Below are 57671 nucleotides of genomic sequence, written 5' to 3'. Positions count from 1 at the left end.
GAAAATTCTTTTTGACTCATACTATTAGAAGCACAGCCATTAAGTATAAAAGTAAAAATGGAAACAATGATAGTAGACTTAATTGTTTTGTACATATGAAATCAACTCCAATATACTAGGTGATATAACTAAGACGATAAAGGGAATAACAATAAAAATGAATAAAGGTATTGTCAATTTCGTTGATAACTTACTGATTTTTTCCTCTGTAACTAATAGCTGCATTTCTCTTATATCCTGAGATAGCTTAATTAATTGATCGTAAACAGAAGAGCCAAAACTAATGCTATATTGTAGAGTGCTGCAAAACATTCTCATTTCAGTTTTAGTTGAACACTGATGTAATTCTTTAATTGCACTTTCCAACCCATTGATTTCAGCTCGTTTGGCCATTTTGTTCATTATTAGACTCAAGTCGGGGTTTATCAATTTGAATTTTTGTGCGGTATAACTCAATGAGCTGTCTATCGTCATGCCAGACTGAACACATGCGGCCGTAATATCAATAAAAAAAGGGAGTGATTTGAGCACTGACTCAGTTCTTCTGGCGATCACATTTTTCATTATTAATTTTGGGAGATACAGTGTCACTAATAAAATAGTTAATCCTATAATTATCGAGCTATTTAAGCTGAGGTTGATTGTATTTGTAACGAAAAATATAGTCACTATCATTAGAGATATGGCTATAATGACAAATTTTAAATAAACCACATTATGGAGAATAAACGGAAGGTGGATGAAATCAGATAGATCTTTACTCTGATTACTTCCTTCTTTCTTTTTGCCTGTTATTTCTTGTGGTGTTTCATATTCACTTATTCTATTGTATATTGATATTTTATTTGAATTTGACTTCACTCTTAATAATATAATCACCCCAAGTAATACAATGGCAATAAATATAAATATTTTCATAATATTTTCCTGAGCATTCCTCTTATTAATGATATCCCAATTATTTCGCTGGCGATAATATAGTAAAATATTATCCGACCAATAGGGTGGTTCCACATTGAATCTATTGTTGTTGGGTCAATAAAATAGAGTAGCAAAGAGAATGCAATCGGCATTAAAGAGATAATATTGACTGACATACGTGTTTGAGCTGTCATCACGGATTTTTTCTGCTCAGTTGTTTTGTTTTTGGTGATCACGCTCGATAAGCGGTTAGTCAGTTCTCTTAATTGCCCACCTTGCTGGAGGTTAAGTAAAATGATGGTAATAAGAAAATAGAATTCAGGGTAATGAAAACGCTTATAGGCATCATAAAAGACGGCTTCAGGTGACTCCCCCAAATTAAGCTTCCGACAAATAAGGTTAAGTTCATGGCCTAGTGGGCCACCTATCTCATGTCTACAGCGCTCTAGTACTTGATTGATACTTGCACCACTGCTGGCGGCCATATTTATCATCAAAAGAACTTCGGGAAAATCCTGATTGAAAAGAGATTGATGCAATTTTCTTGATAGCTTTAGTTGAATATATAGCATGCTGATAAATATAAAAATCAGAACAGCAATGGCATTAATGTTAAACCAATAACAATTGGCTGCGTAAACGCAAAAAAAATAAATTATCGGAATGGAAATGTGTTTTTTGTTTTTATTTTTAATTATATAAGATAGATAATCAGTCCACTCTAATAATATGTTTTTAGCGAAGCTTATGATATTGAGCTCTTTCTTAAACGACCTTCTTTCAGTGTTATCAATGGATTTCTTTATCTTAATCCACTTAATGCTGTTTAGAGAGAATAATATAACTCCGAATGCTAACGTAATGTAATAAATCATTCTTCCACCACAGAAAAAATGCTGCTTAATTCATTTGATAAGTTATAGATATCGGCATTTATCCTGACAGCGGAGCGGCTGAATAAACCATGATTGATAAAATCACCTTGTATTTTACCTTGCTGATCGCGTTCTTTCTTGGGCTTAAATGAAAATATATCCTGTAAGACGACATTCTCACCTTCCATCCCCATAATTTCACTGATATAGCGTATTTTTCGTGAGCCATCATTCATCCGTGAAACTTGCACTATCAAATTGATCGCTGAAGCAATATTACGCCGAATAGTAAAGATAGGCATATTAACTGGCCCCATCATGATCATACTCTCCAACCGGGCAATAGCATCACGCGGTGAATTAGCATGCAGGGTCGACATTGAACCATTATGGCCAGTATTCATCGCCTGAAGCATTTCAAAGGTTTCTTCACCTCGACACTCACCAATAATGATCCTGTCAGGGCGCATACGCAGTGAGTTAATCACTAAATCACGCATAGTGATCTGCCCGGTATTTTCCAAACCCGCCAGGCGTGTTTCCATCCGTACAACATGGGGCTGCTCAAGATTCAGCTCAGCGGCGTCTTCTAAAGTAATCACTCTCTCATTTTCAGAGATATATTTTGATAGCGCGTTGAGTAACGTTGTCTTCCCTGAGCCGGTGCCGCCAGAGATTATAATATTGACTCGGCAACTGGCGGAAATAATCAAAAAATTAGCCATGTCGCTGCTCATGGCTCCCATATCAACCAAGTCTTCTAATTTTCTTTTATTGCTACTAAATTTTCGGATAGAAAGTGCTGTCCCATCTAATGCTATAGGACTGATTGCTGCATTGATTCGACTGCCATCAATTAACCGTGCATCCGCCAGAGGCCGACCTTCATCAATACGGCGGTTTACCCGTTGCATTAAGCGTTTGGTAATATCTGTCAGTTGAGTATTATTAATAAATCGACGATTACTTAAGCTTATTAATCCATAGCGTTCAATAAATATTTTCTCAGGGCCATTAACCATAATATCACTAATGGAATCATCCTCCATTAATTCTCTTAGTGGTCCAAATCCTGTGATCTCATCCGCTATCATTTCGATGATCTTTTTCTGATCTTGGGTTGTTAATTGATGTTCATTATCATTAAATAACTCATAGAATGTTTGCGAAAGTAAATTACTGAGTTTGCTATAGTCATCAACAAGATGTTCCACTTTATCTATGTCAATGTTAGCTAGCATTTTCTCACGAATTAGTTCTTGTATGATTAATGATACTTTCATGACCCAACCTTTCTATTTTAGAAGATTCATAACCTTATTAGCCCACAATTTATTATATGTAGGTGCATCAATTCGGATGCCAAGTGTGAGCTTGGCTAATTCAGTTATTGATTTTTTTCTGCGGCCAAAATAATTTGAATCATTGTATGACTTGTTTGATTTGCTTATATAAGGTATTTTAATGTCTACTGTCAAACCCAGTAATGATTGTAGGTCAGAGGTGTTTAGCATGTCTTTAGTTACCGGGCGACTTTCATTCAAACAAGTTATCAGCTTAATTCCTCGCCGGTTATCCCGCTTAAATCGTGAATAAGCATCAATGAACTCTTTAGCAATACGAACGGATATCATACTATTATCAAGTAACAAAATAATACAGTTAGAGTATTCAATATAATCGGTTAAGTTTTCTTTCTTGGTGTTATGAATAGGTTGATCGAATACGATAAAATTATGTTTTTTATCTTTATGGATATTAATCTCATTTAAGTCTTTCTCTTTGCAAAGCATAAGATCAAAATTTTTCTGATATTCAGTGAGTTCAGCCGACATCCTTTTTTCTGTGACGAGGTCAAGATCTTGTGATCCTTGATTCCCTTGTAACAGCAACGTAGGCGATTTTTTTATTTGAGTCAGTTCATGTGATAAATGATAACTAAGCAGTGTATTGCCAATCCCTCCTTTACAGCCGAGCACACTGATAAAAAAAGCTTTTCTTTCTGACTCTATCTGGATGCCATTAAGCAGATGCTGTGTTAGTTCAGCAGATTGTGACTGTATATTTAAATAGAGCATTCCGCGATCAGTAAACTGTTGTGCAATAGTGATTGAGTCTATGTCGCCGACCAATACACACCAGCAGTCACGCGGGATATGGTTTTTTATTAAAGTCAGCGTGTCTTCAATGTCACTGTTTTCACCAATATCAATAATCACACCGACAGTTTGATCTGGTAAGTTAATGGTAGATGCATTAAAGATATTTTTTCTGACTTCTTTAATACTATTCATATCAGCGAGTCGTATTTTTTCTGAAACTTGTTCTATCAACCAAGTTCGTTCGGAAATAATAACGATAGTGTTTTTTACCCGACTCTCTTTCCTGTTAATTAAGTCTTTGTTGAGAATTAGTTGCATACATCACCATTAGCAATAGATTTTTTTCGGTTGTTGTTAACGGCACATCCAACTGCTCCATTTTTTAACAAACGATAGTCATTAATGTTATATCTACAAGGATTATATTCTGTTTTAATTATCCCATCTGCCTGTCTATTATTCACTCTCATAATAAGATGGTTTTTGTTTTCGAAAGTAAATACGCGATCACTCTCTACAGGTTTAATAATGGATGAGGCCAGAGATAAACTGGAGGATAAAAAAATGCTACTGAATATTAATAATTTCATTTGATAAATCCTCCTTTACGTATAAATTCTTTAGCCATCTTTTCCCTCTTGAGATCCATGATATGAGTGAAATTAAAGAGGCGTTCAAGTGTTGAGGTATGCATAAAATTAGGTAACTCAATTTCTTTCCTTGATACAGGTTTAACCAGATTTACTGTGGCGATCACGACCAGTTCAGTTTGGCTTTGTTCAGTTTCTGCATTACGGAAGAGCGCGCCTAATATAGGAATTTCACCTATTAATGGAATTTTCTTGAGTGATTCTCTTTCGACATTACTGATGAGTCCACCCAGGATAAAGCTTTCCCCATCCCCTAACTCCAAAGTGGTCGCAGCCTTACGTGTTTTTAATACAGGATAAGAGTCCCCACCTTCAACTTTAAATGATTTCCCTACGCTGCTCACTTCTTCATTTATTAAAATGCGTATTCGTTTTTTTTCGTTTACTTTGGCACCGATATCGAGTTTGATACCATACTCTTTGTAAGTCACTGTTTGCTCATTTAATGTGGCACTAATAATAGGTATTTCTCCGCCAACCAAGAACGATGCACTTTCGCCTGATAATACGGAGAGGTTAGGCTCGGCTAAAACACGGGCAATCGAGTTATCATTAATTGCATGGACTAAATTACTAATACCGCGGGCATTGAATTTAAATAACTGGAAAGAACCAATAGTGTTTCCTATCGTGCTCCAATCTATCCCGACATTATCAGTGAAATCCTTGGTAACTTCGGCAATGGTGAGTTTGACATTCACTTGATTGGATTGTGGAAGCTTTAACTTATTAACGATTTTTGAATAATCTGGTGTACTAAGGTACTGCTTCTCACCAGCCTTCTCTTTCCCACTGCCAATAGCTTCGCCAACAATAGTGGCGATGGTATCTTTTGCTTCTTCTGATTCCACCTGTCCAGTTAAAATATAGCTTTCTCCTATTTTATCAATTTCAACATTACTCTCAGGATACTCAATCATTATTCTTTTATTTGCAGTGTTAATGATACTATTTACCATAATGTTTTTCTTGGTAATCGCTTGGTGTTTATCGTTGAACAATATGAACTCTGCGGTTCCTTCTTGTTTGGCATAAACGATAACGCTGTTTTTACCGACTAATTCATAGTCAGCTATCGCTGCGGCAGAAACAAAAACAGTCTCTATCTCTTCCTGCGTATTAATGATGTATGACTCGCCCGGAGAGATATAAGCTGATTTAGCATTGGCTTTGTTAACCGCGACCTGAAAAACTACGATAATAAATAAGAAAAATAATATATCCCAGCTTGAGTATCTTGTTCTGGTTGATCTCATCCTCTTAGCTCTCTTATTGTGCGTAATTTAGGTAAAATGTCATGTAAGTTTTTTGTTTTATGATTTTCATCACCCAACTTAGTGTTGGGTATCAAGAACGTATCACCTGCTTTTTCTGCTATAAGTATTAGACCGAGTTCCTCCGTATTTATTATGACCTCTATATAACCATGTGATTCATCTTCGGTCTTTTGATTATTGCTATTTTTTTCTGATAATTCGTTTGAAGAATTCTTTTTTATTCTTACTACCCGCATATTTGAAATGATTTTGGTTAAAGAGTAGTTTTGTTCTTTTCTATCATTCAGCTCTTTTGTATCAATAGTAATGCTATTCTCTATTCCTTTCCTTTTATCCGTTTCAAGCGTTCTTAATTGAAAGGAGAGTAGATCACCAACACGTAATGTGTCGAGTAAATATTCATCTTGCTTCTTTATGTTAAATTTATAAATAATCTCACTATTTTTTAGCATCAGTTGTCTGAATTCATTGCTGTCAGGCGATACTAATATCTCGTGAGTAATATAAGAGCCGGTAAGCACATTTGATTTCAATAAGTAATTGCTAATATTTTCGAGGTTTGACACATCACTTTTTATCAACTCGCTTGATTCTGGAACTATAACTGTTTTCAGCGCATAGTCTTCTTCAGTTAAGATCCTTCCTGATGATAAGGCATGTGTTGATTGTGCTAGTATCACTGTAACGTCTTTCTCTTTTTTCGATTCGACTAAATCAGTGAGAGTATTACCATTATCTTCACTATTTGTTAATATGCCAGCGGCACCTATTGCCACGACAATAAGTGAAAATAATAAGATAAGCTTACGGTTCATTATTGATAACCTCTATGTTCTTGGGCGATAATTTTTTAGGTAAACAGAGATAATAAAAAACCACTCGTAATGGCAGCAGCATAAGGCACCCCTCTCTGTTGAATGTCAGCCCGATTGATCAGCATACCTATTATCATCACCACGCCACCCATAATCGCAGTATAAAGAATGAAATCCAGAGATTGGCCGGCGGTTATAGCGAAGAGTAGTACGGTAATTAACTTTACATCACCACCCCCTATTAATTTGAAATGAAAAATGATATAGCCCGTCAACAGTGCGAACAGCGGAATAGCAATGTTAACCGTATGGTATTTAGCAAAACCTAAAGCTAGCGTATTGATCGCGATAGTGATAATTAACTTATTGCTAATGACGCGGTGACGAATGTCGCTATAGCAAATTAGCAAAAGCTGTAGCACTAATAGAGCGATTAACGATGTATTAAGTATATCCAAATCCATTCCTAATATATAGTAGTAATATGGCAACATGAGGTTGCCATATTGGCTAGTGAAGCTTATTTTTCTTGATTTATATCAACTAACAGCTTTCTGAGCATTGGCAACCAGGTCATTAACGAGGTCTGTTAATGGTTGTTTAGCCGCAGTAATAAGGAGGCCCGCCAATGCAATAATCATCACATACTCAATAATAGATCCACGGTTGTCTTTCATAAACTCTTGGGTTTTAAGCTGAGCTGTGATATAGCCTTTAGTGATTAAGTTCATCATGTTCGTTTTCCTTTAAAGTAGTTATGGGATATTTCCCGTTATTTTATATTGAGTTTTTGTCGATATTTTGTTGCTACCCGAATCGATGCTTTTAATTTGGCCTCGTTCGTAGTGGTATTTATTAAACGGTGTTTTTTTGGTGAATACCTTTTTATCATCATCATTTAGTCTTTTTAAATCACACCCATCTTATCTATGATGTTAGTGAGGTGGAACTTCATTATTGAATAAGATAATAACGATTAAGACTGAGAGAAATGAGAGCCAACAAAAAGAGAAAAAGGCTAACAGAGAAATCAATTTCTTCCAGCGGTGGCTCTGTAAAAAACTCGATTTGGTCGGTGGTTGAGATATCGGTGTGGCGGGGCTTTTTATTAGTGTCGGAGGCAGCACTACCGGTATGATGTTAGCGGCTATTGGATGGTGACTATCACTCTGTTGCTGTTCGCGCTCATTGCACACTGCAATTTGATTGACTGTACCGGTATAGCGCACGCCTTTACGTGGAATAGTATGGATAAGTGTTTCTTTCAGTCCTACCTGAACGAATGCCTTACGCAGCATATAGAGTTGCCCGTAGTAGCTGCTTTCGCTAACAGCACCTCGTTGTTCCTTCCACACCTGATTAATAATCTGCTCTTTTTCAGTCACGCCGTTCAGTAACAGTTGCAAGAACCTGAGATTATTTTCAGTTAATATGGCTACCGTACCATCGGGGCCATTTAGGCAGCGTTGTGCGGGAGAGAATAGCACTGTCCCTTCTAATTTAAACACGATATCGTTTTTCTCCATATTGACGGCTACCTATCCTATATAAGTTTCTGCTTACTATTTGAGTGTTTTAACGGCTTACCTTGCCATGAATAAGCTCTGTTTTGTTATGTGGATATTTCTCTTTGAGTCTCGTTGATGTTATCGAGGGTAAGGTTTTTTCTTTTTCATACATTAATAGAAGTAAGATTATTAAGGGTTTGTTGATTTTTTATTTAAAATCTTAAAAGTTTCAATGTTTGCTTGGCATATTCTTGCACGATGTAATTGTTATTAACAAGCTGGTATCGAGAAAGTTCATGCTATTATTTATTATTTATCATTATCTATTCTTACTATTTTTTTAATATATTATATTTTATGTTATTTTACTTTTTATGAAGTTACAATTATCGCGCTATTCTTCTGTATTTTGACATTGGTATCGTGTTTTTATACCTCAAAATATAATATTTGTTTTTTATGAGATACCGATAGTGTAGAAAGGTTAATTAACGGTAAGGGTCTGAGTCATGTCCTATTTGGGTTTGATATAGGGATCGTTATGGACACTGACTGGATTGGCTCGCCTAGGTTATATCAATTGTTCTGAGAGGTTATCAGGCGACAAAGAGAAAGCCCTCACTCCGGTGAGACAAGAGTGAGGGCTAGGGTGATTTTATTGCGTTTTTACGGTGGTTAGCGCTCTTTTTTATGCAGCAGCATATATACCGCCGGAATAACCAACATCGAAAGCAGCGGAGCACTGACCATCCCGCCAATCATTGGTGCGGCAATACGCTGCATCACTTCAGAACCGGTGCCGCCACCCCACATGATCGGGAGCAGGCCCGCCATAATGGTGGCGACGGTCATGGCTTTTGGCCGCACTCGCAGAACAGCTCCCTCATGAATCGCAGCGCTCATCTGGCTGGCGGTCATCGGCGTGCCGGGTTGCTGATGCTTTTTCACTGCCTGATTGAGATAGAGCACCATGATGACGCCAAATTCCGCGGCCACCCCCGCCAGTGCGATAAAGCCCACGGCGGCGGCCACCGAAAAGTTATACCCCAGCCCATACAACAACCAGACACCGCCAATTAGCGCAAAGGGCAGGGTGGCCATGATCAGCGCGGCATCGCGGACACTGCTGAACGTCACGTAGAGCAGCACGAAAATGATCATTAAAGTGACGGGCAATACAATTTTCAGTTTCGCCGTCGCCCGTTCCAGATACTCAAATTGCCCCGACCAGCCGAGTGATACCCCTTCCGGCAGCTTCACCTGTTGTGCGACCGCCTGTTGCATCTCGGTGACGGCAGATTTTAAATCCCGCCCACGCAGATCGACATACACCCAGTCCGATAAACGTGCATTTTCACTTTTCAGCATGGGCGGGCCTTCTGTCACCTTAATATCGGCCAGCTCAGAGAGTGCCACTTGCCCGCCATTGGCCGTCACTACGGGTAAATCACGCAGTTTTTGCAGCGAATCGCGAATTTCCCGTGGATAGCGCAGATTGATGGGGTAGCGCTCGCGCCCTTCGATGGTTTCACCGACGTTTTGCCCGCCAATCACCGTTGCCACCAGTGATTGCAGCTCTTTGACGGAAACCCCATAGCGGGCAGCCCGCTTACGGTCGATATCAATATCCACATAACGGCCACCAGCCAGCCGTTCAGACAGTGCCGAAGTGACACCTGGCACTTTGCGTACCACCTGCTCAATTTGCTGTGCGACCTGCTCGATTTGCTGCACATTTTTGCCGTTAACTTTGATCCCAACAGGGCTTTTGATGCCGGTCGACAGCATATCCAGCCGGTTGCGAATCGGCGGAACCCACAGATTGGCAATACCGGGGACATTGACGGTGGCATCCAACTCCTCGATCAATTTATCCATGGTCATACCGGGCCGCCATTGATCCTTGGGCTTAAAGCGGATGGTGGTTTCGATCATGGTGAGCGGCGCGGGATCGGTGGCTGTTTCGGCCCGCCCGGCTTTACCAAAGACTGTCGCCACTTCCGGTACTGTTTTGATCAGGCGGTCGGTTTGTTGCAGCAAGTGGCTGGCTTCCCGCACCGAGATCCCCGGCAGGGTGGAGGGCATATACAGCAAATCGCCCTCATCCAACGCAGGCATAAATTCGCTGCCTAAGCGACTAAGAGGATAGAGGGTTGCCAGCAGTAACATACCGGCGATCGCTAATGTGGTTTTAGGCCGGGCCAACACGGCGGTGAGCACCGGATGATATAGCGCGATCAAGGTGCGGTTAATCGGGTTGGCATTCTCATCGGGGATCTTTCCGCGAATAAAATAGCCCATTAATACCGGAACCAGCGTGATGGCTAACCCCGCCGAAACTGCCATGGCGTAGGTTTTGGTAAAGGCCAGCGGGGAGAACATTCGCCCCTCCTGCGCCTGTAAGGTAAAGACCGGGATAAAGGATAAGGTGATGATTAATAAGCTGCAAAATAGTGCCGGGCCGACTTCAATTGCTGCCTGTTCTGATATGCGCCAATAGTCCTGACTGACCGGCGTCTGTCCGGGGTGATCTCTTCGCCACTGCTCCAGCACCTTGTGCATGTTCTCGATCATCACGATCGCCGCATCCACCATGGCCCCGATAGCAATAGCGATGCCGCCGAGGGACATAATATTGGCATTGACCCCCTGATAGTGCATCACGATAAATGCGCCGAGAATCCCCAGCGGCAGGGTGATGATCGCCACCAGTGCCGAGCGGAAGTGGAACAGGAACAGTGAGCAGATCACCGCGACGACCAGAAACTCCTCCAGCAGCTTAAATGACAGGCTGTCAATGGCTTGGGTGATCAGCTGCGAGCGGTCATAAACCGGCACGATCTCCACGCCAGCGGGTAAGCTGCGCTGAATCTGTTGCAGTTTCTCTTTCACGCCATTAATCGTTTCCAGCGCATTTTTGCCGTAACGCATCACGATGATGCCGCCAGCGACTTCCCCTTCGCCGTTCAGTTCCGCCACACCCCGACGCATTTCTGGCCCCATGCGTATGCTGGCAACATCAGACAGTAAAATAGGAATGCCATCACGGGCGGTGATCACGATATTCCTAAAATCATCTGGCGTTTTCAGGTAGCCGCTGGCCCGTACCATATATTCGGCGGCCCCCATCTCCAGCACCGAACCGCCGCCCTCCTGATTGCTGTCACTAATGGCGCTGGCAATTTGTTGGTGGGAGAGATTCAGCGCGCGCATCCGTTCGGGGTCGAGCACCACTTGATACTGGCGCACCATGCCGCCGACACTGGCGACTTCCGAGACGTTCGGCACGGTTTTCAGCTCAAATTTCAGCGTCCAATCTTGCAAGGCGCGCAGATCGGCCAAACTGTGTTTGCCGCTTCTGTCGATTAAGGCGTATTCATAGATCCAGCCGACCCCAGTGGCATCTGGCCCCAGTGAGGCTTTGGCTTCGGCGGGCAGGGTAGATTGTACTTGGCTGAGATACTCCAGCACCCGTGAGCGTGCCCAATATGGATCAGTGCCATCGTCAAACAGCACGTAGACATAGGCATCGCCAAACATCGAGAAACCGCGCACGGTTTTGGCACCAGGCACCGAGAGCATGGTAGTGGTGAGCGGATAAGTGACCTGATCTTCCACCACTTGCGGCGCTTTGCCGGGGTAGCTGACGCGGATAATCACTTGCGTATCAGAGAGATCCGGTAGGGCATCGAGTGGCGTCTGTTGCAGTGACCAGATCCCCCACGCGGCCATCATCAGCGCACCGAGTAGCACCAGCAGCCGGTTACGCAGTGACCAGCGGATAATGGCGGCAATCATAAGTGGCCTCCATGGATATCAGCACTGCTATTTGATTTTACCGGCTGGATCTGACGGATCTGCGCCCCTTGTTCACTGAGGGTAAAGGTAAAGTTAACCTGGCTCCCCACCCTGATTTCCGGTGCTAACTGGCCTGCGGGCAGCAGGAAATCCATGGTCATCGCCCCCCATTTCAGGGCAGCGATCGGGCCGTGAGACAAAGTTATGGTCTGCCCGTTTATCCCTTTGACCTCCCCTTGTACCGAGTAGATATCCACCGGATTGCCTGCTGCACTCTCCGCTGGCGGCGTGACGGTGGCTGGCATCTCATCCATTTGCGGCAGGGCGCTTTGCAGGCTGGCTTCTGAATCGATCAGGAATTGGCCTGACGTGACCACTAACTGACCCACATTCAGCCCCGATTTGATCTCGACCCAGCCGTCCTGAGTTTGTCCTGCACTGACCTCAATCGGCTTAAAGTAACCCTCTCCTTCCGCCAGCAGTACGGTGTTGCGGCTGCCACTCATCAGTAAGGCTTCCTGTGGGATCGCCAGCACAGGTTGTCGCTTATCTGCGGAGGCCGATTGCACACTCAGGTACATACCCGGTTTGAGCTTCTGCTGCGGATTTTCCAGCAGGATCCGCGCTTTTAGACTGCGGGTGGCGAGATCCATATTGGGCAGTAACTCGCTGACTTTGCCATGGAACGTCTCACCCGGCCAACTGGCGGTGGTGGCGGCAATAGTGCTGCCGAGAGTGAGCAAACTGGCTTGCGATTGCGGATAATCGACGACGATCCATACCGGATCGAGGCTAGCCAGCTCGAACAGCGATTGCGTTGCGGTGACTTGCGAACCCGCGCGGATATCCAGCTTATTCACATAGCCATCAGACGGAGAGCGCAATGTCACCCGTGTTTGCGGCTGACCGCTTCGCTCTACGCTGCGAATCACCTCTTCGGGCATAAATTGCAGCTGTAGCCGTTGGCGGGCGGCTGCGGTCAATTGGCTATCGCCCAAAGTGCGGATCGCCAGATACTCCTGCTGGGCAGCACTCCAATCGGGTACCCAGAGCTGAGCCAATGGCTGATTTTTAGTGACTGGCTGCTGATTGGCACGTACATACAATTGCTCAATGATGCCGTTAGCTCGCGCGGCGATCACTTGCAGGCTACGTTCATCGGTGGCGACGGTGCCGTAGCCGTTCAGGCGATAGTCGAGCGAGCGCATTTCTGCTGGCGCGGTGCGCACGCCCAGATTTTGCTGTTGACGAGCGCTGATGGTCACGCCGCCATCGTCAGCGGTTTCACCGGCATAGCGCGGCACCAGCGCCATATCCATAAAAGGTGATTTCCCCGGTTTATCGAAACGCTGACCGGGTGACATCGGATCATACCAATAGAGCACGGTGCGGCCATTGTCTGCCGTCGCTTCGGTGTGGGTTGCTGCTGCGGGGGCCGCTTGTGACGCGGGTCTCCCTAGCAGATAACCGGCAAGGCCACTGATCACCGCGACCGCCACCAAAGTTAAACTCAATTGCTTTTTCATTGCGCGCTCTCCTGCGGGGTCAGATAACGGATGGCAGCCCAAGTGCGGGCTAACTCTCTGGCGGCATTGCTGGCATTGAGTTGGCTGTCGAGTAGGGCGCGCCGTGCTTCCAGCACACTGCTCAAATCACTTTTATTGGCCTGATACTGCGCCATAACCAAATTAACCCGTTGTTTTTGCAGTGGTAACACTTCATCGGTTTGCCGCTGCCATAACTGCTGGGTGGCCTGATACTGCGCCAACAGTGTGTCGAGCTGCGCCCGATGGTCACGGGTCAGTAAGGTCAACTGGTCGTTGGCCTCCATGGAGCGCGAGACATCAGCGGCGTAATCTTTGTCCTGCCGCTGTGAGCGGAACAGCGGCAGATCGACGGTGACCATCACGCCTGCCATATCTTCATATTCATCCGCCCGTTTGGCGTAATAGACTTCAATCCCAATATCGGGGGTGGCGGCAATGGCGGATTGCGCCGAGCGGGCTTTGGCAACCTCCGCTTCACGGCTGGCGAGCAAGACCTCTGGGTGTTGATTTATCGCCTCGCGCAACACGATTATCTCGGCCGGCAGGCGGGTGAAGTGGGGCAAGGGGCCGCTGATGTGATTGACCTCGATCCCCGTCAGTTGGGTTAGCTGGGTTTGTGCCAAGGCGACATCCCGCTGGGCGGTGGTCAATCTGTCTTGCATGGACGAGAGTGTCAGGCGGGCATCGAGCACACTGCTGGGGAGTGCGCCACCGCTGGCCACCCCCGCCCGTTGCAGCGCCACCTGTTTTTCACTCTCCTGCACCAACACTTTGGCATCGCTGACCGTCTGCTCAGTCAGGGCCAGATCCAACCACGCCTGCGCGGCCTCTTTTTGCAGCCGGGTGCGAATAGTTTCGCTACCTGCTGCCGTTTTGCGGGCTTCGGCGTTGAGGGTATCGGCCTTTCTCTGCCGCTTATCGCTGCTGATGTAGTCCTGCATGATGCCGACGCGCTGCATGGTCATGCCCTCGCGGGTAAAACGGCGCGCATTGCTGCCGCCGACCGGCAAGTTTTCAATGCCAAATTTGAGTTTGGGATCCGGTAATTGCGTGGCGGAACTGGCCATATTTTCCAGTGCATTAACCTGATGTTGATTGGCAGACAATTCAGCCGAATAGCGTTCGGCGGAGGTGAGCGCCTGTTCCAGCGTGATATCTGCCGCGTGGCTAACGGCCGGCAGGCTGAACGCTGTGGCCATCAACAAGCTGACAAATCCTAAACGCCATGCAGCCGTGGGCCGCCCCTGTGGCGGGTGGTTGAGTGATGAGTTCATGATGACTCCCGCCTTACGGCTGCTGCGCTGAAATGGCGGTCAGTTGATAGCCCTGCGGGGTTTGGCGAAAGCTGAATGTCACTGGCGTACCGACTGGCAAGGGCGCGGCGACCAAACTCTCTGGCAGGTCGAAGGTCATGGTCATCGGCGGCCAGTTCAGCGCCGGAATGGCGGTGTGGGCGATGGCGACACTGGTGGCGTTCCAGGCTTTAATCTGCCCGCGGGAGTGGTAATTATCGGCGTCAGTGGTGGTGGCATCAGCCATCATCGCCCCATGATCGTGGGACATCGGCATGCTATCTGCCATTGATTGAGTCGCGGCGAATAGGGGGGCAGAAAAAAGCATCACCGCAGAAAGTACAACGCCTGCAGTCGCGGAGAGGACATTAGATAAGGAACTCATAGGAGTAACTCCAAAACATAAAATAAGCGCAACGCACCGCACTAGGGCGGCCTGAAAAATGCGATCAGCTATGTCTGGGTCTACTCTCTAAATCGACAGAAAACGATTTCGGTGGGGGGGCCAACAATGGGGGGAGTCTGCCAGTCAAGGCGGTGGATGCGCGGGTTTTGCTGCACATCCGCCAGCACTAATTCAGTATGGGTCGGTAGGGCTGCCAGCACCAACATGCCGCTGTCAGACTGCACGGAATCAGGGATGCAGTGCTTTTCGCACAGGGAGTTTTGCGCTTTGCCATGGGACATCTCCATTACCGACAACATCTGTTGCATCGGGTCTGGCTGTAAATGTCCTTGATGCTGGCTAAAAACCGGCTGGGCGGCAGGGGCGAGATCACACTGATGACCGGCGATCGCCAGTTGCGTATTCAGGAAAAACCAGCAGGCAATCAGCAGCATGCCGCACATGCGCTTTTTACTGGCGCGCATCCGATGCATAAGCTGTGATATTCCCATGAATACTGGCATTTTTAACCTGAATGAGTGGCGGTATGAAATCATGCTGTCAGCGAGTATAGGACTATCCCTCTGTTTTTAGAATGGTTTTGTCCGGTTACGCTGATTGAATGGAAAGGTTGCATAAAGGTTATTTCACTGAATTTAGTCGGTTTTTTTTCAATCGCGCGCCAGAAATAGCGCGAATCAAGGCGAAAATTTACTTTTCTTTAATCAATAGCCATCATTTATTGCAAATAATAATAATTCTCAATATTATTTTGAATTAAATCCTTAAGAATCCTGAGCCTACTAAAAGAGGACAGCCCGTGACAGTGGCGAATCAATATCCGGATAGTCAGCAGTTGTTACACTCACCTTCGGCCGGCAGTGACGGCTGGTGGCAGCAGATTGCCCAGTGGGGCACGCCACTGGCTGAACCGGCGGGCGAGGGCAAAGTAAAGCTGACCTTTCTTTGGCGCGATCGACAGGGCAAGGCACGCGATGCGGTTCTTAGCCGGGTATATATCGACGTCAATGGCGTGACCGACCACCACAGTGCGGATCCTGAAACTCTCCAGCGGCTGGGTCAGACCGATGTCTGGTATTGGCAGGCTGAGGTGGAGTCTGATTTTCGCGGCAGTTACAGCTTTATTCCTGTCACTGGCGAGAAATGCTTGAGTCTACCGGACGGTAGCCCACAGGAGCGACGTCTGGCACAGCGTAATTGGTGGATCTCATTGATGGATCAGGCGGAGAACGATCCCCTAAACCACACTGCCGCCCATGCCAGCTATCGGGGTATGCCGCTCTCGGCGGTGCATTTACCCGATGCTCTGCCGCAACCTGCCTGGCAACCCATTGATGCAGGCCAACAACTCCCTCCCGACCCGCAACGGCTGCAACTGATCATCTGGGATAGCTCATTATTAGGCAACAGCCGCAAGGTGTGGATTTACGCTACGCGCGGGGCTGAAGATCTGGCCGATCGCCCGTTGGCTATCTTGTTGGATGGTCAGTATTGGGTGGAGAGACAACCGCTGTTGGGTGTACTGGATAATGAAACCGCCGCGGGCCACCTACCTGCCACGGTGTATGTGTTGATCGATATCATTGACCAAACTCATCGTTCGCAGGAGCTGCCTTGCAATCAGGATTTCTGGCAGGCGCTGCAAACGGAGCTATTACCGCAAGTGGCCTGGCTGCAACCCTTTACTGATCAAGCTTCTCGCACGGTAGTGGCGGGGCAAAGCTTTGGCGGATTGGCGTCGCTGTATGCCGGATTACACTGGCCACAGCGTTTTGGTTGCGTGCTGAGTCAATCAGGTTCTTTCTGGTGGCCGGACGTCGATAATGCTAAGGCGTCAACCGCCAGTACGACAGCGCATCAAGGGTGGTTGACCGCGCAGGTGTTGCAGGGGCTGGGAGCTAATCAGCCATTGAAGATATTTATGGAAGCAGGTCGCCACGAGCATGTGATTTTTCAGGTCAATGAAGTGATGAGTGAAGCGCTACGCCGCGCGGGGCATCGATTGCAGTATCGAGTTTATAGCGGTGGCCATGATTCACTGTGTTGGCGGGGGGGATTGATTGAGGGATTAGGGGGGTTATTGGGGGCAGGGTTTGGCGATGGTTGATATTCGGTTTCGTGACCCAATAACCGATCCGATCGTCTCCTGATCCGATTTGGTCTACTGAACCTAAACCAAAATTAAACTTTATACCTCCCCCTCGGGATCACCAACGGCGTTCCCGAAACCGGATCATCAATAATCAAACACGGCATACCAAACACCTGCTCCACCAACTCAGCGGTGATCACTTCGCGCGGTTTACCTTGCGTCACAATCTGCCCGTCGCGCATGGCGATAATATGGGTGGCGTAACGGCAGGCGTGGTTGAGATCATGCAGAACAGCAACTAGCGTGTGGTTATGGTGCTGATTAAGGTGGCTGAATAACTCCAGCAAATCAATTTGATGGGCGATGTCCAAATAGGTGGTCGGCTCATCCAGCAGCAGTAGCGGGGTTTGCTGCGCCAGTACCATAGCGATCCAGACGCGCTGGCGCTGTCCGCCAGATAGGGCATCGACTGACCTGTCAGCCAGTTCACTGACGCCAGTGGCTTGCATCGCATGGCTGACAGCCAGCTTATCGGCCTGCGTCCATTGCTGTAATAGTTTCTGATGGGGGTAACGACCCCGCGCCACCAGATCCAATACGCTGATACCGTCCGGCGCTTGCGAGCTTTGTGGTAATAAGCCCAAATGACGGGCGACGTGGCGAGTATCAAGGCTGGTGATATTTTTGCCATCTAAAATCACCTGACCCGCTTGGGGTTTCAGCAAACGGCTCAATGCACGCAATAGCGTCGATTTGCCGCAGGCATTGGGGCCGACGATCACCGTAAACTCACCATCAGGAATGGCGACACTTAAATTTTGGCTGATGATCTTGCCATCATAACCCAGTGTCAGGGCATCAGCCTGCAAGCGGGATGGGGGACTTGCTGGGTTAATAGTACTCATGATCGCCCGGACTCCCGGATTAAAAGCCAAATAAGATACAACCCACCGATACTGATAGTGATAACACCGACCGGCAGTTGATTAGGTGAAAACAGGTGCTGGGCGCAGAGATCCGCAGCAATCAACAGCAGCGCTCCCATCAAAGCCGAGGCGGTTAAGGTCACTGATGATGTCCCCGCCAGACGCCGTGCAATTTGTGGCGCGGCTAAGGCAATAAAGGAGATTGGCCCTGCAGCGGCGGTGACGGCAGCCATCAAAATCACCCCAATCGCCATCAGGCTCAGGCGAGTTTTCTCAACCGGAACCCCTAAGGCACCGGCGGCATCATCGCCCATTTCCAGCAGCGGCATACGGCGGCTTAGCAGCATCGCACCCAGTATGGCAGCGGCGATAAACAGCACCGAAGGCAGACCTTTTGCCCAGGTTAGGCCATTAAGTGAACCCGCTCCCCAAGCGGCGGCGGTCATGGCGGTCTCCAGCGACGCGATGATGGTCAGCCAGGTATTGAATGCCGTCAGCATCGCACCCATAGCTATACCCACAATAATCAGCCTAAAACCCTGAATGCCTTGCCGATATGCCAGCAAATAGACCGCAATGGCGGACAGCAATCCTCCCACCAGCGCACTACTGGCAATCTCAAAATAGTTGCCATTAAACAAGGTAATAGCCACTAGTGCGCCGGTATAGGCACCCACATTGAAGCCAATGACATCTGGGCTACCCAAGGGGTTACGCACTAATGATTGAAATATCGCGCCACTGATTCCGAGCGCAGCCCCGAAAATCAGCGCCATCACGGCACGGGGTAAACGCCATTGATTGACGATAATATCCACGGTGCCATGAGTTTGCCCAAACAAGGCATTCACTACCTGACTTGGGGATAGCGGTAGCGTGCCAGCCATTAAGGCCAGTAGCACACCCAGTAAACAGGCCAGTAATAGCAGACCGCCCACCAGCAAACTGCGTGACCGGACACGTAAGTTGATCGGGCCATCGGGACGCCCCAATAACCACGTGGGCGTGGCAGACTTCATAGTGTGGTCATCCTTTTATTCTGTCGTACCAGCCAGATCAGCAAGGGCGCGCCAATAAACGCCGTCACGATGGAAACCCGCAATTCGCCCGGTACCAAAAAGCGCCCAACAATGTCGGACACCAATAGCAGAATAGGTGTGATTACCAGCGTGAATGGTAAAATCCAAGCCTGATTCGGCCCGACAATCCAGCGCGCGATATGTGGCACCATCAGGCCAACAAAGGCGATAGGGCCAACGGCGGCGGTCGCGGCACCACACAATAAAGTAATGGTTATCACCGCCCAAAATTGAGTGCGAGCAATACGTGCCCCAATGGCTGCGGCCAGATCTTCCCCCATATGCATGGCATTTAGCGACCGCGCCAGTAGCAGGGCAATGATGCAACCGAGAAGAATGACTGGGGCGACGGCGATCACCACCGACATGTTACGGATATCCAGCGAACCGGCTTGCCAGAAGCGGACGCTATCGTAAACCTGTGGATGGGTCAGTGAGATACCGGAAGTGATGCCAGTTAAGACCGCACCAATGGCGACGCCGGAGAGTGTCAGGCGCAGAGGATTCACCCGCCCGCCGCCCATCGCGCCGACCCAATAGACCACCAGTGTAGTGATCAAGGTACCGATAAACGCAGAGATCATGTAGCCGTAAATGGCGTGTACGCCAAACACCACGATGCCGATGACCACCGCAAAACTGGCCCCTGCATTGACCCCGAGAATGCCGGGATCAGCCAGCGGGTTGCGGGTCAGGGCTTGGATCACTGCACCTGATAGCCCTAAGGCTGCACCGGCAAGGACCCCGATCAGGGTGCGCGGCAGGCGTGATTCCAATATCAAAATGCTATCGGCGTTGTAGGTCTCACCCAGCAGGCTTTGCCACACTGCGGAGAGAGGAATGGCTTTGGCCCCGAACATCAGGCTGGCTGCCATCACCAGCATCAATACAAAGAGGCTGAGCAGCAGCAAAAGAGTGCGTCGGCGCTCTGTTTGTGCGCCTGGAGTGGGGGCTGATTTCAGCACTGTTGTTGGTGATTGGTTTGAGGAATAAGCAGCTGGCATTGTTACTCTTTTTTAACAAATGATTATTCTTATCGATTTGATTATCATTATTATTTGCTGGGGTTATGTTAGCACGAGTTATTGTGGGAGAGGAGGGGGATTTACTGTTATTCAGTACGGTTAAGTGTTCGGTTCGGTTGATCAGAAAAAGTGCCGTGGCTGCGGTGCAGCCACGCTCACGTCATAGGTGAAATCTATTGGTAATTGATGACTCACTAGAAATTGTATTTAATTCCTAGCATCACCGCAGTATCACTGTAGCCTTTGTTGCCAATTTGCTGGCCAACATTGCCCCAGAGATTGATTTTTTTATTCATCTGACCTTCAATACCGACCTTCAACTCGGCAATATTGGCTGCGCCCTCTTGTTTCACCGTGATGCCGTCCATATTGGTACCGAAATCCTTGGTATTATGTACCCAGTTGGCTTCAACAAACGGCTGGAATACTCGGTCTTTGCCTTTATCCTGCTCGGCGTAACCGTTCATAAAGACTTTTACCCCCAGACGAGTCTGGATATTGCCATTGCCTTCGCCAGAAACGTTCGTGCCGTTGGCTTCTTTATGATCGTCTGCTTTGACGCCCATCCAAGTCACTTGTGCTTTCGGCTGGATAAAGTAGCGGGCGTTTTTCGCCGGATTTTCCCCCACCTTGAAGGTATAGCCACTCTCAACTGAAGCGGTCACCCCTTTGGATTTATACTCTTCGGTATTCAGATACTGGCCATCTACGGTGTTATTAAACCAGCTGTATTGCGCCCAGCTGTCTACATATAAGCCCGATTTATCGGTTTCGTTGGCATACCAAGTGCCATACAGTCCAAGGCTATAGCCGTCGACGGATGCGCGAGCGCTGTAACTAGATAGGCGGGATTCGGTTTTACTTTTACTGTTGCCGTAACCGGCCATCACACCCAGATGGAAGCGGTCCATGTCGTTATTGCTCCACTGGGCAATATCCCCACCCAGTTGCAGCACATAGCGATTGGCCTGCGTCCCCAGTTGGTCTTGGGTATCCCGCGAACGGGTATGGCCACCTTCGTTGCGTAACCACAGGCTGGTCACTTTATGCTCGCCAGTCAGCGCATCAATATATTGGGTTTCACCCAAACGGTCATGCAGACGGGTAACAAACATGTTGTTGACGGCCGCAAGGTTTGCGCTATAGCCACCAGCCTCCGGACGCTCAATCATCTGACTCGGGTCGGGAGTGACTCTTGGGTCAGGAGTCACTCTTGGGTCAGGAGTGACTCTTGGGTCGGGTTGTGGAATCAGTTCCGGCTCGGTCTGAGGATCTGGGATGGGTATAACCGGCGATATCGCACTGGTCAGGTACCAGTTGCTGGCATTGGTTTCCATCCCGCGAGCCAGATAGTAATCATAAGCCCCCGCCACAATACGGCCACTTTTAACAAACTCGCCGTCAGAGTTGCCATTAACCTGTATCAGCTCAATACCGTTCAGGGTCGCCGCACCGCTGCCGCCAACATTGGTCACACTCACCCATGTACTACCGGACGTGTTGCCGTTGACCACCAGTTTATCGGTCGCTGAGGTATCATCATTCAGAACGGTATTGAAATTCAGCAAACCATCATTGCCGATATAATCACCGGTTATGTTCAACATCGCCCCCGGCGCGCCATTAAAGCTCACCACACCCGCGTTGTTCAGGCTGGCGAGGGTTTGGCTGTAACCGGCCAGATCCAACTGACCTGCTGTATCGACGGTGTAGTTAGAGGCAGCACTAAACGTATTTGTCGCCCCTGCCTGCAAGGTCCCTGCGTTGATGGTGGTTGCACCGGTATAGTTGTTTGCCGCCAGCAAACGCGTGGTGCCTCCGGTGAAATGATTCACCGCCACTCTTCCCGTCATCAGTGGTGAAAAATCAATCGCATCGATATGATTAAAATTAACGGTTGCGGTGCCTGCTCCGCCAGTGATTTTGGCGGTATTCAGGGTGCCAGCCAGATTGCCGTTGCCGATATTTAAGGTGCCACTACTGACATTACTACCGCTCGTATAGGTGGCGAGGGTTGTGGTGCTGGCAGAAACGACAGCCTGATCAGCAATGGTCAGCGTGCCATTACCGAATTGACCCACAGTGAGTGCGCCACTGTTATTCCACTGCGCCCCCGAGCCAGAGACTTCGGCAGCGCTCGTCGAAGTGGTCATAACACCGATATAGCCCTGGTTACTGTTGACAATTCCGCCATCACTGACCTTGAGCGTGCCATTACCAGAATAGCCAACACTGAGGGTGCCGCTGTTATCCCATAAGCCGCCATTAGAGACTTCAACTAGGGCCACTGGACTGAGGTTTCTGGCGATCGAAGCCTCGGCATTTCTAACAATACCGCCATCACTGATAGTGAGTTTGCCACTGCCGTAGTAGCCAACCATGAGGCCACCGCTGTTATTCCACTGTGAGCCAGCGCCGGTCACGTCAACCACACCCTCTGAAGTGCTGTTGTAACCAAGATAACCCGATGTACTGCTAACAATGCCGCCATTGCTAATCGTGAGATTGCCTTGAGTGTTGTAACCGGCATAGAGAGTGCCATTGTTATTCCACTCACCGCCATTGCTTACCTCAGCAATGCCGATAGAACCATTATAGTAACCGAGGTAGCTCGCAGTATTGCTAACAACGCCACCATTACTCACTTTGAGGGTGCCAGAGCCAGCATTACCAACAGCAAGGGTGCCGCTGTTACGCCACAGCGATCCGACACCGGCGACGTCGACAATCCCCGTCGAATTGAGGTCTGCGCCGATAGATCCCACGCTACTATTAACCCTTCCTCCATCACTGATCGAGAGCGAGCCATTACCGCCACGGCCAACATAGAGACCTTGCAAGATATTCCACCAACCACCACTGGACACATCAACCGCGCCAGATGAATCGGCCTTGTCGGCGATAATGCCAAGCCCGGTACTATTTACTGTGCTGTTATCGCTAATCGCAAGGGTGCCATTACCATAGAAACCAGCATGAACCGTGACGGTATTCCACGTACCGCCATCGGACAACCGAACGGCACCTGTCGCACTAGCACCGTAGCCAATAAAGCCATCTCCATGACTCACTACGCCACCATCGCTAATTAAAAGCGTGCCATTTCCATTGTAGCCAATGGTGAGGATGTTACCGTTACCGATAGTAAACGCCGACCCACTACCTGACACGTCAAGAAGACCAACGCCATTGAGGAGCCTGCCGATATCAGATGCACTCGAAAGGGTGACACTCCCGCCATCCTTAATCAGTAACGTGCCATTGCTGGTGTTGCCAATCCAGAGGCTATCGTTACTCCAAGGGGAAATTTCCGTAGGTGAAACGATAATGATCTGGTCATTATCAATTGGTACATTCGTAGCAAAAACGTAAGACCCATTCAGGGCTAAACCGGAAAGGGCCGTACAAAAGCATGTTTGACGAAATATGCCTTTCACGCCTGAACGTATTTTCATATAAGTGATTACCTGATGTTAGATTAAGATAAGTGACTAAAAATAATATCTATCTGAGATTTATTGTTTTAAATACACGTAGTGATTACAAAATAAAAAAACTGAAAATTAACAATGCAAATAACAATTACAGTAACCAATGCAAGTAATTATCATTTGAGTTGTTTTGAGGGAGGAGTGATAAGTTAGGATTACAGTACGGAGTCACAATAAGGCTGAATATAAGATACAGAGTGAGGTTGGTGTAGGATGTTTCCTACCTTCATGTTTTATTGCGATTTATCAATTTTAGGTCCTTTAATACAAAAGTAACCCTCATTGGTATAGTCTCTATTTTTATTGATATTTATCAATTTATTTAGAAGTGGCTAATGCAGCAATTTAATTGCTAAATATAAAATAAGTTAATATTTTTTAGCTCTACTAATGACGTAGATCTACTAATTACCTAGCTGTAACGCATAATTATAGAGAGTTGTATCTGATGACTGATACAAGATATCAGCACAATATTATGCGCTGATATCCTAAGATACAATTATGAATAGTGATTCGATGTTATATTTAACCCCAACCTCTTTACCCCTTAAACATCTCTTCAATCCGTGCTAACAAATTACTCGCACTAAAATAATCCAACCGAAAAGTATCATAACCCACCGCATAAACACGGTTGTGCTCAATCGCCGGGATGTGAGCTAAAAACTGATTACTTTTCAATGCTTCAACGGAAGGTTGATCGCCAGAGAACAGTAAAATCGTTTCGCCATTCAGCCCCTCGGCCAGCTTCTCACCACCTAACTGGGTGATATCCTTACGATGCCCCATGCTGGTATTGCCTTTCACGGCATCAGGAACACTGGCTAGCGTGAAGCCCAATTGCTGCAATAATTTCCCCTGCGCTGAGTTTTCTGTCCATAAATTGGCGGTGCTGTTTGCTGCTTGATAGACAAAGGCGGAGGTGGGTTGTGGCGGCAGGGTGATACTCTGTTTTACTTCTTTAAGTCGATTGGCAAATCTATCAATCACTTGCGTTGCATCAGACTCATGACCGGTGGCCTGCCCCAGTACAACCGCTAACTCCTGCCAGCTCTTATCATCGTAATTCATCACCAATGTCGGCGCGATCGTGGATAACTGCTCATACAACTTCAGCGCTGAATCGCCACCTGTAGCGGAAATGATAATTAAGTCTGGGTTCATTCCAGCAACCGCTTCAGCATTCGGCTCAGTTTGATACAGCGGCACCAATTTTTTCGCCTGTGCCACCGCTGACCACTGGGTAAAGAACCCTTGATTATCCGCTACTGTGGTATTGGGGGCAGTGGCGCCGGTGGCAATTACCGGCGCATTGATCGCCAGTAAGGTGCCAGTGATGGTGATGCTGGTGGAGACAATGCGCTTCGGCTGTTGGGTCAAGGTCACTGGGCCTTTTGCCGTCTCCACCGTGCGGGACCATGCTGGCGTCTCTTTCGCTGCCGCTAATGTCTCGGTTTCTTGCGCAGGTTTGCAGCCGGATAACCCGAGAGTGAGTGTCAGGAAACTCAGCAGGAGGAGAACAAAACGAGTTGTTTTGGGTGAAATTAGGGGCACGTATCGGGATATCACGGCATTTCTCTCTCTATTTAATGATGCTGGGCCATAATTTATCACGCCATAAAATGAATGGTAGTAATTATTATTTCGATTGTTATTTGTGATGAGGCGACAAAAAAGAGTCGCCAGAGAGGCGATCTGCAGCATGGTCGATCGGCTGATCTCTTTGAGTTTCAGCATGACTTAAGCCAATTCAGGCAACCTACTGATGCAATATCGACAGTGAATTAAGGGAAACTAACCGCCAGCAATCAAAAAAGTTCGCTGGCGGTTTTCCTTGCGAGATAGCTCAATGTGGCGCTATGCACTTAACCGCATATCAATGAATAAAATTGTCATTCTTCCCACCTTATTTCTTTGCTTAAAAATCGATATAAAAAATAATGTCGATAAATAGATAAATTCTTCTGCATATCGGACCTGATAGTCTTAAATGAATTTTTGTTAGTTTTTTATTTGTTTCGTCTAATCTCATTTAGTGAAGTATTTAATGCTGCCGTTACTGGGGAAGGTAATGACGTATCAGTAACTAAATTAATTGTTCCGTTTATAATCATAATAGTTAATCGGTGTAATGGCGCTGTATTTATATTCAAAATAAGTACATATTCTATAAGAAACACTCAAAGCTGCTAACCAATCCCAGATCAAAATTAGCGATCGTTATTTACATTTTAATAGGTAAAATCAATCAGTTAGTTATTATTGATCGGCTGCTTTGATCTTTTGCATTGTTTTTATGCTATTTTGACGGTTAATTCTGATAATAAGCCTTTTCCTCTACGGGAATTATCAGCGATAAACACCTTGAAATCTCAAGGAAATAAACTAAAAAAATAAAACACAGGGGTATTCCCGTGAATTTTCTAAAACATATCACCATCAGGATGGCGTTATTATCTATTCTTGTTATATTTTTGTTGCTTTGGGGGGGCGTTTCAACCTTTACATTATTTTCACTTAACCAATTGATGCACTCCTTGCAACTGAGTTCCAACCAACAGAAAAACATTAATATTATTAATCGAGGTAATGACCAATATTTCCGAGTGGTAACACGTTTAAGTCGTGCGGCAGCCTATCGTCAAAGTGGGGCAACGGCTGATGCCGATCGTGAATTGGCTTCGGCAGGGGTGGCGCTTAAAAATACTCAGGACGCATTGGCGGCATTTAAGCTGCAAACTCATGAGCCGATGGACCCGTTACTGACGGATAAAACCATCCAAAGCTATTCAACTCTCTTGAGTCAAGGGATTGAACCCATGTTCAAAGCGGTCACTGAAAATAGGTTCGAAGATTATAACAATCTGTTTAATAAGGGGTATCCGCCGTTAAGCCGTGAATTTGGCGCGGCCGTAGAGAAATATAACGCTACCGTCGATGAGGCAACTGAGGCCGCCAGTGTTCGGGTTGAGCTATTGGTCACTTGGTGTGAGCGGGCGCTGATCGCGGCATTAATTGCGGGTTTCATTATTTTGCTATTAACCGATCGCTATATCGTCAACTATCTGGTGCGCCCGCTGGGCGCAATTAAGCAGCACTTTAAGCGGATGGCTGAAGGGCAACTTGGGCGGCCAATGGCTGAGTTTGGCCGCAACTGTGTTGGGCAATTGATCCCCTATTTACGTGAAATGCAAAATAGCTTGGTGAGCACTGTTTCGACTATCCGCAGTAGCACTGATGCTATTTATACCGGCGCAGGTGAGATAGCCGCAGGCAATGCGGACCTCTCTTCGCGTACCGAGCAGCAAGCTGCGGCTCTGGAAGAGACCGCGGCCAGTATGGAGCAGCTTAATGCCACGGTGAAACAGAATGCGGAGAATGCGCATCAAGCCAGTAAGCTGGCAGATAATGCGTCTGTCACGGCACAAAATGGTGGGCGTATCGTCAATGATGTGGTGGCGACCATGAGCAGTATTACCGAAAGCTCGCGGCGTATTGCTGACATCATCGGCGTGATTAACAGTATCGCCTTCCAGACGAATATTCTGGCCTTGAACGCTGCAGTGGAAGCTGCTCGAGCGGGTGAGCAGGGGCGTGGTTTTGCCGTGGTCGCCAGCGAAGTACGTAATTTAGCGCAGCGCAGTGCGCAGGCAGCCAAGGAGATTGAGGGGCTCATTAGTGAATCAGTCTCACGCGTCAATATCGGCTCGAAGCAAGTCTCTGAGGCGGGGGAGACGATGAACAGCATCGTGCAAGCCGTGACCAATGTAACCGACATTATGGGTGAAATTGCCTCTGCCTCCGATGAGCAAAGCCGTGGTATTAGCCAAATTGGTCAAGCTGTCGCTGAGATGGATGGTGTCACACAGCAAAACGCCTCTCTGGTGCAAGAGTCCGCCGCCGCCGCTGCTTCGTTGGAAGAACAGGCTCGCCAACTGACTGATGCGGTTTCGGCGTTTAAGCTTTCGGATAACATGCAAACTGCATAACCATAGTTAAAATAAGGATTATTTTTTAAGTAGTGACACTTTTTCTGTTATAAAATAATAATGTCATTAAACCTCTCATTTGGGCTAAGTGATTAGTATCAATGAGGGGTTTTTTATTTTCAGGCAAAGATATTTTTATAAAAATAATATAATATGTTGATCACCCTAGCTTATAGTAATAAAAAACATATATTCTTCATCAGGTTAAATAATGAATATTACCTATTCCCACAACGTTTTTTCTCTTTTTATGATGCTCATCCCGTCAACTTCTTTCGCTATTAACTGTCAACGGGCAGTAACTCCGGTGGAATACACGGTATGTAGTGATGAGGATCTACATTGGCTAGATCAGACATTCAGTGATATCTATCAAGCGATGCTGGTCAGATATGATACTGAAACAGTGTATCAGCAACAGCGAGAGTGGAAGAAAGCACTGAACAGTTGTACCAGTAATAGTTGTATCCAGCGCGCCTATTTTCAGGGTATCGCATCTATGTCTGATATAGATAAGAATTTTGATTGGAAGGGGCAGTGGTGGAATATCACTAAAGGGAATGACCGAGGTGGGGTTATAAAAATAAACCGGGTTACTGATTGGGGCTTTAGCGTTGATAGCCATGCATGGTCGGGGGAAAATAGCGGTAATTTCAGCGCCGAAGCTCGTAAAATTGAAGGGTTGGCCGTTATAGATGTTATTGATAATACAGCCAATTGTAGATTATTACTGATTCCTGTAAAAGATGGTTCTATTCAGGTACACAGTAATGGTAGCTGGGGATGTCGTATTTCAATGCCCAAAGATGTCTTTATTGATGGGCAATATATTCGGGCAAATAAAGACCCCCGTGAGACGCCAACCTTGCTCTCTATTGGTATTTTTACTCATGTCGACGATGACAAAAAATTTCGTGATTTAGTGGGTAACCATTACGCTCAATTTGTCGCTTCAGCCAATGTCTACATCTATAGCAATGATCTGGATAACCGAGGGGCGAAAGTATTATCGACTTGGGTACGTGGTGCTGCCAATAAACGTGCATCGATAATCATGTATAACCCTAACGGTCAGATATGGGCTGCTTTTGTTGCACCGGAAAAAAACGGTGATTTGCAGATTCACTATTTTACTAATGTCCCTGGCGATCAAAATAAAAGACCAAAAACCATTACGCAATGGCAACAAACTTTTATGGATAACTGATTATTAAAGGGAGGGCCACAGTGTTATTACTTTTACGTCGACACTGTGGCTATTTTTGTCATGACTTGTTGTGAAATAACGTCTTTACTCCAGTGTACCAATCACATTAAGTGCCATATCATCGGGCACTTCATTATAAGACAACACATTTAGCCCATCACAGAATAATCGTGCATAGCGTGCAACCAATGGTCGTAATTGTGGGGTGACTAATAAAATAGGCTGGTGATTCTCTGCCTTCATTTGTTCTTTAATGATGGGCATATTCTGTTGCAGCTGGGTCAGAATATTGGGATCGACGGGGAAATTATCTAAAACAACTTTCCCTGCTTGTTGTGCCTGATTTAGTGAACCTAGTAGCATATTTTCTAGTTCGTGATTGATGGTATAAACCGCCAGATTCTTATCATCGCCATTGATGCCATTAACAATCCCAGTGCGTAACGCGTAGCGCACATCCGCGGTCAATAACAGCGCATCCTTGGTTACATTGGCACTTTCCACTAACGTAGTGGCAATGGTGACGATATCTTTCAGCGAGACATTTTCGATTAATAATTGGCGATACACTTTCAGCAGCTGACTGAAATTAAGTGCGGCAGCCAAATCTTCAGCCAGGCGTGGTGATAGTGATTCAAGCCGTTGGTGTAATTGAGTGATATCGTCATAGTTAAACAGTTCAGATAAATTATCCCGTACCACTTTATTGACATGTGTTGCCACTACACTGGCACAATCAACAATCTGATAACCAAAGTTTAAGGCGTTCGGCTTATCTTGCGGTTCTATCCATACCACTGCCAGGCCATAGGTCGGGTCGATAGTCAGGATACCGTCCACCTCTCCATATTGTTCCGCCGTAGGAATTGCCATCAGTTTATCAATATGAACTTCGCCTCCCGCGACTTTGACGCCATTAATATTGATAGTGTACTGCGAGGGTTTTAAGCGAAAATTTTCTCTCACTTTAACTTCGGGTAATAGAATTCCGCAGGTTTCTGAAATAATTTGCCGTACCCCACGCAGACGCTGGATCAGTGGGCGGCCTTTTGATTCATCGACCAGTGTCACCAGTTTATAACCCAGATTTAAGCCAATGGGTTCCACCACCGGAATATTATCCCAACTGATATTTAGTGAGTTATCTTCAGCGATGGCTTGGTTGAGGGCTGTAAGATCGGGTTCAGCATCTGCTTGCTGAATTTTTTTACCTTGCTGCCAAGCGGCGAACAGGAGTAATCCGGTGAAGCTGAGAAAGGCAAGATGGGGCATCCCCGGCACAATGGCAAGAATGAACATCACAAATGCCGCAGCATATAAGATGGTCGGCTTAGCCAGCAACTGATCTTTAATTTCATCAGTCATATCCCCGCCATCACTGACCCGGGTGACAATAATTGCCGCAGCGGTTGCTAATAACAGTGAGGGAATTTGCGCGACCAAACCATCACCAATGGTCAGCAATACATATAGCTGGAACGACTGGCTGGCACTGAGATCGTATTTAAAAATACCGATACAGATACCGCCGATCACGTTGATCACCAGAATCATAATACCGGCGATGGCATCACCGCGAACAAACTTGGATGCACCATCCATCGCACCGTAAAAATCAGCTTCACTGGCCACTTCTTTGCGGCGTAAACGCGCTTGCTCTTGATTGATTAGCCCAGCATTCAGGTCGGCATCAATCGCCATCTGTTTACCTGGTAAGGCATCCAATGTGAAGCGAGCGGAAACTTCAGAAATTCGCTCAGCACCCTTGGTGACTACCACAAAGTTGATGATCATCAGGATGATAAACACCACGAAGCCAACGACAAAGTTGCCGCCAATGACTACCTGGCCGAAAGCTTCGATGACTTTACCCGCAGCACCAGCCCCCTCATGACCATTGAGTAATACCACTCGGGTCGATGCAACATTTAATGTTAGGCGCATTAAGGTCGCAATCAGCAATACGGTCGGAAATATTGCAAAATCGAGAGGCCGTTTACTGTTTACACTGACCAATAAAACCAATACCGCAAGGACAATATTAAAGGTAAATAAAATATCCAATACGACTGGCGATAGAGGCAAAATAACCATTGCCAGCACACAGAGTATTAATATTGGCACAGTGACATGTGTCTCTTTCAGCACATGAGCAATATAATTAAGTTTATTTTTCATCATGGAATTTCTGCATCTCTTTGGGAATGCCAAGGCGGGTATTTAATACCGGTTTGTGAGCCTGTCCCTCGCGCCAGGACTTAATCTGCATTACATAGGTAAGCACCTGAGCAATAGCGCGATAGAGTTGGGCTGGAACCTGTTGGTTAACCTTGGTTGTATGGTAAATAGCTCGAGCTAAAGGAGGAAATTCAACAATTTCAATATGGTGTGTTTTAGCAACGCTCCGAATATATAAAGCGATATCATCTTTCCCTTTAGCAACAATATAGGGCGCACTGGCTCTCTCTGGAGCGTATTTCAAGGCAACCGAGAAATGAGTTGGATTGGTAATAATCACGTCAGCATTAGGGACGGATTTATTAATTTGCCCCATTGCATATTGTCGTTGCAACTGACGAACCTTGGATTTTATCTCTGGGTTCCCTTCATTACTTTTGTGTTCTTGTTTGACCTCCTGTTTGGTCATTTTCATTTTTTTGGTGAAAAGATAGGTGCTCAACGGAATATCAATGACAGCAAAGATTGCGATAATGGTAATGAAATAAACTAAGATGCCGTGATATAGGGAGAAACCGTCAGTGATCGCTTCCTGTAAGGGCAGTGCCTGTAAACGCAACAAGTCTGCCAGTGAGTTGATGACCATAATATAGAGTGTGAAAAGTATAATGCTGCACTTGGCCAGCATCTTCAGCACTTCAGTCCCATTACTGGCGGAAAATATTTTTTTAATACCGGCCAGCGGACTGAGTTTTTTAAAGTCAGGGACTAATTTTACTGGCGCGAAATTCCACCCCCCAGGAATTAAGGTTGCCAATATAGTAGCCAGCGGAATAGGGGCCAGCGTGACTAAAAATTTGAAAAAAATATGGATATTAGTCAATAGCAGCTGTTCCAACGCTGCGGGATCATCGATCCTGCCTGCCATACGGCCAACGGCCAAAAATGACTCACGAATCAACTCATTGTAATAGGGTAAAAATACCGTCAACGTGATCAACGAGGTGACTAATCCGGCAGCCATGGTGACGTCTTTTGAACGTGGAATATCCCCCTTCTTTCTGGCCTTGGTCAGTTTGCCTGAGGTTGGCTTTTCACTTTTTTCTCCGCTGCTCGCCGACATCAGTACACCTTCATCCGCTCAAGTTGCGTCAGGATCTCGTTGGTCAGATTGAGATAGTGGTCTGGCACATTGATTGCCAATAACAACAGACACAACAGGCCGAACAGCATGCCGATTGGAAACCCAAGGGAGAACAGATTCAGAGTAGGTGAAATGCGATTCAGTAAACCAAAGGATCCTTGAACGATGAGCATGATAAAGGTGGTTGGCAGTGCCAGCAGGGTAGCGGATGACATGATCCAACCGAGACTTAGTGCTAGCGAACGCAGTGAAAAATCATTGATAGCCTCACCCATTGGCCAGCTAACAAAACTTTTGTACAGAATGGTGACCAGTAATAAGTGCCCATCCAAGGTGAAAAAGATCAATGCGCTGAAAACATAGATGATTTGTGAAACCACCGTCGTCGAGGCTCCGCTGGCCGGATCGTTCATCACCGCCATACCCAATCCCATATTCATGGATAAAATTTGGCCTGCAGCTTGCAGTGCGGTAAAAGCCAATTGCAGCATCGAGCCAAATAGCCAGCCCCACAGAATTTGCTCGCCGGTCAGTAAAAGCGAGTTTATCGACAGCAACTCGCCAAGCACGACGGGCTGGCTCAACATCGGCGTGATTAGCGCCGCCAGCAGTAATGCGGTGCTAATTTTCGCTTTGCGGGTAAATGCCCGATGCTGAATAACGGGGCAGAAATGCAAAAATGATAAGATCCGGACAAAAGGCAGCCAGAGGGCAAACAGTGGGGTTGTCAGCGTTTGAATATCGATTCCCATCGGCATTTACCCAACCAACTGTGCAGCTTGCTGGAAAATGTTAACGGTGAAGTCACTCAGTTTGGTAATCATCCATTTGCCAGCAAAGATCAATACCAGCATGGTCATCACCAACCGAGGCAGGAAACTGAGTGTTTGTTCATTAATCTGCGTAGTAGCCTGAAAAATACTCACCAACAGCCCAGTTAACAAACTGGGGATGATGGCGACGACAGAAATGATCAACACCAGTTGCAGCCCGGCAGCAATGATATCTCCGGCAATATCAGTGGTCATCATGCTATATCCCCTGCACGCTGGCAGTTAGCGTGCCCACGATCAATGTCCAGCCATCGCATAAGACAAACAGCATCAATTTAAACGGCAAAGAGACAATTAGCGGTGACAGCATCATCATGCCCATCGCCATCAAAATACTGGCGACAATCAGGTCGATCACCAAAAACGGAATGTAAATCATGAAACCTATCTGGAAGGCAGTTTTTAACTCGCTGAGAATATAGGCGGGCGTCACCACCGTCAGATCTTGCTGCTGTGCATCACCTGTGGTTTGAGCAATTCCCATCATCTGTTCCAGCGATTTGCTACTGGTCTGCGCGAGCATATAGTTCTTGAGCGGTACTTCTGCTCGGCCTAGCGCTTGCGGCAAGGTGATTTCATCATTTTGGAAAGGAATGACGGCATCCTGATGGATCTTGGTCCATACCGGCCGCATCACTAAAAGGGTTAGGGCCAGCGCAATCCCGGTCAGCACTTTATTGGGTGGGCTCTGTTGCAAGCCCAGCGCTTGACGCAATATCGCCAGCACGATAATAAAGCGGGTGAAGCAGGTCATCATCAGCATCATAATGGGCAACAAGCCGAGCAACGTCATCAGGATCAAGATTTCAATTTTGACGTTATAATCTTGGCCGCTTGCTGTTTGTGCGGTGCTGAACAGGGTGATCCCCCCCTCCTGTGCCAGGAGAAGAGGGGAATACAACAAGCCGCTGAATAACAATCCACTGCATAACAATCCGCGGCACAACATTCCGCTGCACAATAATCTACGAATCGAGAGGCCATAACTCACAACGATGGGGGGCATAGCTTGCAGGCGGTTTAAGATCATAGCGCGAGCTCACCCAAACCTTGACTATTGAAGCTGATAATACGAAGGCCGTACTTCTCATTGACCACAACCACTTCAGCCTGACCGAGCATGATGCCATTGACTTTGACATCCAGCGGTTCGCCAGCCAGCTTATCTAACTCAATGACTGAATCACTATTTACTGTCATCAATTCAGAAAGGGGGATATCCACCGAAGCGACTTCTAGCGTCAAGGTGACAGGAATACGGCTGAACAGTGATATCTTGCGTTTTTGCTCATGCAGGCTGTTATCCACTGCCGCGGGCAACTCAACGGCTTCGACAGGCCGTGCCGTACTTGTTTCTGGCTCTTCCATTGAGAAGTTAAAGTCCAGATCATTGCTGAGTTCAATTGATTGGTCAGTCATGGTTTATCTCGTTAGTTTTGTCATTAAATTCAGATAAAAATAGCTTGCCGCGGCTCTCGGTGACGACGGCAGTAAATAAAGGTCGTTTGCCAATAAATACAGGAAATCGCTCTGGTAGTGAGGTGAAAATAATATCGCCCTCTTTTAACTCCATCAGCTCATGAAATGTTAATTCACTGCAACTTACTTGACTGGTAAGTTGAACAGGCAACTTATTGATCAGCAGATCAAATTGCTCCATTGATAGTGTTTGTACTTTTTTCTTATCCTCTTTGCGTTTGGTCCTGAGTGTATTGAGAAGCCGATCTACGTGAGGAAGGTCAATCAGAAGTGTAAAACCACAATGCTCAAAATCCTTCAGCCAAAAATCCATGCGATATGACCAATTGATTATTGGTGCCGAAGTACTATTTTTTATCGCTAATGGTTCGCCAAAAAATGGTTGATTAAGAATCAGATCAGTTATCTCAAGGCTTAGCTTGTTTTTTAATCTTTCTTCAGTTTTTGTTATGGGGAAACTCCCCACAGATGAAATAGTGTTTTTCTCTTTCGTTAAACCATAGTAGTCATTCAGGATATTCAGTAACAGGGTGCGGTCGATATCAAATGCGATGTTGCCTATTTGGCTGGAGAGCAACTGTGCATTTTTATAACTACAATCTGTTTTAAACTTGATGTCTGATAGCGTAATGTTAATTCTATATTTTCGTAAGAAATAGAGGCTGACTTCAGTCTCGATAATAGCAAAGTAATCACCCACTATTTTGGGTATTTTATGATAAGGACGCCCCAGCTTATTAATGTCAAGAGGCATTATATCTGGTAGCGAGTCACTGCTGTGAACTCTTACTTTAGCTTTGTTTTTCTGCATGATTTATCCAAAATTCCAGTCCGACTAATTCGCCTCATTTTTCGTCAACGGTTATGAGGAGTGTTCCTGTATTAATGCTATTGAGCCATGTTGATTACAGAGTATAAATCTACATATTTGCCAATATTAAGTTAACTAATATGCTGCTTAAGCTTCGCATAAGGGTGTGACTTAAGTTTTCATCGGGCGTAAATTAAACCTTTTATTACAAGTCAGTACAATAGTTATTTGTTTATTAATTTATTTGTTTTTTATGCTTAAATTAATAGAAAATTACTAACATGTTGATTTTTATTGATTAATATTTTTAATTTTTATTTAATTCCTTTATTTTTAATGAGAAGGATATAGTCGCCGCTCAGTGAATTCCTTGGCGGATTAATTAGCAATTGAATAATTTATTTCTGCTGGGAATTTTTCTTATATAGATTGTGTTTTTTCTTTGTTTAACATTTAAGAATTCGTTTCTTTTGTCGCTATATTAACTGTTGAGTGTGGACTATTGGCTTCACTGGAGAGTGATTACATTATTATGAATATGACTGTGGATGTGTTATCTAAAAATGAACATGGTTTTGTTGCTAATGCTCCCTCCAGTGTGAGCGTATTCTCTCTTGCGCGTAGAGTGGCAGAGTTCAATGTTCCGGTATTAATCACGGGTGAGACCGGAACGGGTAAAGAGTGTGTGGCAAAGTATATTCACCAGAAAGCGATGGGGAGCAATTCGCCTTATGTCGCAGTGAACTGTGCAGCCATCCCTGAGAGCATGTTGGAGGCGATATTATTCGGCTACGAAAAAGGGGCATTTACGGGGGCGGTTGCTAGTGTTGCCGGTAAGTTTGAACAAGCTAACGGTGGATCACTACTACTAGATGAAATTGGTGATATGCCATTAGCACTGCAAGTTAAATTATTACGTGTACTGCAAGAGCAAGAAGTTGAGCGTTTAGGTAGTAACAAACGTATCCCGTTAGATATCCGAATTATTGCTTCAACCAATAAAGATTTAAGCATGGAAATTGCTGAAGGGCGATTCCGTCAGGATCTTTATTATCGCCTGTCCGTCGTTCCCATTCATATCTCACCATTACGAGAAAGACCCGAAGATATCATGCCCTTAGTGATGGCTTTTTTAAAAAAATACCGTGATTTTTTAGATGTAAAAATCAATATCACTCCGCAAGCACAAAGTGAGTTACAGAGATACTCTTGGCCGGGCAATGTACGTGAATTGGAAAATGTTATTCAGCGAGGAATTATTATGAGTAATAACGGCTTAATAGATATTTCACATCTGGGTCTATCTGCGACACCTGAAATAGCCTCGATAGAAGATAAGTTGGCAGAAGATAAGCCGAAGTTTTCTGCGTCAAGTGTGCAACTTGCGGAGGGTGAAAGTAACATTAAATTACGCGGACGCTTGGCTCAGTATCAATATATTGTGGATTTACTGCAAAGATACCAGGGCAGTAAAACCAAAACTGCTGCATTTTTAGGTATTACACCGCGAGCGTTGCGATATCGGTTAGCCCATATGCGCGAAGACGGTATTGATATCGAGTGTTACTCATAAGAGGAAATAATGATGGATAAAGTTGGGGCTATCACTATGCCCAATATGCAATTGCGCATGATAGCGGAAATGCAGCAGATGGCAGCCATGGCAGGTAATCGTATTGAGTTCCACGCGGTATTACCTGAGCCCGCCGGTAGCAGTTTGTTTGCTGAGAGAAAGGAGATGAGTACCCCTTCTTTTTCCCGCGTATTCAAAGGCGCGATTAACAGTGTGGATAATTTACAACATGTGGCCAGCAACAAGCAGACCGCCATGGATATGGGCATCAGTGATGATTTAACTGGCACGATGCTAGCAAGTCAGAAAGCCAGTGTGGCTTTCTCTGCGATGGTGCAGGTGCGTAACAAGCTTACCTCTGCACTTGATGAAGTCATGAATACTGCGCTGTAGGGTAAATCGGTGTTAGATAAAATTAAGCAAAAATTCCCTTCTATCAGGTTGGGTAATAATCAAAAAAACATTCTTATGGGTGCGGTGGCTATTCTGGTTAGCGGGGCGATTATTTTGAGCCTTTGGCGTAGTTCACAAGGCTATACCGCACTGTTTGGCTCACAAGAGAATATTCCGGTAGCACAGGTCGTTGAGGTGCTAGATGGTGATGCCATTGCCTATCGTATTAATCCAGATAATGGGCAGATATTGGTCGCTGAAAAGCAGTTAGGCAAAGCGCGCATTTTGCTGGCGGCGAAAGGTATCACGGCCACCTTGCCGACGGGTTATGAGCTGATGGATAAAGAAACCATGCTGGGTAGCAGCCAGTTTATCCAAAATGTTCGCTACAAACGCAGTCTGGAGGGGGAGTTAGCGCAAAGCATCATGGCATTAACCGCCGTGGACTATGCGCGAGTTCACTTAGGCATGAGTGAGGCTAGCTCTTTTGCCATTAGTCATCGTTCAGAAAGCAGCGCGTCGGTTGTCCTGCGCCTGAAATATGGTCAGGTGCTAAAAACGGATCAAGTGGGCGCGATTGTTCAGTTGGTCGCTGGCAGTATCCCCGGCATGAAAGCCGCCAATGTGCGGGTGGTTGACCAAAATGGTGAGCTGCTGTCTGAATCTTATCAGGCTAACGGCAAGGGGATGGCCAGTGTGAAGAGTGGTGCTGAATTAGCCCATTATTTACAGAGCAGCACCGAGAAAAGCATTGCCAATCTGTTGAGTTCTGTCGTCGGTGCCAATAACTATCGCATCAGTGTGGCGACACAACTGGACTTGAGCCGCATTGAAGAGACGCTGGAGCGCTACGGTACAGAACCGCGTGTTAGCGATGAGAATATTCAGCAGGAAAACGGCAATGAAGATATGGCGATGGGGATACCTGGCTCCCTGAGTAATCAGCCTGCTGCTCAACCAAATGCCGCAAACCCCGCGCCCACGGTTAGCCGCAGTCAAGCACAGCGCAAGTATGCTTATGACCGCGATATCCGCCATGTCCGTTACCCAGGCTTTAAGCTGGAGAAGATGACGGTCGCCGTTATCTTGAATAAGTCTGCACCCGCACTGGAGAAATGGACCCCTGAGCAGCTGAGTGAATTAAAGCGCCTGATAGAAGATGCGGCAGGTATTGATGTTAAACGGGGCGATTCGTTGACACTGAATATGCTGGCCTTTAGCGCACCAACGCTGATTGATGAACCTGAAATTCTGTGGTGGCAAGATCCGGTCACGCACCGTTGGGCTGAGATCTTGGGTATTGGCTTACTGTCGTTGCTGTTCTTACTGTTTGCTGTACGACCATTGATTGCACGGCTCTCCCGCAATGACTCAAGCAATCGCCCATTAGCCCTCGCCACGGAAAATGGCAGTGATAGCTTAGCGCCATTGGAACACACGGGCGAAAGCCGTACGTCGGCGGCGTCGCCGTTCTCGGGTGCATCATTCCAGCAAGAGGACAATCTGCCACCGCAAGGTTCTGGCCTGGAGACCAAAATCAGTCACCTACAGCAACTGGCTCAGTTAGAAACTGAACGTGTCGCCGAAGTCATTAAACAATGGATTAATAATAATGAACGAACTAACTCCCAATCAGAATGATGATGCAGCTGTCAGTGATAGCCTCTCGGCTGCCGCTTCTCCTTCTGCCTCAACTCAAGTTCGTAGCCGCTTGGAGCAGGCCGGTATCTTGTTGCTGAGCATTGGTGAAGAAGCGGCGGCGATGGTGATGCAAAAACTGGGTCGTGAGGAAGTGGTGTGTGTGAGTCAGACAATGTCCCGCTTACATGACGTCAAATTGAACCATGCACGCCAGGCACTGGATGATTTTTTTATGGATTACCGCGAACAAAGCGGGATTAACGGTGCATCTCGCAGCTATCTGCAAGGCATTTTAAATAAAGCATTGGGCAGTGATATCGCCAAAAGTGTCATCAATGGCATTTATGGCGATGAAATTCGCTATCGCATGATGCGATTGCAGTGGGTAGGAACACCGCAATTGGTGGCGTTGATTGAGCAGGAACATCTGCAATTACAGGCGGTATTCTTGGCCTTTTTACCCCCAGACGTCGCGGCGGAAGTGCTTAGCTATCTGGAGAAAGGTCGTCAGGATGACGTGCTGTACCGCATTGCCAAGCTTGATGATGTGAACCGCGATGTGATTGATGAGTTGGATCGCCTCATTGAGCGCGGTGTTGCAGTGTTGTCGGAGCATGGTTCTAAAGTGATAGGAATTAAGCAAGCGGCGAACATTGTTAACCGCATCCCCAAAAATCAACAGCAACTGCTGGAACAGTTGGGTGAGCGCGATGAAGATATCTTGAATGACCTGAAAGATGAGATGTATGAGTTCTTTATCTTGAGTCGGCAAACTGAGGCCACCTTGCAACGCCTGATGGATGATATTCCGATGAGCGATTGGGCGGTGGCGCTGAAAGGCACCGAGCCGGTACTGCGCCAGTCCATCTATGACGTATTACCAAAACGCCAGATACAGCAGTTGCAAAATGCCACCAACCGTATGGGGCCGGTGCCTGTCAGTCGCGTGGAGCATGTGCGTAAGGAGATCATGGCACAGGTACGTGCGCTGGCAGAAGCGGGAGAAATTCAGGTGCAACTGTTTGCTGAGCAGACCATGGAGTAAGGAAATGTCGATAAAAAGCAGCCTGTGTACCAAGGGCATGAAAGTGCGGGTTCATCAGTTTCCGCCATTGCGTCAAATCCACCAGAAGCCACCATCTGATGATGTGTTGGCCATGGACTCGGCATCGTATCAAAAGCAGTTGATGGCGGGTTTTCAGGAGGGGGTTAGTCAGGGGTTTAATAAGGGGCTGGCCGATGGCAAAGAGGAGGGATACCAGGAGGGGGTCCGCCTCGGTCATGAAGAGGGGGTAAAAAAAGGGCGAGTCGAGGGGCGTCAATCTGAAAGTAGCCGTTTTAATGAGGCAATCGAGCCATTCGCCGGCTATATCGCTAAGATGCATGACTATTTGCGCACTTATGAAACCCGCCGTCGTGATGAGTTGTTGCAATTAGTGGAAAAAGTGACTCGTCAGGTCATTCGTTGTGAACTGGCGCTGCAACCGACACAGCTACTGGCACTGGTTGAAGAAGCGCTGATGGCTCAGCCCACCACCCCGATGCAATTGAAAGTGTATCTTAACCCTGCCGAATTTGGCCGCATCAATGATGTGGCACCGGAAAAGGTGCAAGAGTGGGGCTTGGTCTCGGATGCGGATATGGTGAGTGGCGAGTGCCGAGTGGTCACTGAAACCACAGAAATTGATGTCGGTTGTCAGCATCGTTTGAATCAATGTGTTGATGCGTTAAAGAGCAGCCTACTGCCAGAGCACGATCATCAATTGGATCACGATAATGGATGAGTTAATGGTGCTTCGTCATGCACTGAAATCCATCGATAATATTAGCCTGGCCAGAGTTGCTGGCCGGCTAGTGCGAGTGAATGGCATTTTGTTGGAAAGTGTCGGTTGCCGTCTGGCCATTGGGCAGCGTTGCCGCATTGAGAGTGCTGAAGAGACCTTTATTGATGCACAGGTTGTTGGGTTTGATCGGGACGTAACCTATCTGATGCCCTTTAAGCAGCCTGATGGCTTGATCGGGGGAGCACGAGTATTCCCCTGTGAACAAGAGGGTGAACTGCTGATCGGTGATAGCTGGCTAGGCCGAGTGGTGAATGGCTTGGGTGAGCCGATTGATGATAAAGGGCCGCTGAGTGGTGATACACCACTGCAACAGCAATTGCCGCAAATCCACCCTTTGCAGCGCCAACCCGTCAGTGAGCCTTTAGATGTTGGCGTCAAAGCCATCAACGGATTGCTTACCATTGGCAAAGGGCAGCGAGTGGGTTTAATGGCAGGCAGTGGTGTAGGTAAAAGTATGCTGCTTGGCATGATGACCCGTTACACTCAAGCGGATGTCGTGGTGGTCGGGCTGATTGGTGAACGTGGGCGCGAAGTGAAGGAGTTTATCGAACACTCTTTGCAGGCCAGCGGCATGGCAAAATCAGTCGTGATCGCCGCGCCAGCAGATGAATCTCCGCTGATGCGCATTAAAGCCACCGAACTGTGTCATTCCATCGCCACTTATTATCGTGATAAAGGCAAAGATGTGCTGCTGCTGGTGGATTCATTGACCCGCTATGCCATGGCCCAGCGAGAAATTGCCCTGTCATTGGGAGAGCCTCCGGCCACCAAAGGTTACCCACCTTCTGCTTTCAGCATTATTCCCCGATTGGCAGAAAGTGCCGGAAACAGCCATGGCAGCGGCACCATGACCGCAATTTATACCGTGCTGGCAGAAGGAGATGATCAGCAAGATCCGATCGTCGATTGTGCCAGAGCGGTATTGGACGGCCACATCGTATTAACCCGAAAGCTGGCTGAGGTGGGGCACTATCCGGCGATAGATATTGGTCAATCGATCAGCCGCTGTATGAACCAGATAGTCTCGCGCGAACAGATAATCTCCGCCCGCTTATTGAAGCAGTGTTACGCCGATTATATGGAGATCAAGCCCTTGATCCCCTTGGGGGGTTATGTGGTTGGGGCTGATCCTATGGCTGATCGGGCGGTACAGTACTATCCGGAAATTACAGATTTTCTGTGCCAAGAAGTGGATCAGCCCGCGCTATTTCCAGCAACGCTGAAGCATTTGAATGGGTTGTTCCCGCAATCAGAGGTGAGCTATGAGTGAACAGAAAATGGTTAAAACCTTACAGCGGTTACAGCAGCTACGCCAGCGAGCGCTTAATCAGACCACCAGTCAACTGGCGCAACAAAAACAGCTATGCCAGCGTTACCAGAATAATATCAATGCACTCACCTCGTTAACCCATTTCTCATTCGCCGTGAGAGCGGGGGCTTGCCCGACGATAGGGGCATTTCAGATGACCAATAGTGCACACTACAAGCGCCATATTCAGCGCGTCATTGATTGGCAAAAGCAGGAGCAGACACTGGCAGATATGGAAGCCGGCAAGTTACAGGTTCAACTGCAACAGCAGGCCTGCCGAGAAAAAATTGTCGCCGTGGTGGTAGAACAGCAGCAGCAGCTCTACCAAATGGAGCAGGGACGCCGTGAGCAGAAAATCACTGATAACCTGGCGGCACAGTGTTGGCTACGAGGCAGGTAACCCCCATTAGCTAAAACCCGATCTAAATTCCTTCCTGGTATCGACCCAAATATCAAACGAGATATGATCTGAAAATAAAAAAATTGCCATAGTATAAAATAAGCTATGGCAATTTTTTAATTGGTATGTGGTAGCTCATAAAACCTAAAATAGTTGTATTAAGAGTAATTATAGAACCTCAATAATAGATTAAAGAAAGTAGGTTAGTTTTTATAAAGAAAGTCTGAATGGCTCTCAGTCAATGAAGACAAAATACTCATCTGCATAGTGAGCAGCATACCATTATGGAAATTTTGTTGGTGGCAAGCATCGGCCCGCAGGTGTAGATCCGCCCATAATGCACCCGCATGCTCGCGATAATGTGTCGGTAAGCGCGATAGCAGCAAATGCATCCCTTCTTTATGAGCAGGTAATTGCAACTCCTGCATCAACATCCGTCGTTCGTTGGCTGCTTTATCAATCATATTATACAGTTCCGTCAAATCCAGATTGAGCGCACCCAGGGCCTCAGCGTCGTGTTTAATCAGCAGATTACGCTGTTTAATCAGCAGCTTTTCCAACGTAATATAGCGCTTACGATCCTCCTGGATCGTAACCAGCAATTGCTTCACATTGTTTTGCTGCTGAATATTTTGGACGTGTCCCATGGTTCTGTTAGCTCCTGTGGAAATTGAGCATCGCCTTGGCAATATCAGCCGCATTCAGCGTAATTTTACCGCCTTGAATATCGGCTTTGGCGGCGGCAACCCGTTCGCTGTCAACGTCTGGCATGGCTTGTAATTTGGCGTGTAACTCACCTGCTGATGCCCCTTGTTGCGTGCTGTTCGCAATTGCCCTAGTGGATGCAATTGGTTGAATAGCCTTGGCATTTTCTGCATTAGCGGTTGGCGCGGCAACCATCGCCTGTCGCCGATGTATGTTAATTTCCATATAAAGTCACCTTATCGTCAGTTGAAAGGACTGCGACTCCAGATCTGTCGAGTCATTGTGGGCAGACACCCATAACCTGATATAGCGTCACAGTCGGGTCAAAACTTAACTTTACCCTAGTCAAATACCGAGCATTCTGACTCTGCCAATATCATCGACCATCGCAGTGACGGTTCGCTTGCTGCTAAGGTTTTTCACTTTGATCAGCTCACCTTTACGGCCATTTTTTAGTGCTTCGCCGAGCATCTTCGCTTCAATGCCATCTTGCTCGGCGATCATTAACACCTGCTGACCACGAGTCACTAAAACGGGCTGTTCCAATTGTGAGGGGGTGACCACTTGTAGAGGGCGAATACGGCGTTTGACGGTGAAGCCGAGTATCTCGTCCGGGTGGGTGATATAGCCGTTTTGCGCTGTCGCAATATTCTTTTTCTTCAATTCAATATCACCTGCTGCCACCACTCTTCCCCGCTCAAGGGCATTTCTCGCTACCCATACGGGCAGATAAATATCAGGTTTTACCGTCACGACCACTTCCCAACCCACTCCATCACGGCAACTGATGTCATAGCGTAAACGCGATAAATCACGCTGCCCATTCATCGGTGCAGCCACTTTTAGCTCACTGAGACAGGCTTTATTTCGGCTCACTTCTGCCGGGATAAAAATATTCATTTTGACGTTATAGCCCTGCCAGTTTTTGTTTTTGGCGGTTTGACTGATATCGGCACTGGCCGCTTGCAGCGCCTGCGCATAAATCTGCTTTCGAGCGCTCATTTCAGCACTGTGTGCCGTGCCGGATAAGAGTGAGGTAAGACAAAGAAAGAGGGAGAGCAGCCCACGCAGATAGCGGATGAAAAAAAGTCTTAATAAAGGGAAGTTGCACTTCCTCTTCAGTGAAAAAAATAACGTAAAAATCATAATATTCATGATGTTATATACCTGGCACGTTGTTTGCATTGTTGAGTGTGAATTCGTGCAATCATCGCGTTTTAACATCAAATCAGGACATATTTTGTGGGCATTGATTTTCAGAAAGCGTTAGGGGTTCACCCTGCGGCGATGCAGCTTCGACTTACCAGAGCAGAGCTGCTATCGGCCAACTTAGCGAATGTGAATACGCCAAATTTTCAGGCTAAAGATATTGATTTTGCCGCTGAAATGCAACGAGCAAAACGAGGAGAGAGGGTGTCAGCGCAGATGCTATCACCTCAAATGAAGTACCGGCTGCCATATCAGCCATCGCAAGATGGCAACACCGTGGCATTGAATGTCGAGCAGGCAGAGTTTTCAAAAAACACCCTTGATTATCAAACCAGTGTGTCATTTCTCAATATGAAATTGGCCGGTTTGAAACAGGCAATTGAAGGGAAATAAGAATGTCATTTAACAATATTTATCGGGTATCAGGCTCCGCGATGACCGCCCAAACCATCAGGCTCAATACCATCGCCAGCAACCTGGCGAATGCGGAGTCACCAGCGGCCTCTGCGGCTAATGTTTATAAGGCACGCAGCCCGGTATTTTCGGCAGTTTATTCCCCGCGTAGTGCCGCTAGCCCCCGTGGTTTGTATGGCGCGCAAGTACAGGTGTTGGACGTGGTTGAAACTGGGGGGGCGGTACAGCGTTATGAGCCAAATCACCCACTGGCTAACCCACAGGGGTATGTCTTTTATCCGGCGGTCAATGTGGTGTCAGAAATGGCTGACATGATGTCGGCATCACGCAGCTTTGAAACCAATGTTGAAGTCCTCAACAGCGTAAAAAGTATGCAACAGAGCGTATTAAGACTTGGAGAGCGTTAAGCATGAACATTAGTGAAAACAGAAGTTTATCGACGAATAGCCCAAATCTGTTATCTCCTGAGGGGCAAGTAAGCGGTGAGCAGCTTAATAACCAATTTATGACGTTATTGGTGGCGCAGATTCAGAATCAGGACCCACTAAACCCGGCGGATGGCACTGAGTTCGTCAGCCAAATGGCACAGCTTTCTCAGGTCCAATCGACTGAAAACATGGCCAAAATGCTGAACCGAAATACGGTGCAGATGGAAAGAATGCAGGCCATGGCGACCGCTAATCTGGTGGGGCAGCAAGTGATGGTTGAAAGCGACCAAGTGGAACTGGGGACGGTGAGCCAAAGTGGGCGACTGACGTTACAGCATGCGGCCTCACCATTGACGGTGTATCTGACCGATGCATCAGGGAAGGATCATCAAATCAACCTTGGCGAACGGTCCGCGGGCAACGTGAACTTCACTATCGATCCTGCCAAGGAAAACCTCAAACCGGGCAAATATCACATCAGTGCGGTGAGCAGCAGTGGGGAAGAATTTATTCCGCTGGAATTAGCCGGTGCGGTGAGCAGTGCGCGTATCCCTCAGAACGGCGGCATGGCGCAATTGAATGTCGCCGGTGTGGGTGATGTGCCTTATAGCAAAATAAAACAGTTTGGGGTCTGACACCATCGGTGTGACGTTATATCTAACGAATTAATTTATAAGAGAAATATGTTATGAGTTTCAGTATTGCCAATACCGGTCTAAGTGCCGTGACCGAACAGTTGAACACCATCAGTAACAATATCGCCAACTCTGCGACTAAAGGGTTTAAATCGGGCCGGACCGAGTTTGGCTCCATGTATGCCCAATCGCAGCCACTGGGGGTGGCGGTCACTGGCGTGTCGCAAAGTATCAGCAAAGAAGGGTCTATCAACCGAACCGACAAAGCCATGGATTTGGCCATCTCCGGCGGTGGTTTTTTTGTAATGAAAGACGGTTCGGGTAATACGGTGTATACCCGCGCAGGTGCCATCGAAACAGATAATAGCGGGAAGTTGGTCAACTCGATGGGCATGAAATTGCAGGGTTACCCAGCAGATGCTATGGGGAATTTGCAAACGGGTGTGATTACCGATTTACAGGTCAACAGTACTGGTCTGCCGGCAAAAGCGTCCACTAAAGTGGATATTATTGCAAATCTGCAGGCCACTGCCAGCGTACCCACTAATGCTACCTTTAGCCCTACGGCAAGTGACAGTTATAACACCAGTATCACCTCAACGATTTATGACTCCTTAGGCCGCGAGCACACGCTGAACCAATATTTCATTAAGCAGGCGACTCCTGTTGGCTCATGGAAGGTGGAGTTCACCATCGACAATGCGACTGTGGCGGGTGCTTTAGCACATACTTTGCAGTTCGATGTGAATGGCGTTCTGGATAACACAACCGCCCACAAAACGGCGCTTGCAGGTACATTTACTCCAGCGGGTGCGGCGACTTACAGTCTTGACATTGATTACACCGGTACTAAGCAATTTAATGGCATGTTCGCGACCACTAAAAATAAAAGTGATGGTTACACCGCAGGCACTAAAAATGGCGAACGCATCGAAAGTGACGGATCGCTATATGCCACCTTCAGCAATGGCGAACGGATGCTACAAGGCAAATTAGTCTTGGCAAACTTTGCAAACCCTAATGGTTTGGCCACTCAAAATGGGACGAGTTGGAGTGAAACCGGTAAATCGGGTACTGCACTGTTGGGGGCGCCGGGAACGGGATTACTCGGGAATGTGGAGGCTGGCGCTTTGGAATCATCCAATGTGGATTTAACCGCCGAATTGGTTGGCCTAATGACGGCACAACGTAACTATCAGGCGAATACCAAAATCATCAGCACCAATGACAGCATGATGAATGCACTGTTCCAGGTGCTGTAATGGATAAGCTTATCTATACCGCCGTCAGTGGCGCTAATCGCAGCCTGATGCAGCAACAAATTCACTCGAATAATCTTGCCAACGTGAATACACAAGGCTTTCGAGCCGATCTGGAACGCGCCACCGCGACGCCAGTGCCGGGCAGTGGCTATAACAGCCGCGTGGCGGTACTCAGCCAAACGGCTGGCGTCAATATGACCGCGGGCAGTTTGCAGGAAACTGGTCGTGATCTCGATATCGCCATTAAAGACAGCGGACTGATCGCCGTACTCAGTGGTGGCCGTGAAGTTTACACCCGTAACGGTCAGATGAGCGTGGGACCAGAGGGTCACTTGACCATCAACGGCTTACCAGTATTGGGTGATGGTGGCCCGATCGTGTTACCGCCTTACACCTCATTATCGGTGGCCGATGACGGCACCATTGCCATTATTCCGCAAGAGGGTGGCATTAAGACACCGGCAGATGTTGACCGCATAAAACTGGTGGATATCCCGACCAATCAGCTCAGTAAAAATAACCGTGGTTTATTGGTGAATCGCCGTGGCGTTGCACCCCGTGACGAGAATGTTCAACTGGTGAGTAAGCATCTGGAGAGCAGCAATATCTCCGCTATCAATGAAATGACAGCCAGCATTTCTCTCAGCCGTCAATTTGAGGCGCAAATCAAAATGATGAAAGTGGCAGAAGATCTGGCCCAGTCAGGGAACCGGATGATCCGTGGCAGTTAATGGCGGTCACCACACATGCTTATTGTATGGATATGGAAATTAAGGAGCAGCAACAATGAATCCAGCCTTATGGGTCAGTAAAACCGGTTTGGCGGCACAAGATGCCAAAATGAACGCCATCTCAAACAACCTGGCCAACGTCAATACCGACGGTTTTAAACGTGACCGCGTGGTGTTTGAAGATCTGTTCTACCAAAACCAACGCACCCCCGGCGCACCGCTGGATCAAAATAATGCCACGCCGAATGGCATTCAGTTTGGTAGTGGCGTCAAAGTGGTGGGCACCCAAAAACAGTTTACCGTCGGCAATATCAAGGTCACCAAAGGTGAATTTGATGTGGCGATCGCCGGCCAGGGCTTCTTCCAGATTGAAACCACCGATGGCGGCCTGGCTTATACCCGTGCCGGTAATCTATCCATTAATGCCGATGGCGTCCTGACGAATGCTCAGGGGATGCCGTTGATCCCGCAAATTGAAATGCCTGCTGGCGCCAAGGATCTGTCGATCGCCAAAGATGGCACTGTGAGTGCTCGCGTAGGTGGGGAGACGGAACCCGTTGAATTGGGGCAAATTACCCTCGTCAATTTTGTGAATCCGGCCGGTTTGGAGGCCATGGGTGGCAACCTTTACAAAGAAACCGTTGCCAGTGGTGGTGCGGTGGAAGGTGTCGCCGGCGAAGAGGCCTTTGGTCAGTTGGAACATGGATCACTGGAGGGATCAAACGTACAAGTGGTTGAGGAGATGGTCGACATGATCACCGTGCAACGCGCCTATGAGATGAACGCCAAAATGGTCTCTGCTGCCGACGACATGCTGAAGTTTGTGACTCAAACGCTGTAACTGTCAGCATCCTCCGTTGAAAAGTGAAAGATGAATGAAAAGGTTTTTACGATTAATACCTGTGGTACTGACATTGACCGGGTGTGAAACCCCCGCTCTGTTGGTGCATAAAGACGACGCGGCTTTTGCACCTCCGGTCAATGTAGTACAGCCAAACACAGTTAAAGAAGGGGGCGGGCTGTTTCAGCCCGCGTACAACTGGTCGCTGCTCCAAGATCGGCGTGCTTATCGGGTCGGTGATATTTTGACCGTTAAGCTGGATGAATCCACCCAATCGAGCAAGCAGGCTAAAACTAACTTTGGCAAAAAAAACGAGATGAGTTTGGGTGTCCCTGAAGTGCTGGGGAAAAAGCTGAATAAGTTCGGTGGCTCCATCTCCGGTAAGCGTGATTTTGATGGCAGCGCCACCTCGGCCCAGCAGAATATGTTACGTGGCTCGATCACGGTTGCAGTACATCAGGTCTTGCCCAATGGCGTACTGGTTATCCGTGGCGAAAAATGGCTGACCCTCAATCAGGGGGATGAGTACATGCGCGTCACCGGATTGGTGAGGGCCGATGATGTCGAGCGGGATAACTCGGTATCTTCTCAGCGAATCGCTAATGCCCGCATCTCCTATGCGGGTCGTGGTGCGCTCAGTGATGCTAACTCAGCCGGCTGGCTAACACGCTTCTTTAATCACCCGCTATTCCCTATTTAAGCAGGAGCCAACATGTTACGACGTTATTTTGTGCTACTGGGTTTATGGTTCGCCCTGCCAGCGGCCATGGCTCAACCACTGGGAACGCTGGTGGACATTCAAGGGGTACGAGGCAACCAATTGGTGGGCTACAGCCTGGTGGTGGGCCTTGATGGTTCTGGGGATAAAAACCAGGTGAAATTCACCGGCCAGTCAATGGCGAACATGTTGCGCCAGTTTGGGGTGCAACTGCCGGAGAAAATGGATCCTAAAGTGAAAAATGTGGCGGCGGTAGCGATCAGCGCAACCTTGCCCCCCGGTTATGCTCGCGGACAATCCATTGATATCACAGTGTCCTCCATTGGTGATGCCAAAAGCCTACGCGGCGGCACACTGCTATTGACCCAGCTACGTGGTGCCGATGGTGAAATCTACGCCTTGGCGCAAGGCAATGTGATTGTCGGTGGCATTAAAGCTGAAGGCGACAGCGGATCGAGTGTGACGGTCAACACGCCAACAGTGGGTCGCATTCCCAATGGCGGTAGCATTGAGCGCGAGATCCCCAGCGATTTTCAAAGTAACAGTCAGGTGGTCCTTAACCTGAAACGCCCAAGTTTTAAGTCAGCTAATAATGTGGCGTTAGCGCTAAATCGGGCCTTCGGCAGCAATACGGCGGTGGCACAAAGTTCGACTAACGTCATGGTTAATGCTCCCTTGGATGCCGGTGCGCGAGTGGCCTTTATGTCACTGCTGGAAGACGTGCAAATCAATGCGGGCAAGCAATCGCCACGGGTGGTGTTTAATGCCCGCACCGGCACAGTGGTGATTGGCGAAGGCGTGATGGTGCGCGCAGCGGCGGTTTCACACGGTAACTTGACGGTCAGTATCCGTGAAAAGACGAATGTCAGCCAACCCAATCCATTCGGGGCGGGTGAAACCGTGGCAACGCCAGAAAGTGATATTGAAGTTAGCAAAGGGCGCAATCAAATGGTGGTGGTACCTGCGGGGACGCGCTTACGCAGCATCGTTAATACCATCAACAGCTTGGGGGCTTCGCCCGATGACATCATGGCGATACTGCAAGCCTTGCATGAAGCGGGTGCGCTGGATGCTGAACTGGTCGTAATTTAAGGATGATACATGATTGAAGCAATTAATAAGTCAGCCCCAGTGATGCCGGGGAGTTTTTCCGGGGATTTGCGGCCACAAGATCTGGAGCAGGCGGCGGTACAGTTTGAGGCGTTATTTATGCGCTCGCTGTTACAGCAAATGCGCAAATCTGCCGAAGCGCTGGCTGCAGATGATGACCCTTTTAACAGCAAGCAACAGCGCATGATGCGGGACTTCTACGATGACAAACTTGCGACTACGTTGGCCTCTCAACGTAGTAGCGGCATTGCTCACTTGCTGATCCAACAGTTGGGAAATAAGTAACCCACCTCTGGGTGGCTATTTAAGTCTGTGGACAAAATAGCCGCTTATTGGTCTTAAAGCGCAATTATCACTTAATCATGACGGCAGGGAAGAGTATGAATTTTATTAATACCGCATTCAGTGGAATGCAGGCGGCACAGGCTCACCTCAATGCCACAGCAATGAATATTGCTAATGCAAAAACACCTGGTTATTCACGTCAGCGAGTAGAGCAAAGTGCATTAGGTACACAAGGTACCGGACTCAGTGCAGGTAATGGCGTCAGAGTCGATGAATTTAAGCGAATTACCGAACAGCACCTTATCCGTGAAGAATGGAAAGAGACCAGTAATCATAATTACTTTAGTAGTAAACAAAACTACTTATCAAAACTTGAATATGCCATCGGTGATGAAAATACTGGGATAGCAACAGGATTACAGGCATTTTTTAATGGCTTGACTTTGGCAACATCTAATCCTGCATCACCGGCCTATCGAGAAAATGTGATTCATGAAGCCCAGTCACTGGCATTGAGCTTTAATAATTTTGCCGCATCAGCCAAAGAGCAAAAAAATACAATAGCTCTCCAGCGAGAAGGGATGGTAACTCAAATTAACGATCTGATTGAAAATATTGCACAATATAATCAAAAGATCGTCTTAATGAGTGCAAACAATAGTAATGTGAGTGCATTGCAGGATAACAGAGATGAGCAAGTCAAGAAGCTGAGTAAGTTGTTGGATATTAATGTTACAGAGGCAACAGATGGTAGTTATGCTATCACAATGAAGGGAGGGCTCCCATTGATCAGTGGTCAGTCAGTCTCTGTGCTTGAGTTAAATTCAACTTCCCCTAATCCAAACATAGATTTGAAGTTTTCGGGAACGAGCTATGCGATAGATATGTCCTGTGGTGCAGGGCTTGGTGCAATTAATGATTATGAATCTGGTGTATTAGCTGAGACTCAAGCAATAGTCGAGGGAATGGCAGAACAATTAGCCGATAAAATTAATAATCAATTAACAGCGGGTTATGATTTAAGTGGTGCTGCAGGTAAGCAATTATTTAATTTTGATAGGACGAACCCTACGGGTATGTTGTTAGTGACTGATATAAAAGCGAATGAATTGGGTTTTTCAAGTAACGTAAATGCAGTCGGTGATGCCAGTAATTTACATAGTCTTATTGCTATTAAAGGCGATGGAATAACGTTGCCAGGAATTGGATCAACAAGTTTAAGCGATGCTGGTGCCAGCCTAGTCGGTAATGTTGCATTTGCCAGTAGTAAAAATCAACAATCGATAACGCAAACAAAAAACATGCTAGACATCGCAACATTTAATCGTGACAGCCTCAGTGGTATTGAAAACGATGAAGAAGCTGCAAATGTTATGGAATATAGCAAAGTTTACCAAGCTAATATGAAAGTAATCTCAACTGGAGATCGGATCTTTTCTGAGCTTCTGTCACTATTTCGATAATTAAGGACATTAAATGAGAATCAGCAGTACTAATTTATCCAAAATAATGATGGAAAGTATTTCTCAGCGTACCTTTGACTATGCCAAATTAGACCAGCAATTGAAAACAGGTAAGCGCATTAACCAGATATCTGACGATCCTGTTGCCAGTATGCAGTTAGCTCATTTGGAAAAATCAAAAAAATCTGTTGAACAATATCAAACAAATATTTCCCGCTTGTCAGGTAATCTGACTGCTCAGGAAGCAAACTTAACTTCATTGGATAACCAATTATTATCCATTCACAATAAGCTGTTAACAGCGAAGAACAGCAATCACTCAGCAACCCAGTCTGCTATCTTGGGTCGCGAAGTGGATATGCTGATTGAAGGGGTGATTACCGATCTTAATTCACAAAACTCTGAAGGTAATTACTTATTTTCGGGAACAAAAAGCAATGTCAAACCTATTGTGTACGATCAAGTTCAGAACATATATATCTATCAAGGCAATAGCGATAGTCGAGAGACGATAGTCAGTGATGGTGTGACAATGACGGAAAATACACACCTAAGTAGTGCATTTTCAACATCAAATAATAATTTAGAGATATTAAGTGATTTGAAAAAACTGGTGGATAAGATGGTCGATCCAAATATTTCGCCCTCTTCATATAGCCAAGATATCAGCGATATGCTTGCAGCGACGGATGTCGCAGCAGGGAAAGTGGGTGGCATGATAACAGAGTTGGGTGCCAGACAAAATCGACTGGATCACTTAAAAAATATTCACGATGACATTCAGATTGTTAATGCCAATTTAGAGAAAGATCTATCAGGTGTCGATATATTCAAAGTTAATGCTGAATTGCAAGATAATATGTTATCAACAAAAATATCGCACAATATTTATTCAAAAATAAGTCAATTATCTCTTTTTAATTATCTTTGAGTTAGAAATTTATGCAGGTAAGAACCTCAGGTATTAATCCCGGCATTTCTGCCGGGGTAGCCACGCCTCAACGTGTCGGTGTTGATAAAACTCGCGAAACAAAACCGCTAAGAAGGCCAACAGTAAAAACAGCCTTTCCTGAGTCCGGTTATCTTTCTGTTGAGCCATTGCGCTATAACGTACAGCTTAATGAACAATTGACCTCCCTACAGCAAGCTGATCACTATCTATTGGAAATAGAATCACAGTTGTCCGCACTTCAACAAACCGTAAGTCAAGGCCATAAAGCCGTTAAGCAACAGTCCCAACAGTTATTATCGTGGCTGGAACAAAGAGAAGTCGCCTCTGGCGGTACCGTGGATCGACAACTAAAGATTTCGTTAGAAAGTCAGCCCAAAGTCAATTTTACGATTAACGGTATAAATAAAGTACTACAAACATCGGCGCGTGAAACGTTACTATTTTCATTGACGGATGAGGCTAATAGTGTTGTAGCTTTTAAATTATCTGCGCAAAGTACGTCTAAACAAAAATTGCTCGAGCTAAACAAAATTTTGGGACGCTTAGGTATACATGGACAGCTAGATGCTAATAATCAAGTGGTATTTCAAACTGATGAGCATCGATGGGCGCGGATAAATCAGCATTTAGCGGTACGAGGGGAAGGTTTACATTATCCAGCAGGTCAGTTTCAACGTGTCGAATTACAGGCCGAACGAGTCCTGGAGGATAAAATACGGGATATTGTTGGTCAGCCATTTGTTGTCAGAGAATACGCTAAAGAGGTTCAGCAGACACTTTCCTTGATTACTGAGCAGCTACGACAACTCAATAAGCTCAAGGAAAATGCGCGCGAACGAGTTGCAGGAATAGCCGGTGTCATTCAACCCGATACCGCAATAACGATCGCTAAACGACTGTCTCAAAAGCAACTATCTGAGCGTACATTTTATATAATCGAGTCGCAAGGTGTTCGTGGCCAAGGATTTTTACATCATTCTACAGTTAGAAATCTATTTATAAGCTAAAAAGTTAAATTTTCATGACTAAAATGATTAGGGGGCTAATTCCCCTTTTCACTTTCTTTTATCTGGCGGGTATCATCCAGAAATATACCACTTAATCCATAGAGTAAAGGCTGACCATCGACGATCATTGGCGTCATATAAATATCATTATGCGTCATATAATCCATAAAACCATCAATCATTTTCCATGATGTCGGATTGTTATAAAATATAGGCGTATATTTATAAACTATTTGCTGGTTCTGCGCAGGTTCAATCGTAAACTTACCTTTAAAAATAAACCGATTATCATTAGGATTAGTAATAGTGCTAATGACAGTGTCATTCATTGCGGTGACGCGAACATCGTAGATTTCTTTTTTATGAGATAGTAGATCGTAGAAGCCCATTTGTAGCTCACTACGTGAATTTACCCGCGTGTCATCAGAGTGTGCAATAGCCAAAACGGTAAATGATACACAGGATATTAATAGAGCAGAGTATATTTTAGCAGCTTGGTATTTCATTTATTTTTCTCTCAGTCTCATTGTAGATAACGTTATTCAACAAATTGTCATCTTGCCGCCAATGGTAAATCGTCATATTGAGTTGTTTTTTATCGCAGCGTGTCTCTACCGAAATGGTATAATCAAGTCGTCTTAGAGAAATATGGTAATAAATTTGTAAGTGCGCTTGTTTTGTTTTGAGATCTTTATCTGTTTTATAAAGCGTATTTTTTATTCGTGCATACAAATCATCGGCATTTTGTTTGTCAAAACGATTATCGGCGATCTGGTACATTCGGATATTGCTATAAGTCCCCGCACCTAGCTCTGTGGCATGATAAGTCGTGGCTGTATTCTGTTGTACCGCTAGGTATAGCGCAATTCCTCCCCCCAAAGCAACGATGCTGAGCGAACTGATTAAGATTTTCAGCCGATTAGATTTTATACGTTTCTGTGGTTTGCTCAACGCGAGCATCGTAGAAGAATGTCTTTCTTCAGATAATCCATATGCTGTTTTCGCGGTATGGCCAACGGCACTTTCAACAGTCTGCTTATCGAGTGTATCGAATTCTTCTGATGAATTAGCCGCTGTTGCGGGTTGTTCTTCTGTGTTATCTGCGTCAACGGCAGGTAAACTATGGTTGCTATTATCGGGGGATTCTTGATGAGCAATAAGTTGATCATCAAGAATCACGTTATTGTTCTGTATGAATGGCTCTTCATCTAATTCAATGACTTCACAATAAGTAGCATCTAACAGATAACCAATTTTAGGTATAGTTTGAATAATTCGTTGCTGTTTTTTATCGTCACCTAAAGCGACCCGTAAGGTATGGATGGCATTGGGTAAGCTGTTATTCCCAATGACCCGGCGCTTCCATACCAGATCGGTTAACTCGTCTCGTGAGAGGATCTGCCCAGTATGTTGCAGTAGTACAGTCAGCAACTTAAGTTGATATTCCCCTAAGCGCTTTTGTTCGCCGGTTTCCTGATGAGTGATAAAACCGGTGGAAAGGTCAATCGACCACTTATTTACTTTATATTGACATTTTTTCATTTTAATATTCGCAGCAATACTCCACTGGTAGCAGGAAACTACCATAAAGTTTTAAGTATTTAATAAGTTATAATAAATAGAACCCAAAAAACCTAATGTGTAACATAGGTTATTATCATGATAGTGCTTATCTCAATGAAGATCTTTTTGTAGGAGACGATAGCCCTGCTATCTGAGAATGTTAAATTAATGCAGTGAGTATTATATAAAATTAGATGTTAGTGAGCAAGGTAAACTAAAAGGTGTATGTAAGACTCGCATTTCAAGTTAATTAATTAAGCATTGATACTGAATAAATAGTCAAAAACAATATCCATTTAATTTGCTATTTAAATGTGTCGTTCTGTTACGCGCAATAAATGTAACTACTTATTATTCTTTGTAAGGTTAATTCTATTAACCAATTTTTTTTATTTTACTATTTAATTTCCTAGCTTGCAGTGACGCTTTTCTCAGATACCGGCAGGGAGCTAATAGGTAGCTCTCGCTAAAATGAGAAAATGATCATGGGATTAAGTATTAACGACCAATCACAGGCTTTCATCGCGGCTAAAGCATTGAACAAATCACAAAGCATGTATAACAAAGCAACCAGCCAATTATCCACTGGTCTGCGTATTCTGAGTGCAAAAGATGATGCTGCCGGTTCACAAATTGCTGCTGGCTTGAATGCCGCTATCACGGGTCAGAATGTATCTCTGCGTAACAATGCACAAAGCTCTGCCATGTTGGAAGCCGCTAACGGTGCATTGGCGGGTTCTGATGGTATCCTGAATCGTATGAAAGAGCTGGCAACCCAAGCATCTAACGCGACCAATGGTGCTCAAGACCGTGCTGCATTAAATGCAGAATTTAAGTCTCTGGGTGAAGAATTGCAGTCCACGCTGGAAAAATCTACGTTTGGTGACGGTAAGTTGTTTGCGACCGGTGGTAAGTTAGATGGCGAGTTGGTTTTCCAGACCGGTGCCAGTGCTGAAGATGTGATTAAAATTGATATCTCAACTGAAATTACTGGCTTAAGAGATACTGTATCATCTCCGGGCACCGTTGGTAATACTGCTGCTACTGCTGGCACTATCGAAAAGATGTTATTTGATTTGGAAGACGCTAAAGCAACAGCAGATACTGCATTGGCAGGCGGGCAAGCTGCATACGATCTAGCGAAAGTGGCATTTGACCAAGAAATAAAAACAGGTAGTGGTACTCCTAGTTCTGCTGCTGTGACTACTTGGACAACGGCTCTTGATGCTTATAATACCCTTGCGGGGGATAGTGCTAAAGCACAGGCGGAGCTAGATAACTTGAAAGAGAATGATGGCCGTTATAAGTCTGGTGGCTTGGTCGGATTAGACTTAACGACTGCTGATAATGCAAAAGAAGCTATTACTAAATTGAATACTGCTATTGGTGATTACAGCTCTGTAACTGCTTCCCTGGCTGCGGGTATTAACCGTCTGGGCTATTCTAGTGACAACCTGACCAATATGCGTGATGGCAACATGGCTGCTAAAGATTCAATTATGAATGCTGATGCCGTTGCCGCTTCAACTGCACAGAACACCGCTATGTTGCTGATGAACAGCGGTATTAAGGCACTGTCTAAAAATACCCAAATGGGTCAGATGGTTGCACAACTGTTCTAATCATTATTACTACTCAAACAATACCGCTGCTTTTGGCGGTATTTTTTTGACCGAAATTTGCTTTCCCTGCGGGAAGTAGGGAAGAGATACTTCCGCAAATCAAATTAATTACTTTAAA

General features: G+C 46.4%; 55 protein-coding genes and 2 pseudogenes (1 of these 57 running past the window's edge). 24 read left to right on the top strand and 33 right to left on the bottom strand.

Going from position 1 to position 57671, the window contains the following annotated elements; translation table 11 throughout:
- The 16 genes from ACZ76_RS06105 to ACZ76_RS06030 all read right to left on the bottom strand — a co-directional run.
- Nucleotides 1–95, bottom strand: partial view of a tetratricopeptide repeat protein gene (locus tag ACZ76_RS06105; protein ID WP_048617750.1) — the beginning only. It extends 658 nt beyond the left edge of the window; 95 of the gene's 753 nt are visible here — the first part of the coding sequence; the start codon lies at nt 93–95; its stop codon lies beyond the left edge, outside the window.
- Entirely contained in the window at nt 79–918 is an 840-nt protein-coding gene (locus ACZ76_RS06100) for a type II secretion system F family protein (RefSeq protein ID WP_048617748.1), read from the bottom strand. The genes ACZ76_RS06105 and ACZ76_RS06100 overlap by 17 nt, the downstream gene beginning before the upstream one ends.
- On the bottom strand, nt 915–1796 hold the full coding sequence (locus ACZ76_RS06095) for a type II secretion system F family protein (protein WP_048617746.1): 882 nt from the start codon (nt 1794–1796) through the stop codon (nt 915–917). The genes ACZ76_RS06100 and ACZ76_RS06095 overlap by 4 nt, the downstream gene beginning before the upstream one ends.
- The gene (locus ACZ76_RS06090; protein ID WP_048617744.1) at nt 1793–3079 is read right to left on the bottom strand and encodes a CpaF family protein; all 1287 of its coding nucleotides are present in this window, start codon (nt 3077–3079) and stop codon (nt 1793–1795) included. Before ACZ76_RS06090 ends, ACZ76_RS06095 begins: the two co-directional genes overlap by 4 nt.
- A gap of 12 nt (nt 3080–3091) precedes the next feature.
- Nucleotides 3092–4216, bottom strand: coding sequence for a pilus assembly protein CpaE (locus tag ACZ76_RS06085; RefSeq protein WP_048617743.1), 1125 nt, complete (start codon nt 4214–4216; stop codon nt 3092–3094).
- Nucleotides 4207–4488, bottom strand: a complete 282-nt coding sequence (locus tag ACZ76_RS06080; protein ID WP_048617741.1) for a hypothetical protein — start codon at nt 4486–4488, stop codon at nt 4207–4209. Before ACZ76_RS06080 ends, ACZ76_RS06085 begins: the two co-directional genes overlap by 10 nt.
- Nucleotides 4485–5804, bottom strand: a complete 1320-nt coding sequence (locus ACZ76_RS06075) for a type II and III secretion system protein family protein (RefSeq protein WP_048617738.1) — start codon at nt 5802–5804, stop codon at nt 4485–4487. The genes ACZ76_RS06080 and ACZ76_RS06075 overlap by 4 nt, the downstream gene beginning before the upstream one ends.
- On the bottom strand, nt 5801–6640 hold the full coding sequence (locus ACZ76_RS06070) for a hypothetical protein (RefSeq protein ID WP_048617736.1): 840 nt from the start codon (nt 6638–6640) through the stop codon (nt 5801–5803). The genes ACZ76_RS06075 and ACZ76_RS06070 overlap by 4 nt, the downstream gene beginning before the upstream one ends.
- A 35-nt stretch (nt 6641–6675) precedes the next feature.
- Entirely contained in the window at nt 6676–7098 is a 423-nt protein-coding gene (locus ACZ76_RS06065) for an A24 family peptidase (RefSeq protein WP_048620206.1), read from the bottom strand.
- Between the two features lie 81 nt (nt 7099–7179).
- Complete coding sequence (locus ACZ76_RS06060) at nt 7180–7374, bottom strand: hypothetical protein (RefSeq protein WP_048617734.1); 195 nt, start codon at nt 7372–7374, stop codon at nt 7180–7182.
- Nucleotides 7375–7575: 201 nt separating this feature from the next.
- Complete coding sequence (locus ACZ76_RS06055) at nt 7576–8166, bottom strand: winged helix-turn-helix domain-containing protein (RefSeq protein WP_048617733.1); 591 nt, start codon at nt 8164–8166, stop codon at nt 7576–7578.
- 657 nt (nt 8167–8823) lie between these two features.
- Nucleotides 8824–11946: an efflux RND transporter permease subunit gene (locus tag ACZ76_RS06050; protein ID WP_048617731.1), complete on the bottom strand. Its 3123-nt coding sequence runs from the start codon at nt 11944–11946 to the stop codon at nt 8824–8826.
- Nucleotides 11943–13472: an efflux RND transporter periplasmic adaptor subunit gene (locus ACZ76_RS06045; protein WP_048617729.1), complete on the bottom strand. Its 1530-nt coding sequence runs from the start codon at nt 13470–13472 to the stop codon at nt 11943–11945. The genes ACZ76_RS06050 and ACZ76_RS06045 overlap by 4 nt, the downstream gene beginning before the upstream one ends.
- On the bottom strand, nt 13469–14767 hold the full coding sequence (locus ACZ76_RS06040; protein WP_048617728.1) for a TolC family protein: 1299 nt from the start codon (nt 14765–14767) through the stop codon (nt 13469–13471). Before ACZ76_RS06040 ends, ACZ76_RS06045 begins: the two co-directional genes overlap by 4 nt.
- 13 nt (nt 14768–14780) lie before the next feature.
- Nucleotides 14781–15170 carry a copper-binding protein gene (locus ACZ76_RS06035; protein WP_048617726.1) on the bottom strand — a complete coding sequence of 130 codons (390 nt, stop codon included), beginning with the start codon at nt 15168–15170 and terminating at the stop codon, nt 14781–14783.
- A gap of 80 nt (nt 15171–15250) precedes the next feature.
- Entirely contained in the window at nt 15251–15664 is a 414-nt protein-coding gene (locus ACZ76_RS06030; RefSeq protein ID WP_048617724.1) for a hypothetical protein, read from the bottom strand.
- Nucleotides 15665–15990: 326 nt separating this feature from the next.
- Between ACZ76_RS06030 and fes the strand changes: the two genes are divergently transcribed.
- Nucleotides 15991–17298: an enterochelin esterase gene (gene fes, locus ACZ76_RS06025; RefSeq protein ID WP_048617723.1), complete on the top strand. Its 1308-nt coding sequence runs from the start codon at nt 15991–15993 to the stop codon at nt 17296–17298.
- A 74-nt stretch (nt 17299–17372) separates the two neighbouring features.
- Here the strand turns inward: fes and ACZ76_RS06020 are convergent, their stop codons facing one another.
- From ACZ76_RS06020 to fepB, 5 genes are all read right to left on the bottom strand, one after another.
- Nucleotides 17373–18188 (bottom strand): ABC transporter ATP-binding protein, encoded by an 816-nt coding sequence (locus ACZ76_RS06020; RefSeq protein ID WP_048617721.1) that lies wholly within the window; start codon nt 18186–18188, stop codon nt 17373–17375.
- The gene (gene fepG / locus ACZ76_RS06015) at nt 18185–19228 is read right to left on the bottom strand and encodes an iron-enterobactin ABC transporter permease (protein ID WP_048617719.1); all 1044 of its coding nucleotides are present in this window, start codon (nt 19226–19228) and stop codon (nt 18185–18187) included. The genes ACZ76_RS06020 and fepG overlap by 4 nt, the downstream gene beginning before the upstream one ends.
- A complete protein-coding gene (fepD, locus tag ACZ76_RS06010; protein ID WP_048617717.1) occupies nt 19225–20292 on the bottom strand; it encodes a Fe(3+)-siderophore ABC transporter permease in 1068 nt (355 codons plus the stop codon). The genes fepG and fepD overlap by 4 nt, the downstream gene beginning before the upstream one ends.
- A 215-nt stretch (nt 20293–20507) precedes the next feature.
- Nucleotides 20508–23768 carry an autotransporter outer membrane beta-barrel domain-containing protein gene (locus ACZ76_RS17930; protein WP_053082169.1) on the bottom strand — a complete coding sequence of 1087 codons (3261 nt, stop codon included), beginning with the start codon at nt 23766–23768 and terminating at the stop codon, nt 20508–20510.
- Between the two features lie 579 nt (nt 23769–24347).
- Nucleotides 24348–25361, bottom strand: a complete 1014-nt coding sequence (gene fepB, locus ACZ76_RS06000; RefSeq protein WP_390621177.1) for a Fe2+-enterobactin ABC transporter substrate-binding protein — start codon at nt 25359–25361, stop codon at nt 24348–24350.
- Nucleotides 25362–26221: 860 nt separating this feature from the next.
- Between fepB and ACZ76_RS05995 the strand changes: the two genes are divergently transcribed.
- Nucleotides 26222–27796: a methyl-accepting chemotaxis protein gene (locus ACZ76_RS05995; protein ID WP_048617715.1), complete on the top strand. Its 1575-nt coding sequence runs from the start codon at nt 26222–26224 to the stop codon at nt 27794–27796.
- A gap of 211 nt (nt 27797–28007) precedes the next feature.
- Entirely contained in the window at nt 28008–29003 is a 996-nt protein-coding gene (locus ACZ76_RS05990; protein WP_048617713.1) for a lysozyme inhibitor LprI family protein, read from the top strand.
- 84 nt (nt 29004–29087) lie between these two features.
- Here the strand turns inward: ACZ76_RS05990 and ACZ76_RS05985 are convergent, their stop codons facing one another.
- The 7 genes from ACZ76_RS05985 to ACZ76_RS05955 form a co-directional block, all read right to left on the bottom strand.
- Entirely contained in the window at nt 29088–31184 is a 2097-nt protein-coding gene (locus tag ACZ76_RS05985; protein WP_048617712.1) for a flagellar biosynthesis protein FlhA, read from the bottom strand.
- A complete protein-coding gene (gene flhB, locus ACZ76_RS05980) occupies nt 31171–32304 on the bottom strand; it encodes a flagellar type III secretion system protein FlhB (protein ID WP_048617709.1) in 1134 nt (377 codons plus the stop codon). The genes ACZ76_RS05985 and flhB overlap by 14 nt, the downstream gene beginning before the upstream one ends.
- Nucleotides 32304–33077, bottom strand: a complete 774-nt coding sequence (fliR, locus tag ACZ76_RS05975; protein WP_048620203.1) for a flagellar biosynthetic protein FliR — start codon at nt 33075–33077, stop codon at nt 32304–32306. The genes flhB and fliR overlap by 1 nt, the downstream gene beginning before the upstream one ends.
- A 6-nt stretch (nt 33078–33083) precedes the next feature.
- Complete coding sequence (gene fliQ, locus ACZ76_RS05970) at nt 33084–33356, bottom strand: flagellar biosynthesis protein FliQ (protein WP_048617708.1); 273 nt, start codon at nt 33354–33356, stop codon at nt 33084–33086.
- Between the two features lies 1 nt (nt 33357).
- Nucleotides 33358–34107 (bottom strand): flagellar type III secretion system pore protein FliP, encoded by a 750-nt coding sequence (gene fliP, locus ACZ76_RS05965; RefSeq protein WP_048620202.1) that lies wholly within the window; start codon nt 34105–34107, stop codon nt 33358–33360.
- 77 nt (nt 34108–34184) lie between these two features.
- Entirely contained in the window at nt 34185–34577 is a 393-nt protein-coding gene (gene fliN / locus ACZ76_RS05960; protein ID WP_048617705.1) for a flagellar motor switch protein FliN, read from the bottom strand.
- Nucleotides 34570–35448: a FliM/FliN family flagellar motor switch protein gene (locus ACZ76_RS05955; protein WP_048617703.1), complete on the bottom strand. Its 879-nt coding sequence runs from the start codon at nt 35446–35448 to the stop codon at nt 34570–34572. Before ACZ76_RS05955 ends, fliN begins: the two co-directional genes overlap by 8 nt.
- 529 nt (nt 35449–35977) lie before the next feature.
- On the opposite strand from ACZ76_RS05955, the pseudogene ACZ76_RS05950 reads away from it, so the two are divergent.
- The 8 genes and pseudogenes from ACZ76_RS05950 to fliJ form a co-directional block, all read left to right on the top strand.
- Nucleotides 35978–36751: pseudogene (locus tag ACZ76_RS05950) on the top strand (sigma-54 interaction domain-containing protein); the annotation flags it as partial.
- A gap of 81 nt (nt 36752–36832) precedes the next feature.
- Nucleotides 36833–37021: pseudogene (locus tag ACZ76_RS19740) on the top strand (helix-turn-helix domain-containing protein); the annotation flags it as partial.
- 12 nt (nt 37022–37033) lie between these two features.
- Nucleotides 37034–37414, top strand: a complete 381-nt coding sequence (gene fliE / locus ACZ76_RS05945) for a flagellar hook-basal body complex protein FliE (RefSeq protein ID WP_048617701.1) — start codon at nt 37034–37036, stop codon at nt 37412–37414.
- A 9-nt stretch (nt 37415–37423) separates the two neighbouring features.
- A complete protein-coding gene (fliF, locus tag ACZ76_RS05940) occupies nt 37424–39055 on the top strand; it encodes a flagellar basal-body MS-ring/collar protein FliF (protein WP_048617699.1) in 1632 nt (543 codons plus the stop codon).
- Complete coding sequence (locus ACZ76_RS05935) at nt 39027–40100, top strand: flagellar motor switch protein FliG (protein ID WP_048617697.1); 1074 nt, start codon at nt 39027–39029, stop codon at nt 40098–40100. Before fliF ends, ACZ76_RS05935 begins: the two co-directional genes overlap by 29 nt.
- A 4-nt stretch (nt 40101–40104) precedes the next feature.
- Nucleotides 40105–40839, top strand: coding sequence for a flagellar assembly protein FliH (fliH, locus tag ACZ76_RS05930; RefSeq protein WP_048617695.1), 735 nt, complete (start codon nt 40105–40107; stop codon nt 40837–40839).
- The gene (gene fliI, locus ACZ76_RS05925) at nt 40832–42169 is read left to right on the top strand and encodes a flagellar protein export ATPase FliI (protein ID WP_048617693.1); all 1338 of its coding nucleotides are present in this window, start codon (nt 40832–40834) and stop codon (nt 42167–42169) included. The genes fliH and fliI overlap by 8 nt, the downstream gene beginning before the upstream one ends.
- Complete coding sequence (gene fliJ, locus ACZ76_RS05920; protein ID WP_048617691.1) at nt 42162–42608, top strand: flagellar export protein FliJ; 447 nt, start codon at nt 42162–42164, stop codon at nt 42606–42608. The genes fliI and fliJ overlap by 8 nt, the downstream gene beginning before the upstream one ends.
- Nucleotides 42609–42811: 203 nt before the next feature.
- Here fliJ and flgN read toward each other — a convergent pair whose 3' ends face one another.
- The 3 genes from flgN to flgA form a co-directional block, all read right to left on the bottom strand.
- On the bottom strand, nt 42812–43237 hold the full coding sequence (flgN, locus tag ACZ76_RS05915; RefSeq protein ID WP_374700772.1) for a flagellar export chaperone FlgN: 426 nt from the start codon (nt 43235–43237) through the stop codon (nt 42812–42814).
- Between the two features lie 25 nt (nt 43238–43262).
- On the bottom strand, nt 43263–43538 hold the full coding sequence (flgM, locus tag ACZ76_RS05910; RefSeq protein WP_048617688.1) for a flagellar biosynthesis anti-sigma factor FlgM: 276 nt from the start codon (nt 43536–43538) through the stop codon (nt 43263–43265).
- A 120-nt stretch (nt 43539–43658) separates the two neighbouring features.
- The gene (flgA, locus tag ACZ76_RS05905) at nt 43659–44498 is read right to left on the bottom strand and encodes a flagellar basal body P-ring formation chaperone FlgA (protein ID WP_048617686.1); all 840 of its coding nucleotides are present in this window, start codon (nt 44496–44498) and stop codon (nt 43659–43661) included.
- Nucleotides 44499–44555: 57 nt separating this feature from the next.
- Between flgA and flgB the strand changes: the two genes are divergently transcribed.
- The 12 genes from flgB to ACZ76_RS05845 all read left to right on the top strand — a co-directional run bounded on the left by flgB (nt 44556) and on the right by ACZ76_RS05845 (nt 54368).
- Nucleotides 44556–44915, top strand: coding sequence for a flagellar basal body rod protein FlgB (gene flgB / locus ACZ76_RS05900; RefSeq protein ID WP_048617684.1), 360 nt, complete (start codon nt 44556–44558; stop codon nt 44913–44915).
- Nucleotides 44916–44917: 2 nt separating this feature from the next.
- Entirely contained in the window at nt 44918–45343 is a 426-nt protein-coding gene (gene flgC, locus ACZ76_RS05895) for a flagellar basal body rod protein FlgC (RefSeq protein WP_048617682.1), read from the top strand.
- Nucleotides 45344–45345: 2 nt separating this feature from the next.
- Nucleotides 45346–45999, top strand: coding sequence for a flagellar hook assembly protein FlgD (gene flgD, locus ACZ76_RS05890; RefSeq protein WP_048617680.1), 654 nt, complete (start codon nt 45346–45348; stop codon nt 45997–45999).
- 53 nt (nt 46000–46052) lie between these two features.
- Nucleotides 46053–47261 carry a flagellar hook protein FlgE gene (gene flgE, locus ACZ76_RS05885; protein WP_048617678.1) on the top strand — a complete coding sequence of 403 codons (1209 nt, stop codon included), beginning with the start codon at nt 46053–46055 and terminating at the stop codon, nt 47259–47261.
- Nucleotides 47261–47992 (top strand): flagellar basal-body rod protein FlgF, encoded by a 732-nt coding sequence (gene flgF / locus ACZ76_RS05880; RefSeq protein ID WP_048617676.1) that lies wholly within the window; start codon nt 47261–47263, stop codon nt 47990–47992. The genes flgE and flgF overlap by 1 nt, the downstream gene beginning before the upstream one ends.
- Nucleotides 47993–48047: 55 nt before the next feature.
- On the top strand, nt 48048–48833 hold the full coding sequence (gene flgG, locus ACZ76_RS05875) for a flagellar basal-body rod protein FlgG (protein WP_048617674.1): 786 nt from the start codon (nt 48048–48050) through the stop codon (nt 48831–48833).
- Between the two features lie 34 nt (nt 48834–48867).
- Complete coding sequence (gene flgH / locus ACZ76_RS05870; RefSeq protein WP_048617672.1) at nt 48868–49533, top strand: flagellar basal body L-ring protein FlgH; 666 nt, start codon at nt 48868–48870, stop codon at nt 49531–49533.
- A gap of 12 nt (nt 49534–49545) precedes the next feature.
- Nucleotides 49546–50643, top strand: coding sequence for a flagellar basal body P-ring protein FlgI (locus tag ACZ76_RS05865; RefSeq protein WP_048617670.1), 1098 nt, complete (start codon nt 49546–49548; stop codon nt 50641–50643).
- Nucleotides 50644–50652: 9 nt separating this feature from the next.
- Nucleotides 50653–50946, top strand: coding sequence for a rod-binding protein (locus tag ACZ76_RS05860; RefSeq protein ID WP_048617669.1), 294 nt, complete (start codon nt 50653–50655; stop codon nt 50944–50946).
- Nucleotides 50947–51041: 95 nt separating this feature from the next.
- Nucleotides 51042–52409, top strand: coding sequence for a flagellar hook-associated protein FlgK (flgK, locus tag ACZ76_RS05855; RefSeq protein WP_048617666.1), 1368 nt, complete (start codon nt 51042–51044; stop codon nt 52407–52409).
- Nucleotides 52410–52422: 13 nt separating this feature from the next.
- On the top strand, nt 52423–53340 hold the full coding sequence (locus ACZ76_RS05850) for a flagellin N-terminal helical domain-containing protein (protein WP_071840477.1): 918 nt from the start codon (nt 52423–52425) through the stop codon (nt 53338–53340).
- Between the two features lie 11 nt (nt 53341–53351).
- Nucleotides 53352–54368, top strand: coding sequence for a hypothetical protein (locus ACZ76_RS05845; protein WP_048617664.1), 1017 nt, complete (start codon nt 53352–53354; stop codon nt 54366–54368).
- 35 nt (nt 54369–54403) lie between these two features.
- Here the strand turns inward: ACZ76_RS05845 and ACZ76_RS19525 are convergent, their stop codons facing one another.
- Both ACZ76_RS19525 and ACZ76_RS05835 read right to left on the bottom strand, forming a co-directional pair.
- Nucleotides 54404–54874: a hypothetical protein gene (locus ACZ76_RS19525; protein WP_048617662.1), complete on the bottom strand. Its 471-nt coding sequence runs from the start codon at nt 54872–54874 to the stop codon at nt 54404–54406.
- Entirely contained in the window at nt 54855–55910 is a 1056-nt protein-coding gene (locus ACZ76_RS05835) for a winged helix-turn-helix domain-containing protein (RefSeq protein WP_048617660.1), read from the bottom strand. Before ACZ76_RS05835 ends, ACZ76_RS19525 begins: the two co-directional genes overlap by 20 nt.
- 506 nt (nt 55911–56416) lie before the next feature.
- On the opposite strand from ACZ76_RS05835, the gene ACZ76_RS05830 reads away from it, so the two are divergent.
- Complete coding sequence (locus tag ACZ76_RS05830) at nt 56417–57553, top strand: flagellin N-terminal helical domain-containing protein (RefSeq protein WP_048617658.1); 1137 nt, start codon at nt 56417–56419, stop codon at nt 57551–57553.
- The last annotated feature ends 118 nt before the right edge of the window (nt 57554–57671 follow it).

Origin of the sequence: Yersinia aleksiciae (assembly GCF_001047675.1) — a bacterium.
GTDB classification, from domain to species: domain Bacteria; phylum Pseudomonadota; class Gammaproteobacteria; order Enterobacterales; family Enterobacteriaceae; genus Yersinia; species Yersinia aleksiciae.
Note: the sequence above shows the minus strand (reverse complement) of the source record. Positions and strands in the feature narration are given on the sequence as shown.

Bases quoted from the DNA above. Each gene is read 5' to 3' on its own strand.
- ACZ76_RS06100 (WP_048617748.1), bottom strand. From the start codon at position 918: ATGAAAATATTTATATTTATTGCCATTGTATTACTTGGGGTGATTATA.
- ACZ76_RS06095 (WP_048617746.1), bottom strand. From the start codon at position 1,796: ATGATTTATTACATTACGTTAGCATTCGGAGTTATATTATTCTCTCTA.
- ACZ76_RS06090 (WP_048617744.1), bottom strand. From the start codon at position 3,079: ATGAAAGTATCATTAATCATACAAGAACTAATTCGTGAGAAAATGCTA.
- ACZ76_RS06085 (WP_048617743.1), bottom strand. From the start codon at position 4,216: ATGCAACTAATTCTCAACAAAGACTTAATTAACAGGAAAGAGAGTCGG.
- ACZ76_RS06080 (WP_048617741.1), bottom strand. From the start codon at position 4,488: ATGAAATTATTAATATTCAGTAGCATTTTTTTATCCTCCAGTTTATCT.
- ACZ76_RS06075 (WP_048617738.1), bottom strand. From the start codon at position 5,804: ATGAGATCAACCAGAACAAGATACTCAAGCTGGGATATATTATTTTTC.
- ACZ76_RS06070 (WP_048617736.1), bottom strand. From the start codon at position 6,640: ATGAACCGTAAGCTTATCTTATTATTTTCACTTATTGTCGTGGCAATA.
- ACZ76_RS06060 (WP_048617734.1), bottom strand. From the start codon at position 7,374: ATGATGAACTTAATCACTAAAGGCTATATCACAGCTCAGCTTAAAACC.
- ACZ76_RS06055 (WP_048617733.1), bottom strand. From the start codon at position 8,166: ATGGAGAAAAACGATATCGTGTTTAAATTAGAAGGGACAGTGCTATTC.
- ACZ76_RS06050 (WP_048617731.1), bottom strand. From the start codon at position 11,946: ATGATTGCCGCCATTATCCGCTGGTCACTGCGTAACCGGCTGCTGGTG.
- ACZ76_RS06045 (WP_048617729.1), bottom strand. From the start codon at position 13,472: ATGAAAAAGCAATTGAGTTTAACTTTGGTGGCGGTCGCGGTGATCAGT.
- ACZ76_RS06040 (WP_048617728.1), bottom strand. From the start codon at position 14,767: ATGAACTCATCACTCAACCACCCGCCACAGGGGCGGCCCACGGCTGCA.
- ACZ76_RS06035 (WP_048617726.1), bottom strand. From the start codon at position 15,170: ATGAGTTCCTTATCTAATGTCCTCTCCGCGACTGCAGGCGTTGTACTT.
- ACZ76_RS06030 (WP_048617724.1), bottom strand. From the start codon at position 15,664: ATGCATCGGATGCGCGCCAGTAAAAAGCGCATGTGCGGCATGCTGCTG.
- ACZ76_RS06020 (WP_048617721.1), bottom strand. From the start codon at position 18,188: ATGAGTACTATTAACCCAGCAAGTCCCCCATCCCGCTTGCAGGCTGAT.
- fepG (WP_048617719.1), bottom strand. From the start codon at position 19,228: ATGAAGTCTGCCACGCCCACGTGGTTATTGGGGCGTCCCGATGGCCCG.
- fepD (WP_048617717.1), bottom strand. From the start codon at position 20,292: ATGCCAGCTGCTTATTCCTCAAACCAATCACCAACAACAGTGCTGAAA.
- ACZ76_RS17930 (WP_053082169.1), bottom strand. From the start codon at position 23,768: ATGAAAATACGTTCAGGCGTGAAAGGCATATTTCGTCAAACATGCTTT.
- ACZ76_RS05990 (WP_048617713.1), top strand. From the start codon at position 28,008: ATGAATATTACCTATTCCCACAACGTTTTTTCTCTTTTTATGATGCTC.
- ACZ76_RS05985 (WP_048617712.1), bottom strand. From the start codon at position 31,184: ATGATGAAAAATAAACTTAATTATATTGCTCATGTGCTGAAAGAGACA.
- flhB (WP_048617709.1), bottom strand. From the start codon at position 32,304: ATGTCGGCGAGCAGCGGAGAAAAAAGTGAAAAGCCAACCTCAGGCAAA.
- fliR (WP_048620203.1), bottom strand. From the start codon at position 33,077: ATGGGAATCGATATTCAAACGCTGACAACCCCACTGTTTGCCCTCTGG.
- fliQ (WP_048617708.1), bottom strand. From the start codon at position 33,356: ATGATGACCACTGATATTGCCGGAGATATCATTGCTGCCGGGCTGCAA.
- fliP (WP_048620202.1), bottom strand. From the start codon at position 34,107: ATGTTGTGCCGCGGATTGTTATGCAGTGGATTGTTATTCAGCGGCTTG.
- fliN (WP_048617705.1), bottom strand. From the start codon at position 34,577: ATGACTGACCAATCAATTGAACTCAGCAATGATCTGGACTTTAACTTC.
- ACZ76_RS05955 (WP_048617703.1), bottom strand. From the start codon at position 35,448: ATGCAGAAAAACAAAGCTAAAGTAAGAGTTCACAGCAGTGACTCGCTA.
- fliE (WP_048617701.1), top strand. From the start codon at position 37,034: ATGGATAAAGTTGGGGCTATCACTATGCCCAATATGCAATTGCGCATG.
- ACZ76_RS05935 (WP_048617697.1), top strand. From the start codon at position 39,027: ATGAACGAACTAACTCCCAATCAGAATGATGATGCAGCTGTCAGTGAT.
- fliH (WP_048617695.1), top strand. From the start codon at position 40,105: ATGTCGATAAAAAGCAGCCTGTGTACCAAGGGCATGAAAGTGCGGGTT.
- fliI (WP_048617693.1), top strand. From the start codon at position 40,832: ATGGATGAGTTAATGGTGCTTCGTCATGCACTGAAATCCATCGATAAT.
- fliJ (WP_048617691.1), top strand. From the start codon at position 42,162: ATGAGTGAACAGAAAATGGTTAAAACCTTACAGCGGTTACAGCAGCTA.
- flgM (WP_048617688.1), bottom strand. From the start codon at position 43,538: ATGGAAATTAACATACATCGGCGACAGGCGATGGTTGCCGCGCCAACC.
- flgA (WP_048617686.1), bottom strand. From the start codon at position 44,498: ATGCAAACAACGTGCCAGGTATATAACATCATGAATATTATGATTTTT.
- flgC (WP_048617682.1), top strand. From the start codon at position 44,918: ATGTCATTTAACAATATTTATCGGGTATCAGGCTCCGCGATGACCGCC.
- flgD (WP_048617680.1), top strand. From the start codon at position 45,346: ATGAACATTAGTGAAAACAGAAGTTTATCGACGAATAGCCCAAATCTG.
- flgE (WP_048617678.1), top strand. From the start codon at position 46,053: ATGAGTTTCAGTATTGCCAATACCGGTCTAAGTGCCGTGACCGAACAG.
- flgF (WP_048617676.1), top strand. From the start codon at position 47,261: ATGGATAAGCTTATCTATACCGCCGTCAGTGGCGCTAATCGCAGCCTG.
- flgG (WP_048617674.1), top strand. From the start codon at position 48,048: ATGAATCCAGCCTTATGGGTCAGTAAAACCGGTTTGGCGGCACAAGAT.
- flgH (WP_048617672.1), top strand. From the start codon at position 48,868: ATGAAAAGGTTTTTACGATTAATACCTGTGGTACTGACATTGACCGGG.
- ACZ76_RS05865 (WP_048617670.1), top strand. From the start codon at position 49,546: ATGTTACGACGTTATTTTGTGCTACTGGGTTTATGGTTCGCCCTGCCA.
- ACZ76_RS05860 (WP_048617669.1), top strand. From the start codon at position 50,653: ATGATTGAAGCAATTAATAAGTCAGCCCCAGTGATGCCGGGGAGTTTT.
- flgK (WP_048617666.1), top strand. From the start codon at position 51,042: ATGAATTTTATTAATACCGCATTCAGTGGAATGCAGGCGGCACAGGCT.
- ACZ76_RS05850 (WP_071840477.1), top strand. From the start codon at position 52,423: ATGAGAATCAGCAGTACTAATTTATCCAAAATAATGATGGAAAGTATT.
- ACZ76_RS05845 (WP_048617664.1), top strand. From the start codon at position 53,352: ATGCAGGTAAGAACCTCAGGTATTAATCCCGGCATTTCTGCCGGGGTA.
- ACZ76_RS19525 (WP_048617662.1), bottom strand. From the start codon at position 54,874: ATGAAATACCAAGCTGCTAAAATATACTCTGCTCTATTAATATCCTGT.
- ACZ76_RS05835 (WP_048617660.1), bottom strand. From the start codon at position 55,910: ATGAAAAAATGTCAATATAAAGTAAATAAGTGGTCGATTGACCTTTCC.
- ACZ76_RS05830 (WP_048617658.1), top strand. From the start codon at position 56,417: ATGGGATTAAGTATTAACGACCAATCACAGGCTTTCATCGCGGCTAAA.